Annotated in this window: 54 protein-coding genes and 1 tRNA gene (1 of these 55 cut by a window edge); 28 read left to right on the forward strand and 27 right to left on the reverse strand. The window is 63.2% G+C overall.

The window, feature by feature from the left end; all coding sequences use genetic code 11:
- From N826_RS25890 to rpoC, 10 genes are all read left to right on the forward strand, one after another.
- A partial coding sequence (locus tag N826_RS25890; RefSeq protein ID WP_044433519.1) for an EF-Tu C-terminal domain-related protein occupies nt 1-203 on the forward strand: 203 nt, incomplete at its 5' end.
- A 161-nt stretch (nt 204-364) separates the two neighbouring features.
- Nucleotides 365-440: transfer RNA gene (locus N826_RS25895), tRNA-Trp, on the forward strand.
- 117 nt (nt 441-557) lie between these two features.
- Nucleotides 558-755, forward strand: coding sequence for a preprotein translocase subunit SecE (gene secE, locus N826_RS25900; protein ID WP_044433520.1), 198 nt, complete (start codon nt 558-560; stop codon nt 753-755).
- 4 nt (nt 756-759) lie between these two features.
- The gene (nusG, locus tag N826_RS25905; RefSeq protein ID WP_044433521.1) at nt 760-1290 is read left to right on the forward strand and encodes a transcription termination/antitermination protein NusG; all 531 of its coding nucleotides are present in this window, start codon (nt 760-762) and stop codon (nt 1288-1290) included.
- Nucleotides 1291-1449: 159 nt separating this feature from the next.
- The gene (gene rplK, locus N826_RS25910) at nt 1450-1878 is read left to right on the forward strand and encodes a 50S ribosomal protein L11 (RefSeq protein WP_044433523.1); all 429 of its coding nucleotides are present in this window, start codon (nt 1450-1452) and stop codon (nt 1876-1878) included.
- Nucleotides 1879-1883: 5 nt separating this feature from the next.
- The gene (gene rplA / locus N826_RS25915) at nt 1884-2603 is read left to right on the forward strand and encodes a 50S ribosomal protein L1 (RefSeq protein ID WP_044433524.1); all 720 of its coding nucleotides are present in this window, start codon (nt 1884-1886) and stop codon (nt 2601-2603) included.
- A 294-nt stretch (nt 2604-2897) separates the two neighbouring features.
- The gene (rplJ, locus tag N826_RS25920) at nt 2898-3437 is read left to right on the forward strand and encodes a 50S ribosomal protein L10 (protein ID WP_044433525.1); all 540 of its coding nucleotides are present in this window, start codon (nt 2898-2900) and stop codon (nt 3435-3437) included.
- 48 nt (nt 3438-3485) lie between these two features.
- Nucleotides 3486-3860: a 50S ribosomal protein L7/L12 gene (gene rplL / locus N826_RS25925; protein ID WP_044433527.1), complete on the forward strand. Its 375-nt coding sequence runs from the start codon at nt 3486-3488 to the stop codon at nt 3858-3860.
- A 261-nt stretch (nt 3861-4121) separates the two neighbouring features.
- Nucleotides 4122-8312, forward strand: coding sequence for a DNA-directed RNA polymerase subunit beta (gene rpoB, locus N826_RS25930; RefSeq protein ID WP_044433529.1), 4191 nt, complete (start codon nt 4122-4124; stop codon nt 8310-8312).
- Nucleotides 8313-8479: 167 nt separating this feature from the next.
- A complete protein-coding gene (gene rpoC / locus N826_RS25935; RefSeq protein ID WP_044433530.1) occupies nt 8480-12673 on the forward strand; it encodes a DNA-directed RNA polymerase subunit beta' in 4194 nt (1397 codons plus the stop codon).
- Nucleotides 12674-12734: 61 nt separating this feature from the next.
- On the opposite strand, the gene N826_RS46010 is transcribed toward rpoC, so the two are convergent.
- Nucleotides 12735-13061, reverse strand: coding sequence for a HEPN domain-containing protein (locus N826_RS46010; protein ID WP_084721196.1), 327 nt, complete (start codon nt 13059-13061; stop codon nt 12735-12737).
- Nucleotides 13062-13116: 55 nt separating this feature from the next.
- Nucleotides 13117-13476 carry a nucleotidyltransferase domain-containing protein gene (locus N826_RS25940; protein WP_052832066.1) on the reverse strand — a complete coding sequence of 120 codons (360 nt, stop codon included), beginning with the start codon at nt 13474-13476 and terminating at the stop codon, nt 13117-13119.
- A gap of 212 nt (nt 13477-13688) precedes the next feature.
- Between N826_RS25940 and N826_RS25950 the strand changes: the two genes are divergently transcribed.
- From N826_RS25950 to N826_RS44905, 3 genes are read left to right on the forward strand one after another with little or no spacing between them, the layout of a single operon-like run.
- A complete protein-coding gene (locus N826_RS25950) occupies nt 13689-15644 on the forward strand; it encodes an O-linked N-acetylglucosamine transferase, SPINDLY family protein (protein ID WP_169789417.1) in 1956 nt (651 codons plus the stop codon).
- Nucleotides 15645-15697: 53 nt separating this feature from the next.
- Nucleotides 15698-16345 (forward strand): DUF1186 domain-containing protein, encoded by a 648-nt coding sequence (locus tag N826_RS25955; protein WP_044433533.1) that lies wholly within the window; start codon nt 15698-15700, stop codon nt 16343-16345.
- 12 nt (nt 16346-16357) lie between these two features.
- Nucleotides 16358-16630, forward strand: coding sequence for an SEC-C metal-binding domain-containing protein (locus N826_RS44905; protein ID WP_044433535.1), 273 nt, complete (start codon nt 16358-16360; stop codon nt 16628-16630).
- 21 nt (nt 16631-16651) lie between these two features.
- Here the strand turns inward: N826_RS44905 and N826_RS25965 are convergent, their stop codons facing one another.
- Both N826_RS25965 and N826_RS25970 read right to left on the reverse strand, forming a co-directional pair.
- Nucleotides 16652-17422 (reverse strand): Hpt domain-containing protein, encoded by a 771-nt coding sequence (locus tag N826_RS25965; protein WP_044433669.1) that lies wholly within the window; start codon nt 17420-17422, stop codon nt 16652-16654.
- Nucleotides 17423-17540: 118 nt separating this feature from the next.
- Entirely contained in the window at nt 17541-18086 is a 546-nt protein-coding gene (locus N826_RS25970; protein ID WP_044433537.1) for a transcriptional regulator, read from the reverse strand.
- Nucleotides 18087-18266: 180 nt separating this feature from the next.
- On the opposite strand from N826_RS25970, the gene N826_RS43365 reads away from it, so the two are divergent.
- Nucleotides 18267-18593 (forward strand): hypothetical protein, encoded by a 327-nt coding sequence (locus N826_RS43365; RefSeq protein WP_147040509.1) that lies wholly within the window; start codon nt 18267-18269, stop codon nt 18591-18593.
- A 50-nt stretch (nt 18594-18643) separates the two neighbouring features.
- Here N826_RS43365 and hemA read toward each other — a convergent pair whose 3' ends face one another.
- Both hemA and N826_RS25980 read right to left on the reverse strand, forming a co-directional pair.
- Nucleotides 18644-19861, reverse strand: coding sequence for a 5-aminolevulinate synthase (hemA, locus tag N826_RS25975; RefSeq protein ID WP_044433539.1), 1218 nt, complete (start codon nt 19859-19861; stop codon nt 18644-18646).
- Nucleotides 19862-20056: 195 nt separating this feature from the next.
- On the reverse strand, nt 20057-21460 hold the full coding sequence (locus N826_RS25980; RefSeq protein ID WP_373866630.1) for an aspartate aminotransferase family protein: 1404 nt from the start codon (nt 21458-21460) through the stop codon (nt 20057-20059).
- Between the two features lie 606 nt (nt 21461-22066).
- Here N826_RS25980 and N826_RS25985 point away from each other — a divergent pair.
- Entirely contained in the window at nt 22067-23245 is a 1179-nt protein-coding gene (locus tag N826_RS25985; RefSeq protein ID WP_211099387.1) for a glycosyltransferase, read from the forward strand.
- 410 nt (nt 23246-23655) lie between these two features.
- Here N826_RS25985 and N826_RS25990 read toward each other — a convergent pair whose 3' ends face one another.
- The 9 genes from N826_RS25990 to N826_RS26030 form a co-directional block, all read right to left on the reverse strand.
- Nucleotides 23656-24213 carry a hypothetical protein gene (locus tag N826_RS25990; protein WP_044433541.1) on the reverse strand — a complete coding sequence of 186 codons (558 nt, stop codon included), beginning with the start codon at nt 24211-24213 and terminating at the stop codon, nt 23656-23658.
- Between the two features lie 589 nt (nt 24214-24802).
- Nucleotides 24803-25630, reverse strand: a complete 828-nt coding sequence (gene cobA, locus N826_RS25995; protein WP_044433543.1) for a uroporphyrinogen-III C-methyltransferase — start codon at nt 25628-25630, stop codon at nt 24803-24805.
- Nucleotides 25605-28250 (reverse strand): nitrate reductase, encoded by a 2646-nt coding sequence (locus tag N826_RS26000; protein ID WP_044433545.1) that lies wholly within the window; start codon nt 28248-28250, stop codon nt 25605-25607. Before N826_RS26000 ends, cobA begins: the two co-directional genes overlap by 26 nt.
- Complete coding sequence (gene nirD / locus N826_RS26005; RefSeq protein WP_044433547.1) at nt 28247-28624, reverse strand: nitrite reductase small subunit NirD; 378 nt, start codon at nt 28622-28624, stop codon at nt 28247-28249. Before nirD ends, N826_RS26000 begins: the two co-directional genes overlap by 4 nt.
- A gap of 6 nt (nt 28625-28630) precedes the next feature.
- On the reverse strand, nt 28631-31111 hold the full coding sequence (gene nirB, locus N826_RS26010) for a nitrite reductase large subunit NirB (protein ID WP_044433549.1): 2481 nt from the start codon (nt 31109-31111) through the stop codon (nt 28631-28633).
- 16 nt (nt 31112-31127) lie between these two features.
- Entirely contained in the window at nt 31128-31928 is an 801-nt protein-coding gene (locus N826_RS26015; RefSeq protein WP_044433551.1) for an ABC transporter ATP-binding protein, read from the reverse strand.
- A gap of 30 nt (nt 31929-31958) precedes the next feature.
- Nucleotides 31959-32837 carry a nitrate ABC transporter permease gene (ntrB, locus tag N826_RS26020; protein WP_044433553.1) on the reverse strand — a complete coding sequence of 293 codons (879 nt, stop codon included), beginning with the start codon at nt 32835-32837 and terminating at the stop codon, nt 31959-31961.
- Between the two features lie 37 nt (nt 32838-32874).
- Nucleotides 32875-34305, reverse strand: coding sequence for a CmpA/NrtA family ABC transporter substrate-binding protein (locus N826_RS26025; RefSeq protein WP_084721198.1), 1431 nt, complete (start codon nt 34303-34305; stop codon nt 32875-32877).
- A 407-nt stretch (nt 34306-34712) separates the two neighbouring features.
- The gene (locus tag N826_RS26030; protein WP_244619540.1) at nt 34713-35288 is read right to left on the reverse strand and encodes an ANTAR domain-containing response regulator; all 576 of its coding nucleotides are present in this window, start codon (nt 35286-35288) and stop codon (nt 34713-34715) included.
- 200 nt (nt 35289-35488) lie between these two features.
- On the opposite strand from N826_RS26030, the gene N826_RS26035 reads away from it, so the two are divergent.
- Entirely contained in the window at nt 35489-35701 is a 213-nt protein-coding gene (locus N826_RS26035) for a hypothetical protein (protein ID WP_044433557.1), read from the forward strand.
- A 44-nt stretch (nt 35702-35745) separates the two neighbouring features.
- Here the strand turns inward: N826_RS26035 and N826_RS26040 are convergent, their stop codons facing one another.
- From N826_RS26040 to N826_RS42050, 4 genes are all read right to left on the reverse strand, one after another.
- Nucleotides 35746-36366 carry a glutathione S-transferase family protein gene (locus N826_RS26040; RefSeq protein WP_044433559.1) on the reverse strand — a complete coding sequence of 207 codons (621 nt, stop codon included), beginning with the start codon at nt 36364-36366 and terminating at the stop codon, nt 35746-35748.
- Nucleotides 36367-36481: 115 nt separating this feature from the next.
- Nucleotides 36482-37834 carry an oxygen-independent coproporphyrinogen III oxidase gene (gene hemN / locus N826_RS26045; protein ID WP_044433561.1) on the reverse strand — a complete coding sequence of 451 codons (1353 nt, stop codon included), beginning with the start codon at nt 37832-37834 and terminating at the stop codon, nt 36482-36484.
- A gap of 71 nt (nt 37835-37905) precedes the next feature.
- Nucleotides 37906-38304, reverse strand: coding sequence for a DUF4112 domain-containing protein (locus tag N826_RS26050; RefSeq protein WP_044433564.1), 399 nt, complete (start codon nt 38302-38304; stop codon nt 37906-37908).
- Between the two features lie 5 nt (nt 38305-38309).
- Nucleotides 38310-38471, reverse strand: coding sequence for a YqaE/Pmp3 family membrane protein (locus N826_RS42050; protein WP_044433566.1), 162 nt, complete (start codon nt 38469-38471; stop codon nt 38310-38312).
- A gap of 179 nt (nt 38472-38650) precedes the next feature.
- Here N826_RS42050 and N826_RS26060 point away from each other — a divergent pair, with 179 nt between their 5' ends.
- The 3 genes from N826_RS26060 (at nt 38651) to N826_RS26070 (ending at nt 40877) form a co-directional block, all read left to right on the forward strand.
- Nucleotides 38651-39385 carry a DUF1194 domain-containing protein gene (locus N826_RS26060; protein WP_244619539.1) on the forward strand — a complete coding sequence of 245 codons (735 nt, stop codon included), beginning with the start codon at nt 38651-38653 and terminating at the stop codon, nt 39383-39385.
- Nucleotides 39386-39474: 89 nt separating this feature from the next.
- Nucleotides 39475-39882, forward strand: coding sequence for a hypothetical protein (locus tag N826_RS26065; RefSeq protein WP_052832070.1), 408 nt, complete (start codon nt 39475-39477; stop codon nt 39880-39882).
- A gap of 137 nt (nt 39883-40019) precedes the next feature.
- Nucleotides 40020-40877 (forward strand): ImuA family protein, encoded by an 858-nt coding sequence (locus N826_RS26070; protein ID WP_044433568.1) that lies wholly within the window; start codon nt 40020-40022, stop codon nt 40875-40877.
- On the opposite strand, the gene N826_RS26075 is transcribed toward N826_RS26070, so the two are convergent.
- The 3 genes from N826_RS26075 to N826_RS26085 all read right to left on the reverse strand — a co-directional run bounded on the left by N826_RS26075 (nt 40850) and on the right by N826_RS26085 (nt 43336).
- Complete coding sequence (locus N826_RS26075) at nt 40850-41326, reverse strand: CBS domain-containing protein (protein ID WP_044433570.1); 477 nt, start codon at nt 41324-41326, stop codon at nt 40850-40852. The two genes, N826_RS26070 and N826_RS26075, sit on opposite strands and share 28 nt — an antisense overlap.
- Before the next feature lie 118 nt (nt 41327-41444).
- Nucleotides 41445-42419 (reverse strand): zinc metalloprotease HtpX, encoded by a 975-nt coding sequence (locus N826_RS26080; protein ID WP_044433572.1) that lies wholly within the window; start codon nt 42417-42419, stop codon nt 41445-41447.
- Nucleotides 42420-42523: 104 nt separating this feature from the next.
- Nucleotides 42524-43336 carry a PhyR family response regulator anti-anti-sigma factor gene (locus tag N826_RS26085; RefSeq protein WP_244619538.1) on the reverse strand — a complete coding sequence of 271 codons (813 nt, stop codon included), beginning with the start codon at nt 43334-43336 and terminating at the stop codon, nt 42524-42526.
- Nucleotides 43337-43711: 375 nt separating this feature from the next.
- Here N826_RS26085 and N826_RS26090 point away from each other — a divergent pair, with 375 nt between their 5' ends.
- Nucleotides 43712-44425 (forward strand): cytochrome b/b6 domain-containing protein, encoded by a 714-nt coding sequence (locus N826_RS26090; RefSeq protein ID WP_044433576.1) that lies wholly within the window; start codon nt 43712-43714, stop codon nt 44423-44425.
- A 26-nt stretch (nt 44426-44451) separates the two neighbouring features.
- Here N826_RS26090 and N826_RS26095 read toward each other — a convergent pair whose 3' ends face one another.
- Nucleotides 44452-44907: a c-type cytochrome gene (locus tag N826_RS26095; protein ID WP_052832072.1), complete on the reverse strand. Its 456-nt coding sequence runs from the start codon at nt 44905-44907 to the stop codon at nt 44452-44454.
- Nucleotides 44908-45090: 183 nt separating this feature from the next.
- Between N826_RS26095 and N826_RS26100 the strand changes: the two genes are divergently transcribed.
- The 6 genes from N826_RS26100 to N826_RS26125 all read left to right on the forward strand — a co-directional run bounded on the left by N826_RS26100 (nt 45091) and on the right by N826_RS26125 (nt 52202).
- Nucleotides 45091-46371, forward strand: coding sequence for a glycosyltransferase family 4 protein (locus tag N826_RS26100; RefSeq protein WP_169789418.1), 1281 nt, complete (start codon nt 45091-45093; stop codon nt 46369-46371).
- A 249-nt stretch (nt 46372-46620) separates the two neighbouring features.
- Nucleotides 46621-46857: a DUF4170 domain-containing protein gene (locus N826_RS26105; protein WP_044433682.1), complete on the forward strand. Its 237-nt coding sequence runs from the start codon at nt 46621-46623 to the stop codon at nt 46855-46857.
- A 403-nt stretch (nt 46858-47260) separates the two neighbouring features.
- Nucleotides 47261-47791: a hypothetical protein gene (locus N826_RS26110; protein WP_244619537.1), complete on the forward strand. Its 531-nt coding sequence runs from the start codon at nt 47261-47263 to the stop codon at nt 47789-47791.
- 112 nt (nt 47792-47903) lie between these two features.
- Nucleotides 47904-49610, forward strand: a complete 1707-nt coding sequence (locus N826_RS26115; RefSeq protein WP_084721201.1) for an AMP-binding protein — start codon at nt 47904-47906, stop codon at nt 49608-49610.
- A 148-nt stretch (nt 49611-49758) separates the two neighbouring features.
- Entirely contained in the window at nt 49759-50562 is an 804-nt protein-coding gene (locus tag N826_RS26120) for a response regulator (protein WP_052832074.1), read from the forward strand.
- Entirely contained in the window at nt 50559-52202 is a 1644-nt protein-coding gene (locus tag N826_RS26125; RefSeq protein WP_044433580.1) for a response regulator, read from the forward strand. The genes N826_RS26120 and N826_RS26125 overlap by 4 nt, the downstream gene beginning before the upstream one ends.
- A gap of 83 nt (nt 52203-52285) precedes the next feature.
- Here N826_RS26125 and N826_RS26130 read toward each other — a convergent pair whose 3' ends face one another.
- The gene (locus tag N826_RS26130; RefSeq protein ID WP_052832076.1) at nt 52286-53146 is read right to left on the reverse strand and encodes a ChbG/HpnK family deacetylase; all 861 of its coding nucleotides are present in this window, start codon (nt 53144-53146) and stop codon (nt 52286-52288) included.
- Nucleotides 53147-53391: 245 nt separating this feature from the next.
- On the opposite strand from N826_RS26130, the gene N826_RS43370 reads away from it, so the two are divergent.
- Nucleotides 53392-53532, forward strand: a complete 141-nt coding sequence (locus N826_RS43370; RefSeq protein WP_157599368.1) for a hypothetical protein — start codon at nt 53392-53394, stop codon at nt 53530-53532.
- Nucleotides 53533-53745: 213 nt separating this feature from the next.
- Here N826_RS43370 and N826_RS26135 read toward each other — a convergent pair whose 3' ends face one another.
- From N826_RS26135 to N826_RS43375, 3 genes are read right to left on the reverse strand one after another with little or no spacing between them, the layout of a single operon-like run.
- Nucleotides 53746-55245 carry a DHA2 family efflux MFS transporter permease subunit gene (locus tag N826_RS26135; protein ID WP_244619536.1) on the reverse strand — a complete coding sequence of 500 codons (1500 nt, stop codon included), beginning with the start codon at nt 55243-55245 and terminating at the stop codon, nt 53746-53748.
- Nucleotides 55246-55305: 60 nt separating this feature from the next.
- Complete coding sequence (locus N826_RS26140; protein ID WP_063772321.1) at nt 55306-56448, reverse strand: HlyD family secretion protein; 1143 nt, start codon at nt 56446-56448, stop codon at nt 55306-55308.
- Between the two features lie 5 nt (nt 56449-56453).
- Nucleotides 56454-56927, reverse strand: coding sequence for a MarR family winged helix-turn-helix transcriptional regulator (locus N826_RS43375; RefSeq protein WP_044433693.1), 474 nt, complete (start codon nt 56925-56927; stop codon nt 56454-56456).
- A 112-nt stretch (nt 56928-57039) separates the two neighbouring features.
- On the opposite strand from N826_RS43375, the gene N826_RS26150 reads away from it, so the two are divergent.
- On the forward strand, nt 57040-57304 hold the 5' portion of the coding sequence (locus N826_RS26150) for a hypothetical protein (protein WP_147040505.1). 101 nt of this gene lie beyond the right edge of the window; 265 of the gene's 366 nt are visible here — the first part of the coding sequence; its start codon is at nt 57040-57042; its stop codon lies beyond the right edge, outside the window.

Consider the following 57304-nt stretch of genomic DNA (forward strand, 5'->3'; position numbering starts at 1 on the left):
GTCCGCAGTTCTACTTCCGGACCACGGACGTGACCGGCATGGTGGCGCTCCCGGAAGGCACCGAGATGGTGATGCCCGGCGATAACGTCGCCATGACCGTGACCCTGATCGCCCCGATCGCCATGGACGAAGGCCTGCGCTTCGCCATCCGCGAGGGCGGCCGCACCGTCGGCGCCGGCGTCGTCGCCAGCATCATCAAGTAAGTCCGTCCGCGAATTCGGCCACTGCCGAAAAATCTTTTTCGGCAGTGGCCTTTTTGCTGGATTGTTGGCGGCAGATTAGTTAAAACCCCCCGCCGCTCCTTAGTGGTGAAGCGATACGGTCGCTACCATATAGGAGCAATCGTCCGGTGGACGGGCGTCGTAGGAGTGTAGCTCAATTGGTAGAGCACCGGTCTCCAAAACCGGGGGTTGGGGGTTCGATCCCCTCCACTCCTGCCATCTTCCGGCAGGAAAGATAAACGGCTAGACGACGAACGAACAGACGACGATCCGGATTTGATGCCGGCGCCTTGATGGCGAAGGCTACACTTAAGCGAGACTGGCGGCATACCCGCGATGGCTAAAAAGAACCCTGCAGAATTCGCTCGCGAAGTCCGGCGCGAGGTGGCCAAGGTTACCTGGCCGACGCGCAAGGAAACGACGATCACCTCAGGCATGGTGTTCGTGATGGTCATCGTCGCGTCCCTCTTCTTCCTGCTCGTGGACCAGGCGCTGGCACTCGGCGTCCGTACGATTCTCGGACTGGGGGTCTGACGCCATGGCGATGCGCTGGTACGTCGTTCACGTTTACTCGGGCTTCGAAAAGAAGGTCGCCCAGGGTATCCGTGAGAAAGCCGCTCAGAAGGGTCTTTCCGAGCTTTTCGAAGAAATCCTGGTGCCGACCGAAGAAGTGGTCGAAGTGCGCCGGGGAGCCAAGGTCAATGCCGAGCGGAAGTTCTTTCCCGGCTACGTCCTGGTCAAGATGGAACTGTCCGACGAGACCTGGAGTCTCGTAAAGAACACTCCGAAGGTGACCGGCTTTCTGGGCGGCGGCGGCAAGCCGCAGCCGATCAGTCAGTCCGAAGCCGAGCGGATCATCTATCAGGTCCAGGAAGGCATCGAGCGGCCCAAGCCGTCGATCACCTTCGAGGTCGGCGAGCAGGTCCGGGTCAACGACGGCCCCTTCACGTCCTTCACCGGCATGGTCGAGGAAGTGGACGAGGAAAAGGCCCGTCTCAAGGTCGCGGTGTCGATCTTCGGGCGCTCCACTCCGGTGGAACTGGAATACGGTCAGGTCGAAAAGATCTGATCAGGGGTTTGGACATTCGTTTGTTCCGACACCAGAGCGGCGAGCCGGTTGGCTCGCCGTCAGCATTGCGCGGGAGGCTCGCCATGGCCGCACCGCGCACCCTGCAAGCCTGACGGGCTTGCGACTTGGTCCTTCACGGACCATTTGAAGAGGTGAGAGATGGCAAAGAAGATTATCGGTTACATCAAGCTTCAGGTGCCGGCCGGCAAGGCCAACCCGTCGCCGCCGATCGGTCCGGCGCTCGGTCAGCGCGGCCTGAACATCATGGAATTCTGCAAGGCGTTCAACGCGCGGACCGCGGACCTGGAGGTCGGCATGCCGATCCCGGTCGTGATCACCGCGTTCGGTGACCGTACCTTCACCTTCGTCACGAAGACCCCACCGGCGACCTACTTCATCAAGAAGGCGGCCGGCATCGCCAAGGGTTCGCAGACGACTGGCAAGGGCTTCATCGGCCAGATCTCGATGGACCAGATCCGCGAGATTGCGAAGACCAAGATGGTCGACCTCAACGCCAACGACGTTGAAGGCGCATCGAGGATGTTGGCGGGCTCTGCCCGTTCCATGGGTCTGGAAGTGGTGGAGTAAAAACCATGGCACGCATCGGCAAGCGCCTCAAGAACGCCTACCAGGGCATCGACCGCGACGGCTTCCTTCCGCTGGAAGAGGGCCTGCGCCTGATCAAGTCCAAGGCGACCGCCAAGTTCGACGAGACGATCGAAGTCGCGATGAACCTGGGCATCGACCCCCGCCACGCCGACCAGATGGTGCGCGGCATGGTCACTCTGCCGAACGGCACCGGCAAGACCGTCCGTGTCGCCGTCTTCGCCCGTGCCAACAAGGCTGACGAAGCCCTGGCAGCCGGTGCCGACATCGTCGGCGCCGACGATCTGGCCGAGAAGATCCAGGCCGGCGAGATCAACTTTGACCGTTGCATCGCCACCCCGGACATGATGGCCGTGGTCGGCAAGCTCGGCAAGATCCTCGGGCCGCGCGGCCTGATGCCGAACCCGAAGCTCGGCACCGTGACCCCGAACGTCACCGAAGCGGTCAAGGCCGCCAAGGGCGGTTCGGTCGAGTTCCGTGCCGAGAAGACCGGTATCGTGCATGCGGGCGTCGGCAAGGCGAGCTTCAGCGATGAAGCCTTGTTGGAGAACATCCGGGCCTTCGTCGGCGCGATCAACCGCGCGAAGCCGACGGGCGCCAAGGGTCAGTACATCGAGAAGATTTCGCTCAGCTCGACCATGGGTCCGGGCGTGAAGCTGGACATCTCGACGGTGTCGACTGCCGCCTCCTCTCAGGCCGGCGCGTAAGGAATATGGCTTAGGTCCGGGCAACCGGACCCTTGCCGTAAGGGCGGTGTCCGCACCGCCCGCCCTGTCCGAGACTGCAGGCGTCGGTTCGCCGACCTAAGATTCGCCTGCATAGACGGGAGTTGCAACCGATTGCCGGCTGGGCACAATCCCGGCCATAAGTGACGGCTTGAACTTCTGGGACAGGTAAACCGGAGCCGATCCCCGGCTGATATGGGGATTGGTTCCAAATGTCTGCACCGGTGTGGGAAGTCCCGTTGGGACAGAACGCACCATTAGCAACGGAGACGATCCGTGGACCGCACTCAAAAAGAAGAGACGGTCGCGGCGTTGCATGCTGCTCTGCAAGAAACCGGTCTCGTCGTCGTCACCCAGCAAAGCGGGATGACGGTTGCCGAGGTCACGGATCTGCGGCGCAAGATGCGCGCGGCGGGCGCCAGCTTCAAAGTGACGAAAAACCGGCTCGCTCGCATCGCCCTCAAGGGCACGCAGTTCGAAGGTCTAGACGGGTTGTTCAAGGGGCCGACCGCGGTCGCCTACTCGAAGGACCCGGTCGCGGCCGCCAAGGTGGCCGCCGACTATGCCAAGGGCAACGACAAGTTCAAGATTGTCGGCGGCTCTCTCGGCACCCAGAACCTCGACGTCGAAGGTGTCAAGGCGCTCGCGTCCTTGCCCTCGCTCGACGAACTGCGTGGCAAGCTCCTGGGCATGATCCAGACCCCCGCGACCCGTATCGCTGGGATCCTTCAAGCTCCGGGCGCCCAGTTGGCCCGCGTTCTCGCGGCTCACGCCGCAAAGGACGATTCGGCTACCGAACAGGGCGAGGCGGCTTAAAGCCACCTCCCGATCTGATAGAAGTTCAAGCACACAACGGAGTTCAAAATGGCTGATCTGGCCAAACTGGTTGACGACCTGTCCGCTCTGACCGTTATCGAAGCCGCCGAGCTGTCGAAGCTGCTGGAAGAGAAGTGGGGCGTCTCCGCCGCCGCTCCCGCCGCCGCCGCTGCTCCGGCCGCCGCCGCTGCCGCTGCTCCGGTCGAAGAGCAGACCGAGTTCAACGTGATCCTGACCGCCGCCGGCGAGAAGAAGATCAACGTGATTAAGGAAGTCCGCGCCATCACCGGCCTGGGCCTGAAGGAAGCCAAGGACCTGGTCGAAGGCGCCCCGAAGCCCGTCAAGGAGGCCGTGTCGAAGGACGAGGCCGCCAAGATCAAAAAGCAGCTTGAAGAAGCGGGTGCGACGGTCGATATTAAGTAAGACCGTCTTGCTGAACGACAGAGTTCATATTCAAGCGCTGGACGGCGGCCTGTTCCTCGAAAGGGGAGCATGCCGTCGAACGGCGTTGTATGCATTTTCTGGCGGAAGCCGTATGGCGCACGGCGTACTCGGTGCGCTATGTGGCGGCGGACATGACAAACTATCCGGTGCGCAACCTTCCGAAGGAAGTTCGGAATGGATGCGGCACCGATTCGCGTCCCTTTGGGACGCACAAATCGGATGAGTCTACGAGGGGCATCCATGGCCAAATCCTTTACGGGACGTAAGCGTGTTCGCAAGAGCTTCGGGAGGATCCCCGAGGTAACCCGCATGCCAAACCTCATCGAGGTGCAGCGGAGCTCCTACGATCACTTCCTTCAGATGGACGTCCCGCCCGAGCGCCGCTCCAACGTTGGCTTGCAGGAGGTGTTCCGGTCCGTTTTCCCGATCAAGGACTTCTCCGACCGCGCCGTGCTCGACTTCGTCCGCTACGAGCTGGAGCAGCCGAAATACGACGTGGAAGAGTGCCAGCAGCGCGGCATGACGTTCGCCGCTCCGCTGAAGGTCACTCTGCGCCTGAGCGTCTTCGATGTCGAAGAGGAAACCGGCCTCCGGTCGATCCGCGACATCAAGGAGCAGGACGTCTACATGGGCGACATGCCTCTGATGACGGCCAACGGCACTTTCGTGATCAACGGCACCGAGCGCGTCATCGTCAGTCAGATGCACCGCAGCCCGGGCGTCTTCTTCGATCACGACAAGGGCAAGACCCACAGCTCCGGCAAGTATCTGTTCGCCGCCCGCGTCATTCCCTATCGCGGATCATGGCTGGACTTCGAATTCGATGCCAAGGACCTTGTGTTCGTCCGCATCGACCGCCGCCGCAAGCTGCCCGCCACCACGCTGCTGTTCGCTCTGGACGGCGCGGAGACGGCTGCCCTGCGCGAAGAGCGCGGACCCCAGGGGCTTCAGCCCTACGAAGCCCAGGGCATGTCGAAGGAAGAGATCCTCAACACCTTCTACGACAGCATCGTCTACGAGCGGGCGGCCAATGGCTGGAAGACGCCGTTCAATCCCGACCGCATGAAGGGCGTCAAGCTCGTCGGCGACCTGATCGATGCCAAGACCGGCAGCGTGATGGCCGAGGCCGGGACGAAGATCACCCCGCGTCTGGCGCGCAAGCTGATCGAGCAGGGCCTCGAGGAGCAGCTCGTCGCGACGGAAGAGCTGGCCGGCCGCTATCTGGCTGCCGACCTGATCAACGAGCAGACCGGCGAAGTGTACCACGAGGCCGGTGACGAACTGGCGCTGACCGATATAGAGAAGCTGGAGAAGAGCGGGGTCACCTCCATCCCCGTGCTGGCGATCGACCACATCAACGTCGGCTCGTATATCCGCAACACGATGGCCGCCGACCGCAACGCGTCCCGCGAAGATGCGCTGATCGACATCTACCGCGTGATGCGTCCGGGCGAGCCGCCGACCCTCGAGTCCGCCGAAGCGCTGTTCAACGGCCTGTTCTTCGACCAGGAGCGTTACGACCTTTCGGCCGTCGGCCGCGTCAAGATGAACGCCCGTCTGGGCTTCAAGACCGACGATCAGGTGCGTGTGCTCCGCAAGGAGGACATCCTCGCCATCCTCAAGGTCTTGGTGGAGCTGAAGGACGGCCGGGGCGAGATCGACGACATCGACCATCTCGGCAACCGCCGCGTCCGGTCGGTCGGCGAGCTGATGGAGAATCAGTATCGTGTCGGCCTGCTCCGCATGGAGCGTGCCATCCGCGAGCGCATGTCGTCGGTCGAGATCGACACGGTGATGCCGCATGATCTGATCAACGCCAAGCCGGCGGCTGCCGCCGTGCGCGAGTTCTTCGGGTCGTCGCAGCTCTCCCAGTTCATGGACCAGACCAACCCGCTTTCGGAAATCACCCACAAGCGGCGTCTCTCGGCTCTCGGGCCGGGCGGTCTGACTCGTGAGCGCGCGGGCTTCGAAGTTCGCGACGTGCACCCGACCCACTACGGCCGCATCTGCCCGATCGAGACGCCGGAAGGCCCGAACATCGGTCTGATCAACTCGCTGGCGACTTATGCCCGCGTCAACCAGTACGGCTTCATCGAAAGCCCGTACCGGAAGGTCGTGGACAGCAAGGTGACGGACGAGGTAGTCTACCTCTCGGCTATGGAGGAAGGCCGCTACACGGTGGCCCAGGCCAATGCCGAGCTGAACGAGGACGGCAGCTTCGTCGAGGATCTGGTGTCCTGCCGCCAGGGCGGCGAATACCTGATGTTCCGTCCGGAAGCGATCAGCCTGATCGACGTCTCGCCGAAGCAGCTTGTGTCGGTCGCCGCTGCTCTGATCCCGTTCCTCGAGAACGACGACGCGAACCGCGCGCTGATGGGCTCCAACATGCAGCGGCAGGCCGTGCCGCTGATCCAGTCGGACGCTCCGCTGGTCGGCACCGGCATGGAAGCGACCGTCGCTCGTGACTCGGGTGTCGCGATCGCGGCCCGCCGTTCCGGCGTGGTCGACCAGATCGACGCGACCCGTATAGTGATCCGCGCCACCGAGGAGACCAATACGGCCGCCCCCGGTGTCGATATCTACAACCTGCTGAAGTTCCAGCGGTCGAACCAGAACACCTGCATCACCCAGCGTCCGCTGGTGCGTGTCGGTGACCGGGTGCAGGCCGGCGACATCATCGCCGACGGTCCGTCCACCCAGTTCGGCGAGTTGGCGCTAGGCCGGAACGTGCTCGTCGCGTTCATGCCCTGGAACGGCTACAACTTCGAAGACTCGATCCTGATTTCCGAGCGGATCGTGAGCGACGACGTCTTCACCTCGATCCACATCGAGGAGTTCGAGGTCATGGCCCGCGATACCAAGCTGGGCCAGGAGGAAATCACCCGCGACATCCCCAACGTCGGCGAAGAGGCTCTGAAGAACCTCGACGAGGCGGGCATCGTCTATATCGGTGCCGAGGTGAAGCCGGGCGACATCCTGGTCGGCAAGGTCACGCCGAAGGGCGAAAGCCCGATGACCCCGGAAGAGAAGCTGCTGCGCGCCATCTTTGGCGAAAAGGCCTCCGACGTGCGCGATACGTCGCTGCGTCTGCCGCCGGGTGTCGCCGGCACCATCGTCGAAGTCCGTGTCTTCTCCCGCCGTGGCGTGGACAAGGACGAGCGCGCGATGGCGATCGAGCGGTCGGAAATCGAGCGTCTTGCCAAGGACCGCGACGACGAGCGCAAGATCCTGGAACGCAGCTTCTTCGGTCGCCTGCGCGAGTTGCTGATCGGCCAGAAGTCGGTCAGCGGTCCTCGCGGCTTCCGCACCGGCGTCGAGATCACCGAAGCCGACCTCTCGCCCCTGACCGGCGGCCAGACCCGCCAGATCAGCGTCGAGAACGAACAGGTGATGGAGACCATCGAGCAGGTCAGCAAGGTGTTCGACGACTCGATCGACGCCCTTCAGGCCCGGTTCGAGAACAAGGTCGAGAAGCTCCAGCGTGGCGACGAGCTGCCGCCGGGCGTGATGAAGATGGTCAAGGTCTTCGTCGCGGTTAAGCGCAAGCTCCAGCCCGGCGACAAGATGGCTGGCCGGCATGGCAACAAGGGCGTGATCTCCAAGATCATCCCCAAGGAAGACATGCCGTTCCTGGAAGACGGCCGTCAGGTCGACATCGTTCTGAACCCGCTGGGCGTGCCGTCGCGCATGAACGTCGGTCAGATCCTGGAGACGCATCTGGGTTGGGCGGCGGCCGGCCTCGGGCGCCAGATCGAACAGATGCTCGCGGCTTATCGTTCGGCGACCAAGAAGGGTGCCGAGGAAAAGGCCGCGACGGCGATCACCGAGTTGAAGGACAAGCTGAAAGCCGTCTACGGCAAGGCCTACGACACCGATGTCGCGGATCTGTCGGAGAAGGAGATGCTCGAGCTTGCCGGTAATCTGCGGATCGGCGTTCCGTTCGCCACTCCCGTCTTCGACGGCGCGCGGGAGGAAGACATCTGTCGCATGCTGGAGATGGCCGGTCTCGACCGGTCGGGCCAGAGCACGCTGATCGACGGACGGACGGGCGAGGCCTTCGACCGGAAGGTGACGGTCGGCTACATCTACATGCTGAAGCTGCACCATCTGGTGGACGACAAGATCCACGCCCGGTCGATCGGCCCGTACAGCTTGGTCACCCAGCAGCCGCTGGGCGGCAAGGCGCAGTTCGGCGGACAGCGGTTCGGTGAGATGGAGGTCTGGGCGCTCGAAGCTTACGGCGCCGCCTACACCTTGCAGGAAATGCTGACCGTGAAGTCGGACGACGTGTCCGGTCGTACCAAGGTCTACGAGGCGATCGTCCGCGGCGACGACAACTTCGAAGCCGGTATTCCGGAGTCGTTCAACGTGCTGGTCAAGGAACTGCGTTCACTCGGCTTGAATGTCGAGCTGAACCAACGGGCCTACTGATCTCTGTAGGTCAGGGCGGTCGCGGCTTCGGCTGCTTCCGCCCATGCCTGCGGGATCCATTCCCGCATGGTTGCTGTTCGCTAAAATAATCCGACGGCGGATGTTCTGATTTCATTCCGTCGCTCTCAGCCGGTCCTTTAGACCGGCCCCGCTCAGGGGAGTGGTTCATGAACGAGTTGATGAATATTTTCGGCCAGGTCCAGGGCCCGCAGAGCTTCGATCAGATTCGCATCTCGATCGCCAGCCCGGAGCGGATCAGGTCCTGGTCGTTCGGCGAAATCAAGAAGCCGGAGACCATCAACTACCGTACCTTTAAACCGGAGCGCGACGGACTGTTCTGCGCCCGGATCTTCGGTCCCATCAAGGATTACGAGTGCTTGTGCGGCAAGTACAAGCGCATGAAGTACCGCGGCATCATCTGCGAGAAATGCGGCGTCGAGGTCACCTTGTCCAAGGTGCGCCGCGAGCGCATGGGCCATATCGAACTGGCTTCGCCCGTTGCTCACATCTGGTTCCTGAAGTCTTTGCCGAGCCGCATCGGTCTGCTGCTCGACATGACGTTGAAGGATCTGGAACGGGTCCTCTATTTCGAAAACTACGTCGTCGTCGAGCCCGGCCTGACGCCGCTGAAGCTGCACCAGCTCCTGGGCGAAGAGGACTACCTCAACGCGCAGGAAGAGTACGGTGACGATGCGTTCGACGCCAAGATCGGCGCCGAGGCCCTCGGTCACATGCTCGCCCAGATCGATCTGGAGCAGGAGCGGATCACCTGCCGCGACGAGCTGCGTGAAACCAACTCGGAAGCCAAGCGCAAGAAGCTGGTCAAGCGGCTGAAGCTGATCGAGGCGTTCCAGGAATCCGGTTCGCGTCCCGAGTGGATGATTCTCAACGTCATTCCGGTCATCCCGCCGGAACTGCGTCCGCTGGTTCCGCTGGACGGCGGCCGCTTCGCGACGTCGGATCTGAACGACCTGTATCGCCGCGTCATCAACCGGAACAACCGTCTAAAGCGGCTGATCGAGCTGAAGGCCCCTGACATCATCGTGCGCAACGAGAAGCGCATGTTGCAGGAAGCCGTGGACGCGTTGTTCGACAACGGCCGTCGCGGCCGCGTCATCACCGGCGCCAACAAGCGTCCGCTGAAGTCGCTGTCCGACATGCTGAAGGGCAAGCAGGGCCGGTTCCGTCAGAACCTGCTCGGCAAGCGCGTCGACTACTCCGGCCGTTCGGTCATCGTGGTCGGTCCGGAACTCAAGCTGCACCAGTGCGGCTTGCCCAAGAAGATGGCGCTTGAGCTGTTCAAGCCCTTCATCTACGCCAAATTAGAGCTGTACGGCATGGCTTCGACCATCAAGGCGGCGAAGCGCATGGTGGAGAAGGAGCGGCCGGAAGTCTGGGACATCCTGGAAGAGGTCATTCGCGAGCATCCGGTGCTGCTGAACCGCGCGCCGACCCTGCACCGATTGGGCATCCAGGCGTTCGAGCCGACGCTGATCGAAGGCAAGGCGATCCAGCTTCACCCGCTGGTCTGCACGGCCTTCAACGCCGACTTCGACGGCGACCAGATGGCGGTCCACGTGCCGCTGTCGCTGGAAGCCCAGCTCGAAGCGCGCGTCCTGATGATGTCGACCAACAACATCCTGTCGCCCGCCAACGGCAAGCCGATCATCGTCCCCAGCCAGGACATCGTCCTGGGCCTGTACTACATCACGATGGACCGGCCCGGCGAAAAGGGCGAGGGCATGGCTTTCGCCAATATCGGCGAGATCCAGCAGGCGCTCGACAGCAAGGCGGTGAGCCTGCACGCACGCGTCAAGGCGCGGTACAAGACGATCGATGATGAGGGTAACCCTATCACCGTTCGCCTGGAAACCACGCCGGGCCGCATGCTGCTGTCCGAGATCCTGCCGCGCAACAAGATGGTGCCGTTCTCGGTCATCAACCGCGTGCTGACCAAGAAGGAGATCACCAACGTCATCGATCTGGTCTACCGTCACTGCGGCCAGAAAGAGACGGTGATTTTCGCCGACCGCCTGATGAAGCTGGGCTTCGGCCACGCCTGCCGCGCCGGCATCTCGTTCGGCAAGGACGACATGGTGATTCCGCCAGAGAAAGCAGCTTTGGTCGCCGACGCCCAGGAGCGGGTCAAGGAATACGAGCAGCAGTATCTGGACGGCCTGATCACACAGGGCGAGAAGTACAACAAGGTCGTCGACGTCTGGTCGGACACCACCGAAAAGGTGGCGAACGCGATGATGGACGTGATCAAGAAGGATCGTCCGGGGCAGGGCATCAACTCGGTCTACATGATGGCGCACTCCGGCGCCCGTGGTTCGGCGGCTCAGATCAAGCAGCTCGCCGGCATGCGCGGCCTGATGGCCAAGCCGTCGGGTGAGATCATCGAGACGCCGATCATCTCGAACTTCAAGGAAGGCCTGACCGTGCTGGAGTACTTCAACTCCACCCACGGCGCCCGTAAGGGTCTGGCCGACACCGCCTTGAAGACGGCGAACTCGGGTTACCTGACGCGTCGTCTGGTGGACGTGGCGCAGGACGCGATCATCGTCGAAGTCGATTGCGGCACCACCGACGGCATCACCGTCAAGGCCGTGATCGACGGCGGCGAAGTGATCTCGCCCCTGTCGGAGCGCATCCTCGGCCGTACCTCGGCGATCGATCTGAAGAACCCGCTGACCGGTGAAGTGGTCGTCGGCGCCGGCGAGTTGATCGACGAGGCGCTGGTGGACAAGGTCGAGCAGGCCGGCATCGACTCGGTGCTGATCCGTTCGATCCTGACCTGCCATACCCGCGACGGAGTCTGCGCCAAGTGCTACGGCCGCGATCTGGCCCGTGGCACGCTGGTCAACGTTGGCGAGGCCGTCGGCGTCATCGCCGCACAGTCGATCGGCGAGCCGGGCACGCAGCTCACGATGCGTACCTTCCACATCGGCGGCGCCGCCCAGCGTGGTGCCGAGCAGTCCTCTGTCGAGGCGGCGTTCGATGCGACCTTGCAGATCAAGAACCGCAACGTCGTCATGAACTCCGAGGGCGTGCCCGTCGTGATGGGCCGTAACTGCGAGTTGGTGCTGGTCGACGATCAGGGCCGCGAGAAGGCGCGTCACCGTATTCCCTACGGTGCCAAGCTGCTGGCGGGCGAGAACGAGAAGGTCGTGCGCGGTCACAAGCTGGCCGAGTGGGACCCGTACACCCTGCCGATCATCACCGAGCGCGAAGGTGTCGCCGCCTATGTCGATCTGATCGAGGGCGTCTCCGTCCGCGAAGTGATGGACGAGGCGACCGGCATCTCGAGCAAGGTCGTGGTCGATTGGCGGCAGCAGCCGCGCGGTGCCGACCTCAAGCCGCGCATTACCCTGCGCGACGAGAAGGGCGATATCGTCAAGCTGCCCAACGGTGTCGAAGCGCGTTACTACCTGTCGGTCGACGCCATCCTGTCGATCGAGAACGGCGCCCGCGTCCGGGCGGGCGACACGCTGGCTCGTATCCCGCGTGAAGGCTCCAAGACGCGTGACATCACCGGTGGTCTGCCGCGCGTCGCCGAGCTGTTCGAAGCCCGCCGTCCCAAGGACTTCGCGATCATCTCGGAAACCGACGGCCGGGTCGAGTTCGGCAAGGACTACAAGACGAAGCGTCGGATCGTCGTCGTCCCGAATGACGAGAGCGAGCAGCCCAAGGAATACCTGATCCCCAAGGGCAAGCACATCTCGGTTCAGGAAGGCGACTACGTCCAGCGTGGCGACCTGCTGATGGACGGTAACCCCGTGCCGCACGACATCCTGGCTGTTATGGGTGTGGAGGCGCTGGCCGCCTACCTCACTAATGAGATCCAGGAGGTCTATCGGTTGCAGGGCGTGAAGATCAACGACAAGCACATCGAGGTGATTGTTCGCCAGATGCTGCAAAAGGTCGAGATCGAGGACGCCGGCGACACCACCTTCCTGGTAGGCGAGCAGGTCGACCGTCAGGAGTTCGACATCGAGAATGAGAAGGTCATCGCGGAAGCGGGTGCCGATGGCGTCCAGCTCCGTGCGGCGAAGGCGCGGCCTGTCCTCCAGGGCATCACCAAGGCTTCGTTGCAGACCAAGTCGTTCATCTCCGCCGCGTCGTTCCAGGAAACGACCCGCGTGCTGACCGAGGCAGCAGTCTCGGGCCGCGTGGACAACCTGGATGGCCTGAAGGAGAACGTGATCGTCGGCCGCCTGATCCCCGCCGGTACGGGGTCGGTCGTCAACCGCCTGAAGCAGATCGCCGCCGAGCGCGACCGGGAAACCACCCATGTCGAACACGACGGCAGCGAAAGCGTCATGCCGGGCCTGCCGGAACACCGGCCCAACGTGGCGTAAGCTGCGGGTGTGATGTTGTGAAATGGAAAAGGCCGCTCCGGGAAACCGGGGCGGCCTTCTTCTACCGTTTTTTTCGCAGTATCAACTGAATGCCGGACACAAAGGCTTCGGGACCGATGACTACGACTTCTATCCTATCGTGATCTATGGTTCCGACATTGTAATCGGTTAGGTTGCGCAGCTGATGGGCACGGTTGAGTAATCTGCCGTTCTCAGTGTCCATGCGTCCCGTCTGCACGATATGCTTGCCGAACAAGCCGATCACCGTACTGTGCGATTTGACAGTTTCCGGCAACTCTCCAAAATGAGCGAGTGCCGCCCTTGCCGCATGGAAGCTAGCATAGTAGGCACGGTTCGTTGCGCCCTCGAGATCCCCTGTAGGAGCAATGTCCGCGCCGACTCGGCGGCCTTTTCCGCCTTGCTGAGGAGGATAGCGGCGTCGTTCACAGCCGGATCCCTTCTGCTGCCATGCGGCGGGTTATATGAGGTGCCGGATGTGCTTCGGGCTTCTCCAGACTACCGTCTTCAATGGGCAATGGCTGGATGTGCAGATCGTGTGCAAGCAGGATATCGAAAGCTGAGTCGGCCATGGCGAGGGCTTCGCCCACGAGGTCATCAATAGGACTGGTCAGTATAACTCCGATGTCGACATCGCTTTCAGGCTGGTGATCCCGGCGCGCCCGGCTCCCGAATAGAACGAGACCCTTGAAGCGACTACCATACCGCTTAGCCATTCGTCCTCGGAAAGCCGCGATCGCTTGCCTCTCCGGCGTGCTTAAAAGCAAGTCGAAGCTGGTCGTCATTGCCTTGCCTATCTGAATCCTCGGGTTGGGCACATAGAAAATTATACCTCTTCGCTTTTCTCCGACAGCAGCTTGTCACAAGTCCATTGCCCTTTTTATAAGTATTTGCTCCTTCAGCAAGGACTGTGGCGATAGGATCCTCTTTTTCCTTCCCTTAACGGGGCCGCCATGCTTCATCAATGTCAGCGATGACGGTACAACCCGGAGGTAACGTGAGAGCGGTAGATGCCAAGAGCATCACATATGCGCTTGATCTCCACCGCGCCGGAAGGCTTGACGAGACCGAAGCCGCCTATTTGGCACTCTTGAACGCTTCTCCCCACCACCCGGATTTGCTGCGTCTGCTTGGCTTGCTGCGGTTTCAGCAGGGGAGGGCAGATGAAGCCTTGGCATTGCTTGAGCAGTCCGTCGCTGCGCATCCGGATTTCCTTGACGCACGCCGGGCATTGGCTGTGGTGCTGGGAAAATCGGGACGATGGGAAGAGGCGCTGGCCCAGCATTCGGAGGCGGCTCGGCTCGCGCCAGACGATGCTTCCGTCCTGAACGACTTCGGCTGTGCGCTGCTTGAGGCGGGGCGGTTGGAGGACGCGGCCGAAATGCTTCGGCTGTCGGTGGACCTTGACCACGAGCATGGGGAGGCGTGGACCAATCTGGCCGCGGTGCTGAACCGGCTGGGGAGAGCGGTTGATGCCGCCGATGGCGCCAAGCAGGCCGCAGCCTTGAGGCCGGACCATGCAGGGGTGCTTGGGGTGCTCTCCACGGTCCTTGCGTCGAATGGCGACTATGCCGGCGCGGAGCAGGCGGCGCGCCGGGCGGTGGCGCTTAGCGCCGAGGACTCTGGTGCGTGGATTCAACTAGGCAATGTGCTGATCGATATCGGCGAGGTTGACGCTGCTGCTGAGGCGTATGGAAGGGCGGTGGAACTGGCACCGGGCAACAGGGTAGCCGCGCACAACCGGCTTTATGCCCTGCATCTTTCTGCGACGGTTGGTGACGAAGGGCTGTTCGAGGCGATTCGGCGATGGGGCGTCGGGCAGTCCAAGCCGATCATGCTATCCGGATGGGATCGTGATCCTGATCGGCGGTTGCGGATCGGCTACGTGTCAGCGGATTTCGGCCAGCATCCCGTCGGCTGGTTCATGGCGCCCGTCCTGCCAAACCATGACCCGACAGAGGTCGAGGTCGTTTGCTATTCCCACCGCGAGGTCGAGGACGACCTGACGCGGCTCCTGCGGAACCACTGCCAGAATTGGGTCTCCGTCCTGGGAATGGATGACCGGGCACTGGCGGAGCGCATTCGCGCCGATGGGATCGATCTGCTGATCGACCTGGGCGGACATACCGCTCGGAACCGGCTTGAAACCTTCGCCATGGCGCCGGCTCCGGTTCAGGCGACGTGGGGTGGATTGATCGGGACGACGGGGTTGCCGGCCATGGGTTGGCTGATCGGCGATCCACAGCAGGTTCCACCGGGAGCCGAGGGACTTTATACCGAATGTATCGTCCGGCTGCCCAACGGTTATGTCTGCTACGGGCCTCCCGACTATGCGCCGGAGGTGACACCGTTGCCGGCGCTGCGGAACGGTTGGCAGACGTTCGGATGTTTCAACAGGCTGGCTAAGCTGAGCGATGAGACGCTGGTGCTATGGGCGCGCGTGCTTGAGGCAGTTCCGGAAAGTCGGCTGGTTCTGAATACCAAGGAACTGGCGTGTCCGGTCTTGCGTGAGCGGGTGGCCGGGCGGTTTGCGGGATTGGGCATCGGCGCGGACCGGCTTGACCTGAGACCCGGCGGTTCCCATGTCGAAATGCTGGCGGCCTATGGCGACGTCGATGTCGCGCTCGATCCGATGCCCTATTCAGGTGGATTGACCACTCTGGAAGCGCTGTGGATGGGCGTTCCAGTCGTTACTCTGCCGGGACGGCGGTTCTGTGCCAGGCATAGCTTGAGCCATGTCACCGTGCTTGGATATCCGGAATGGGTGGCATCGGACCCCGACGGGTATGTCCGGATCGTTGCCGGATTGGCCCAACACACGGGGTACTTGGAGGAACTTCGGGCCGGCATGCGGGCACGGATGGCAGCATCGCCGCTCTGCGACGGCGCCGCATTCACCCGTGATCTCGAGGCAGCGTATCGCGAGATGTGGCGGCAGTATTGTGCGACTTGAGGATATCTTCAGGCGGCCCAAGAGGCTGGTAAACTACGGCCGCTGAGGAGGAGATGATGGACAGTGGACGAATCATCGCTGAATTTAAGCAGGCGACCGAAGTTCCTGTCGAGGCGGTGCGTGAAGCGGAACAACAGAGGGAAGTTCTGGCTCCATTGCTGATCGATGTCTTGGCACAGGCGGCGAAGGATCCAGTTGAAGAACTGGTCGACCAGGATGGGCTGATCTTTTTGGCTTTCCATTTGCTCGGGTCTTGGAAGGAGACGTCGGCGTATTCCGCGGTTACCGATCTGCTCGGTTCGGATGTCGAGAAGGTCGAGTGGTTGCTGGGCGATGCCGTCACGATCACAGCACACCGGGTCGTGTTCAACCTGTTCGACGGCGACTTGGCGCCGGTCAAGCGTCTGATCGAGAACCCCGACGTGGATGTCTATGTCCGGCGCCGGATGTTCGATTTGCTGGGCATGCTCATGCTGCAAGGCAAGCTTGAACGGGTCGATTTAGTGGACTATCTGCGCGAGCTACATGGCAGGTTGGAAGGCGATCCGGAAGGGCTTGTCTGGGCCGGTTGGGTGGAATTGGTGGCTCAGACCGCACTTCGGGAATTAAGTGATCTCGCCGAGAAAAGCTTTCAGGACAGGAAGATTGATTTGGAGTTCCTGGACCGCTCCGATTTCGACCGTATATTGAAAGACGCCTAAGCTGGCAAAACTATGCAGGGCGCTCCTCGTGAGTTCGAACCCTTCGGCGATACGGTCGAGGAACTCGGCGATTGGAAGATCCGCGACGATTACGAGGAAGGGCCCGAAGATGAGCTTACCTTCGAAGATGAACTCGCTCTCGGCGGGCGGGGCGCCGACGATCTGATCGCCGCCTTTCAGCAGATGATGCCCAAGCCGGCATCGAACCCGTATCGCCACGTCGGCCGCAACGATCCATGCCCATGCGGCAGCGGCAAGAAGTTCAAGCGCTGCTGCGGACAGTGAAAGCAAGTTGCCGTAAGATGTTTATCCCAGGTTGAACTTCGTTATGGCGGCGGCGAAATCGTCACCAAAGTTCGTGCCGACGCGGATGACCATGATGCCTTCCGGCACGTCCTTGACTGCGCTGTCCAGGCTGGTCAGCAGGGCCATTGGGACTTTGTGGATGGGAGTCATCGCCTTCAGGCCGCGCAAAAGGTCCATGCCGCCCAGACCGTCCATCACGGCGGACGCGATGATCATGTCGGGCGGCATGCGGACGGCAAGCGCAATCGATTCGATAGGATCGCGGACGACGACGGTGCGGAAGCCGCAGGCGCCCAGTTCGGTACTGACCAGCTTGCTGACCACCTTGGACGGCGTGACCAGCATGATCTCGACATCGTGGACTTCGATATCGGTGATATCGAACTCGTAACGGACCGGCAGTGTCCGGATGATCTGGTTGGTGGTCGCGACATCGGGCCGCTCTTCCCGGTCCACCGCGACCGACAGGCGGTCGGCGAACGCCGTGACATCCTCGATCTGGCGTTCGTTCAGGCGGGAAAGATTGCCGCTCAGATATGTTTCCAGCCGGTGCGCGATCAGATTGACCAGCGGGAATCCGCATGAACTGCCGATACCGCGCAACTTGCTCGCTTCGCGGCGAAGCAGGACCAGCGCTTCCTCGTCCGTCAGCTTGTTCTCGGCACGCTTGTCCAGTGTCTGGTAGATCAGGGCGAGGCGATCCTGCGCATCATCCCTGAATTCGACACGAAGTTGATCTGCTAGGTCATCGGCATCGATCGGGAGAGACATCAGGGACACAGCCAGCGTGTTGGGTAAGGGAGGTACCACTATACTCCCTTTGCTCCTTCCGGCGCATCATCAGAGTTGCCTATATCCCGAATGATAGCGTGAGCAGTCGCCTGAGTTTTCAGGTCCGCTGGTAAAGATCCTGGAACCAGCGCAGCCGGGCTTCAACCTGTGCAATGTCATGGTCGAGCCATTCGGTCAGGTGTCCGGACTCGCCCTCGTGATGGCGGCGCAGGTCCTGAAGGCGCGCCAGTTCCGTCTCGTACAGGTCAGCGAGCAGATCGATCTGGTCCTGACGGTCCTGATGGTCGAGGAGGTGCAGGAAGCGGAGCTTGAGTGTGATGATCAGCTTGTTGAGGTCGTCAGACGACGGCGCACGGATGTTCGAGCGCATCAGCGTCTCGAATTCCTTCTTGCCGGCCGGCGTAACCGTCAGGACGGCATTATCTTCCATGCCGGTACCGTCGAGCGCTTCGATCAGGCCGTCATAGCGCAGCAGTTCCAGCGAAGTTCCCATCAAATCGAGCGACGGGCCGACGATGCGGCTGGTGAAGTGCCGGATGGCGCCTGCTAGATCGGCATAACGCAGTGAGCCAGCCTGGCTCAACGTTCCGAGAACGGCGAGGCGGACCGCCTCTTTCGGCATCAGTGAATTGTCGCGATACATGGTGCCACTCCCTCGAAACGTTATGAGCAACGTCATCGTCTCGATTACCAACATAGTGCGTCACTTCGCCAATGTCCATAGATGACTTTGCGACGCATTCTCAAAAATTGGCCGGGAACGTCCGATGGCGGTGTCCTGTTGGGGAGGAAACTAGATCAATTGCCTGAACGGAGACAAGCCGTGACGATCAAATCAGTCCTGACAGCCGCCGCACTGGCGACGCTCATAGCATCGCCGGGCTTCGCTCAGGTCGCCCCCGATATGGGCGGACGAGAGCCGCTAGATCAGAAGGAAGGCGTCCAAACCCCTGAAACGCTTGGGGCTGGACGCTCCCAGGCCGGTCCGGAGGGCGGCCACCTTGCACGGCCCGCCGATCCGCACGTTCAGGCTGAGGGCCATCGTCAGCCCGGCACTATCAAGGAAGGCGATACGGCTGCGACGAGCGTCAAGCCGCCTCCTGGCTCCAGCTCACAAGGCTCCAGCGAGGAAGAAGCCAAGCAGAAATAATTTTCGCTTGGCCTCAAGGTTGGAGGAAAAGACCGGGGCGGCCTGAGAAATCAGGCCGCCTTCTTCAGTTCAAGGCGACTCCAGACGTCCAGCAGGGCGTCGATCAGGTGGTCCATGTCGGCGTCGGTGTGGAGCGGACCGGGGGTGATCCGGAGCCGTTCCGTGCCGCGCGGCACCGTGGGGTAGTTGATCGGCTGGACGTAGATGTTGTGCCGCTCCAGCAGATCGTCGCTGGCCTGCTTGCACAGGCGTGGGTCGCCGACCAGGACAGGGACGATGTGGCTGACCGACGGCATCACCGGCAGACCGGCATCGGACAGAGCCTGCTTCAGCTTGGCGGCGCGTTCCTGCTGAGCCGCGCGCTCGGTCCCGCTCTGCTTGAGATAACGGACGCTGGCGAGCGCACCGGCCGCCACCGACGGGGTCAGCGAGGTGGTGAAGATGAAGCCGGCGGCGAAGCTGCGGACGACGTCCACAAGCGCCGACGATCCGGTGATGTAGCCGCCCATCACGCCGAAGGCCTTGCCGAGCGTGCCTTCGATGATGGTCAGCCGGTGCATGACTCCGTCGCGCTCGGCGACGCCGGCGCCGCGCGGTCCGTACATGCCGACGGCATGGACCTCGTCCAGGTAGGTCATCGCGCCATGCTTTTCCGCAACCGAACAGAGTTCGTCGAGCGGTGCGATATCGCCGTCCATCGAATAGACGGATTCGAATGCCACTAGCTTCGGCCGGTCGGCGGGCAGGCGGCTGAGCAACTGGTCGAGATGTTCGGGGTCGTTGTGGCGGAAGACGTATTTCTCGGCGCCCGATTGCCGGATGCCCTCGATCATCGAATTGTGGTTCAGGGCGTCGGACAGGATCACGCAGTTAGGCAGCAGCTTGCCCAGCGTGCTGAGCGTCGCCTGGTTGGAGATGTAGCCCGAGGTGAACAGCAGGGCCGCTTCCTTGCCGTGCAGGTCGGCCAACTCGCGTTCCAGCAGCACGTGGTAGTGGTTGGTGCCGGAGATGTTGCGGGTGCCGCCGGCCCCGGCGCCGCAGGTGTCCAGCGCCGCGTGCATGGCGTCCAGCACGACCCGGTTCTGGCCCATGCCCAGGTAGTCGTTGCTGCACCAGACGGTGACTTCCTGAACTTCGCCGGTGACGGAGTCGTAATGCTTCGCCTTGGGGAAGTTGCCTGCCCGGCGTTCCAGATCGGCGAAGACGCGGTATCGGCCTTCACGCTTCAGATTGTCGATCTGGGTCCGAAAGAAGGCTTCATAATCCATGGCGCGTGATCCGTAGGTTCTCTTTTTTCAACAACGTGTCAGAATCGGACACTTTATGGAACAGGTAAATCGTCGAAGACGCGGCGCACCGTGGCAGCTTGTCGCGTCTCCGACTTTCACCTGACGCTGAAAGTGGACCGTTCCGTCCAAACAGCATTGATTTCGATCAAAACGAGTGATCGAAGGGCGCCGCCATCAGGCAACGGCGGCCAGCCCCTTGTCGGTGACGAAACTCACCGTATCGTCCAAGGCTTTCCCGAACTTTGCCACCAGTTCGTCCAGTTCGGCCGAGGTGATGATCAGGGGTGGCGAGAAGCCGATGGTGTCGCCCATGGCCCGGACGATCAGGCCGTGCTCCTGGGCGAACCGGGCGACATGAGCGCCGATCGCCACCTTCGGGTCGAACGGCGCCTTGGTCGCCTTGTCTGCGACGATCTCGACGCCCGCGATCAGGCCGATGCCGCGAACTTCGCCGACCAGCGGGTGGTTCCGGAAGCGCCGTAGGCCGTCCTGGAGGTGTGGGGCCACCGTCCGGACATGACTGACGATATCGCGCTCCTCGTAGATCTTCAGCGTCTCCAGCGCCACCGCCGCCGAAACCGGGTGGCCGGAATAGGTGTAGCCGTGGCCGAAGGTCCCGATCTTTTCCGACTGGCGGACCATCGCCTGGTAGATCGGCTCGGAGATCATGACGGCGGCGATCGGCAGATAGGCGGAGGAGAGCGCCTTGGCGACCGTGATGATGTCGGGCTGAAGGTTGTAGGTCTGCGTCCCGAACATCGACCCGGTGCGCCCGAACCCGCAGATCACCTCGTCCGCGATGAACAGGATGTCGTAGCGTTTTAGCACCGGCTGGATCTTGTCGAAGTAGGTTGCCGGCGGAACGATGACGCCGCCGGCACCCATGACGGGCTCCGCGATGAAGGCGGCGATGGTTTCCGGCCCTTCGGCCAGGATGAGCTGTTCGAGCTGGTCGGCCAGCCGGGTCGCGAAATCTTCCTCCGTCTCGCCTTCCTGACCGTAGCGGTAGAAGTGCGGGCAGTCGGTGTGAAGGATGCCGGCGATCGGCAGGTCGAAGTCGCGGTGCAGGTGCGGCAGGCCGGTCAGGCTGGCCGAGGCCACGGTCACGCCGTGATAGCCCTTCTGCCGGGCAATGATCTTCTTCTTATGCGGGCGGCCCAGCGCGTTGTTGTAGTACCAGACCAGCTTGACGACAGTATCGTTGGCTTCGGAACCCGAATTGGTGAAGAACACCTTAGACATCGGAACCGGCGCTATCTTGATCAGCGCTTCCGCCAGATCGATGCCGGGATCGTGAGCCTTGTGGGTGAAGGCATGGTAGAACGGCAGCTTCCGCAACTGCCGGGTGGCGGCTTCCACCAGCCGTTCCTCGCCGAAGCCCAGGGAAGTACACCACAGACCGGCCATGCCTTCTATATAGGCCTTGCCGCTGTCGTCGAAGACATGGACGCCTTCGCCGCGCTCTATCACCAGCGGACCGACATCCTCGTGGGTCTTCAGGTTGGTGTAAGGGTGCAGATAGTAGGCCTTGTCACGGCTTGCCGCCGAGTTGCCGATCCCGCTGGTCATTTCGGTCATTTTTTACTCTTCAAGTTCCGATCCGGCTTGATCCCTATGGTCAGATTGTACGTCGGGCGAACCTTGGCAACCAAGCAAGTTCGGAGCGGACCGGCTATGCGGGGGTCGGGAAGGGGGTGTTTACATCCCCCCTCAGGGACGTGGATGTCATCATTTGTCTACATCGCCGCCGGTGCGGGCCGAATGTCGGGCCGCTTATGGTAGCGCATATCGCTTAAGGTTCCGTTAGTGGGACGCGACATCCAAGGCGCTGTAATTCCTTATCGAGGGCGGGCATGAGGCGTCATTATGGCGAAGATCAACGTAATCGCCCGATCCGGATATATTGGTGATTTTCAAGGACTGGTTGATCCTGTTAACATCGCGGAGTGTGCTGGCGACTGAGCTCGGATAGTGAATTCAAGTTCAAGGTAGGGTTGAGGATGAATACGATTACTTGTTACTCAAGTCGGAGTTTAAAATTTGGGCACTCTGCTCATTGCAAGGCAGATCGTGATTTAGAGAACTTGCTCAGGTGAGACATCGGTAGTGGGGTTGGTAGCCGACCGGTGCGCCGGTTGCTGGCCTGCGGGGAACACGATCAGGACTTCACCGGGAGATTTCGACTTGTCCTTACAGCATAACGACGCCTTCGCCCTGCACCGTGCCCTGGACGCGTCGGCCGTGACGCCGGTGGCGGAGACCCAGGAGACTTTTCCCCGGATCGCCTTTTTCCTGCAGGACCTTTATGGCGGCGGCGCCGAGCGCGTAATGCTGGCCTTGGCGAGTGGGATCGCCCGGCGTGGATTTGCGGTGGATCTGGTGCTGGTGCGTCGTCAGGGCGCCTATGTCGACGACATCCCGGCAAACATCCGGGTGGTCGAGTTGGGTACCAAGCGGACCGTCAACAGCGTTGCGGCGCTGGCCCGCTATCTCCGGCGCGAACGGCCCGCCGTGCTTCTGACGGCTCTCGTCCATGTCAATATCGCGGCCCTGCTGGCGAGTTTGCTGGCGCGGGTCGGGACCCGGCTGATGGTGACGGAGCATAACCAGATCAGCCGCAACATCGCGCCTACCGCGTCGCGTACGGTGCGCATGGCCTACCGGCTGGTCCCGTTCCTTTATCCAAGGGCGGCGCGGATCATCGCGGTTTCCGACGGCGTCGCCGAGGATCTGACCAAGTTCGCCGGGATGGAGCGCGGGCGGATCGACGTCGCGCACAACCCGGTCGTGACACCCGACATGCTGGCGAAGGCGGCGCAGCCGGTCAACCACCCCTGGTTCGCCGAGGGAGAGGTGCCGGTCATCCTGGGCGTCGGCAGGCTGTCGGCGCAGAAGGACTTCGGCACGCTGCTGCGGGCCTTCGCCCTGGTCCGCGCGTCTCGCCCGATCCGGCTGGTGATCCTGGGAGAGGGGGCGTGCCGGAAAGAGCTGGAAGATTTGGTCGACGAGTTGGGGATCGCGGCGGATGTCCAGATGCCGGGCTTCGTGGACAATCCTCTCGCCTTCATGGGCAAGGCGTCGCTGTTCGCGCTGTCGTCCCGCTTCGAAGGGTTGCCGACGGTCCTGATCGAAGCGATGGCCTGCGGGACGCCGGTTGTCGCTACCGACTGCCCCAGCGGCCCGCGCGAAATCCTGGAGGGTGGTGAGTTGGGCGGGCTGGCGCCGATCGGCGACGCCGAGGCGCTGGCGTCGGTGATCGAGCGGTCGCTGGACGATCCGGTGCCGGCGGAACGCCTGCTCGCCAAGGCGGAGGAGTTTACGGTGGATCGCGCGGTGGACCGGTATCTGACGCTGCTGCGGTAGAGGGGGCGGGATGAGGTTTTACTGACGCGGCTGATGTCCATCTATGCCGTCGCTGGCCAGCAAAGATAACACACGCGAGGCAATCCATATCAATAGCGCCGATGTAATTTACAGGAGAAAGTACTGTCGCTGCCACTTGCCTTAGCGTTAGTACTCATAGCAGAACGCTAATCTCTCCCGCATTGAAGCGTGGAGTGCGACAGAACGATAAAAAATAAAAAGGACACCGTATGGTGCCCTTTTTATTTACCAAACTGGCAATTAGGCGGCTTTCTGAGCATCCTCAACTGGCGCAGGCGTCTCATGTCGCCAGTTTCGATGGAGGCATGACAACCCCTTCAAGTCCTTACCCAAGGACTCACCTGAGGTAATAAATGCTGTCCGGAATGCTTCGTAAAGCTCCTGATCGCTCATCTGATGTCTCCCGCGCGTTGCACGTTAATATTATTGATATGGAGCCACATCCCCCGAACATTGACGTCGAGTTCGGGGTGAAGTTCTTTTAACAGGCCAACTGCGCCCAAGGCGTACTGCCGATCTGTACCATTGTGCAGGTACACCTGCAAAGATGCAGAGCGCATATCTGTTCGGCACAATCGGATACCGCCAACGACATACGACGCCATGATGCTGCCGATCGCACTCGTGTCGATATAATCGTATTTTGGAGCTAACAGGTTCCAAACCATCCGCAAAGTGGCGGCGCTAGTGTTGGGCAACTTATGATTGACATGAATCAGCCCTTCGTATGAGGGACGCCCATCTTCTCCGACTCCTTCCAAATAGAAGATTCCATACTTACGGTCGGGAGGACTCTCTCCGGCGATCTGCTGGGCATGACTCATCATGACAGGCAGATAATCCTCTGGCTCTGACGTGCCATTATATTCAGCTATCTGTGCCAGCCATTGCTCACTGATCTGAGCAAACGAGCCGTTGATGCACGTCGCTCTCTTTAATTGATACATTCTTGCAGCATCATTTTATGGTTGTTGTGGTTGATTTCAAACCTGCACTCCGCCAAAAGTGGTACCACTCGAGCCATCCATTTTGCAACGAATTGCACACATCCAATGCCCTTCAGAATCAGGATTTTCTCACAATGCGAACTTCTGTCGCGGCTCTTGGTAGAACATCAAGTGAACGAATTCCCACGACGTGGGCTCGTGTTTGACTGCCGCCTTATGTTAGGCCCCTTAAAACTCCCCTTTTAGTTGAAATACATGGAAGGGGCATTCATGGTAACTTACCTCTGGGGTGCAGCGATCAGTGGGTTCCATGGGAGAAAGTCGTATCCGCATTGGTCGCCGATGCATGTCCTAGCAAGTAAGACACCTAGCTTGCCGCTGTTGTGCAGGAGATAATCGAAAAAATGAACCCTGATTTCGCTTAATCAAGAAGTCATGAGAGATGCATAGAACTTGGACGAGGTGTTTATTTCGTTATTAATAATTGAAGCGCATCAGGATGAATACAAATTTGTATTGCTGAAGGTGCGAAGACGACTTAGTGAGCAATGCTAATCATTTCTACGGGCGCTTTGTCGCAGGCCGCTCTTCAGGCGTGTTCGAATAACCGGCAGGTATTTGCCTGGGATGCTTCTTCGCCGGTGCGGACTTCCTTCGGGCGGTGGTCGATCACGTGGCCGATGATGACCAGGGTCGGGCCGTCGCCCAACTCGGCAGCGGCGCGGGCGGCCAGGGTTGACAGGGTGGCGAAGCAGCGGCGTTCGGTCGGCAGCGTGCCGTTCTCGATGGCGGCGGCTGGCGTGTCGGGGGACAGGCCGGCTTCGATCAGCTTCGCGCTGAAGTAAGGGAGCTGGGTGCGGCCCATGTAGATCGCCAGCGTGCCGTCGGGGTTGGCAAGTTTGCTCCAGTCCATCGCGTTGGTGGCGTCGTCGTCCATGCAGTGCGCGGTGACGAACTGGACGCTGCGGGAAACTCCCCGCAGGGTTAAGGGGATTTGGGACGAGGCGGCGCAGCCAAGCGCCGCCGTGACGCCGGGGACGACCGTCACTTCGATACCGTGGCGGCGCAGGTATGCCGCTTCCTCGCCGGCCCTGCCGAACATCATGGGATCGCCGCCTTTCAGGCGGACGACGCGGCGGCCCGTGAAGGCTTGTTCCAGCAACAGGGCGTTGATCTCGACCTGCTTCAGGGAGTGGCGGCCGGCGCGCTTGCCGACGGGAATGAGTTCGACGCCGGGGCGGGCGAATTCCAGCACGCCGGGGCCGACGAGATGATCGTACAGGATCACGTCGGCATGCTTGATGGCACGGACTGCCGCCAGGGTCAGAAGCTCGACGTCGCCGGGGCCGGCGCCGACAAGGTGGACCGGGCCGGGCGGGGAGGGCAGCGCCTCAGGCGGCTTGACCGCATCGGACATGTCCGATCAGCTCCTTCAGTTCGGGGATGCAGGACCCGCAATTGGTGCCGGCTTTTGATGCCGCGCCGATCTGCTCGGCGGAGGTCAGGCCGCCGTCGCAGATCGCGGCGGCGATGCGGTTGAGGCCGATGTTGAAGCAGGAACAGACGGTGCGGCCCTCGTCCGGGGCATCGGCGGGCGCCCTTCCGCTCAGCAGGCCGGTGCGCGACTTGGCGTCCATCTCAGGGGCGGCGAACAGGCTGACCAGCCATGCCCGGCTGGGGAGCGGCTGATCGGTGCTGACGAACAGGCAGGCTTCCAGCCGGTCGCCGTCGAGCCGTGCCCAGCGGTGGATGCCGCGCCGCTTGTCGTGATAGTCGATGCCGTGAACCGGGGGCAGCAGCGCTTCGGCCCAGGCGGCGAGGTCGCCGGGCAGTGCAGTGCCGGCAAGCATCAGGACGGTGCAGCCTGCGGCGGCGCTGCGCGTCCAGTATTCCGCTGACGGCGGCGGCGCCACTTCGCCGCGCGTGATCAGGAAGGCGGTCCAGGCCGGCTTGAACGGCGTCAGGCTGGCGGGCGTGTGCTTCAGCTCCGGCTGGCCGGAGATCGCATCAGTGACCGGCGCCGTCAGCGCATTGATGCCGCCGTTGCCGGAGAAGTGGCGGTTCCAGTGCATCGGCGCGAAAAGCTGGCCCTGGGGCTGGTCGCGGGTGACGCGGATGCGCAGCGTGGCGTCGCCCTGGGCGGAGCGCAAGACCGCCAGATCGTCGTCGGTCAGGTTCAGCGTGGCCGCGTCTGCTGGATTGAGTGCTACGAACGGTTCCGCGATGTGGCTGGACAGGCGCGGCACGAGGCCGGTGCGGGTCATCGTGTGCCACTGGTCGCGGATGCGGCCAGTGTTCAGGATGAAGGGGTATTCGGCACTGGCCGACATGGCGGGGGTCGCTGCCTGGACCGTGACGAAGCGGGCACGGGCGTCCGGCGTGGGGAACCCGCCTTCGGCGAACAGGCGAGCGGTGCCACCGGATGATTTCCGGGCCGGCCACTGCGTCGGCGGCAGCGTGTCGTAGTCCACGCCGGTCAGCGCGCCGATGTCGAAGGCGCGGCTGCCGTCGTTCTCGAAGGCGGACAAGGCGGCGTGCTCGGCGAAGATATCGGCCGGGGATTGGTAGGCGAAGGCATCGCTCCAGCCCATGCGGGCGGCGACTTGGGAGATGATCCACCAATCGGGCTTGGCCTCTCCTGGGTTGGGCAGGAAGCCGCGCTGGCGCGAAATCCGCCGTTCCGAGTTGGTGACGGTGCCGTCCTTCTCGCCCCAGCCTGCCGCTGGGAGAAGCACGTCGGCATAGGCGGTCGTGTCGGTGTCGCCGACACAGTCGGATACGACGACGAAGGGGCAGGATGCCAAGGCCCGGTTGACCCTGTCCGCGTCAGGCAGGCTGACGGCGGGATTGGTCGCCATCACCCACAGCGCCTTGATCTTGCCGGCCTCGATCGCCTGGAACAGATCGACGGCCTTCAGGCCTTCGCGCTGCGCCATGCGCGGGGCTTGCCAGAAACGGCCAACGCGGTCGATGTCGTCGGGAGTAAAGCCCATATGGGCCGCAAGCTGGTTGGCCAGCCCGCCGACTTCGCGTCCGCCCATGGCGTTGGGCTGGCCGGTGACCGAGAACGGCCCCATGCCGGATTTGCCGATCCTGCCGGTGGCAAGGTGGCAGTTGACGATAGCGTTGACCTTGTCGGTGCCGCGCGACGACTGGTTGACGCCCTGTGAATAGACGGTGACCGTCTTCGAATTGCCGGTGAAAAGGTTATAAAATTCCTGGATCTCGCCCAACGTCAGACCGCAGCCCAATGCCACCGCATCCATGTCGCAGGCATCGTCGCCGGCTGACAGGAAGGCTTCCGCGAAACCATTGGTGCAGGTCGCGATGAAGTCCTGGTCCATGGCGCCGGCGCGGCCCAGATGGGCCAGCAACCCGTTAAACAGCAGGACGTCGCTGCCGGGGCGGATCGCCAGATGCAGGTCGGCGGCGTCGCAGGTCGCCGTGCGGCGCGGATCGATCACGACGATGCGGGTGCCGCGCTCGGACTTGGCGCGGATGAGGCGCTGGTAGAGGACGGGATGGCACCATGCGAGGTTGCTGCCGACCAGCACGACCAGATCGGCAAGCTCCAGGTCCTCGTAGTTGCCGGGCACCACGTCGCCGCCGAAGGCGCGGCGGTGGCCGGCGACGCTGGACGCCATGCACAGGCGGGAATTGGTGTCGATGTTGGCGCTGCCGATGAAGCCTTTCATCAGCTTGTTGGCGACGTAGTAGTCTTCGGTCAGCAATTGGCCGGAGACGTAGAAGGCGACCGCTTGCGCGCCGTGCTCGGCGATCACGTCGCTGAAGCGGTCGGCTACCGTGGCGAGCGCTTCGTCCCAGGAGGCTTGGCGGCCGTCCACGACGGGGTGGAGCAGACGGCCGTCCAGCCCCAGGGTTTCGCCCAGGGCACTGCCCTTGGAGCAGAGCCGGCCGGCATTGGCCGGGTGCTCCTTATCGCCCGAAATGGCCCAGCCGCCCGCACCGTCGGATGAAGCGACCACGCCGCAGCCGACGCCGCAATAAGGGCATGTGGTGCGGACGGCGGCGGTCATACGGCGCTCACGGGCAGGCGGAGGCCGAGACGGATCGACCCGTCTTCGACCTGGACCGGGAAAGTGCCGGTGCAGCCGGTGTCCGGACCGGTCGCCCCGCCCGACGCCAGATCGATCACCCAGTTGTGCAGCGGGCAGGTGACGCGGGCGCCGTGGACGATGCCTTCGGACAAGGGGCCGCCCAAGTGGGGGCAGCGGTTGCGGATCGCGAAGACTTCGTCCTCGGCTGTCCGGAAGATGGCGATGTCGCCGTGCGGCGACTGGACCACGCGGGCGCCGGCGGGCGGGATATCGGAGACGCGGCCGACTTCGATCCAGGCAAGCTCAGCCGTGACGAGGGCGGTATCGGGAAGGTTCGAGGTGATGCCGTCCATCGTGTTTTATCCCACCTTTGCGAGCGGCGCGAATTCATGGGCGTCCACGCCCTTGGAGGCGCGTTCGTCCCACGGATCGACCTGCGAGAAGACTTGCGAGAACTTGAAGCGGGCATGGAGCGCCTTGCGGCCCTCGTGGTCTGCCACGACGCGCTGCTTGACGTAGTCCAGGCCGACGCGCTCGACCCAGGGTGCCGTGCGGTCGAGATAGCGGGCTTCTTCGCGGTAGAGCTGGATGAAGGCGCCGCAGTATTCCATCACCTCGTCCTCGGTTTCGACCTTGGTGAGGAAGTCGCATTCGCGGACCTTCATGCCGCCGTTGCCGCCGATATAAAGCTCCCAGCCGCTGTCCACCGCGACGACGCCGAAGTCCTTGATGGTCGCTTCGGCGCAATTGCGCGGGCAGCCGGAAACGGCCAGCTTGACCTTGTGCGGCGTCCAGGTTCCCCAGGTCATCTGTTCCAGCTTGACGCCCATGCCGGTCGAATCCTGCGTGCCGAACCGGCACCATTCCGACCCGACGCAGGTCTTGACCGTGCGCAGGCCCTTGGCATAGGCGTGGCCGGAGACCATGCCCGCCGCATTAAGGTCGCCCCAGACCGCCGGAAGGTCCTCTTTCTTCACACCGAACAGGTCGATGCGCTGGCCGCCGGTGACCTTGACGGTCGGGATGTTGAACTTGTCCACCACGTCGGCGATGGCGCGCAGTTCCTTGGACGACGTCAGGCCGCCCCACATGCGCGGCACGACCGAGTAAGTGCCGTCCTTCTGGATGTTGGCGTGGACGCGCTCGTTGACGAAGCGGGACTGGTAGTCGTCCTTGTACTCGTCCGGCCAAGCGGCCAGCAGGTAGTAGTTGAGGGCGGGGCGGCAGGAGTGGCAACCGTTCGGCGTCTTCCATTCCAGCGCCTGCATGACGGCGGGGATGCTCTTCAGTTCGCCCGCTACGATCAGGCGGCGGACGTCGTCATGCGGATGGTGCGTGCATTTGCACATCGGCTTGGCGGCTGCGGCGGCCTGGTAGTCGTCGCCGAGCGACAGTTCCAGAAGCTGTTCGACCAGTCCGGTGCAGGACCCGCACGATGCCGACGCCTTGGTGTGGGCACGGACGTCGTCCAGGCTGGTCAGGCCTTTTTCGGCGATTGCCTTGGTGATCGTGCCCTTGCACACGCCGTTGCAGCCGCAGATCTCGGCACTGTCCGAGAGGGCGGCAACGGCGGCCTTAGGGTTTGCCGAGGCTCCTCCCCCGAAGCCCTGGCCGAAGATCAGCGTGTCGCGGAGGGATGCTATGTTCTCGGCCTCGCGGAGCATCTGGAAGTACCAGGCGCCGTCCTTGGTGTCGCCGTAGAGAACGGCGCCCGCGATGCGGTCTTCCTTGACGATGATGCGCTTGTAGACGCCCCGCGCGGCATCGCGGAAGACGATGTCTTCGCAGTCCTTGCCGCCGCTGAAGTCGCCGGCGGAGAACACGTCGATGCCGGTGACCTTGAGTTTGGTGCTGGTGACCGAGCCGGTATAGGCCGCGTCGAACTTGCCGGTGAGCTGGTCGGCGCAGACGCGCGCCATGTCCCACAAGGGCGCCACGAGGCCGTATGTCGCTCCGCGATGCTGGACGCATTCGCCGACCGCCAGGATTGCGGGGTCCGACGTGACCATGTGGTCGTCCACGACGATGCCGCGCTCGACGGTGAGGCCGGCCGACTTGGCGAGGCCAGTGCCGGGGCGGATGCCGACGGCCATCACGACGAGGTCGGCGGGGATTTCACGCCCGTCTTCCAGCAGGACGCCGGTGACGTGGCTTTCGCCCAAAATCGCCTTGGTGTTGGCGCGGGTGATGACGCTGATGCCTCGGGTCTCAAGCTCGCTCTGGAGCAGGAAACCGGCGGCTTCGTCGAGCTGCCGTTCCATGACGGTGCCCATCAGGTGGATCACGGTCACGGTCATGCCGTTGACGGCCAGCCCGTTGGCCGCTTCCAATCCGAGCAGGCCGGCGCCGATCACGACGGCGTGCTTACCGCCGTCGGCGGCCTTCTTCAGCATCGCTTCCACGTCGAACATGTCGCGGAAGGTCACGACGCCGGGCAAGTCGCGGCCAGGGACGGGGATGATGAAGGGGTCGGAACCGGTCGCCAACAGCAACCGGTCGTATTCGACGGTGCGGCCTGACAGGGAGGTCACCGTGCGGGTCTCGCGGTCGATTGTCTCGACCTTCTCGCCGGTGAACAGGGTGATGTTGTTGTTCTCGTACCAGGAGCGGTCGTTGAGGACGATCTGGTCGAAGGTCTTCTCGCCGGCCAGGACGGGAGACAGCATGATCCGGTTATAGTTCACGTGCGGCTCGGCGCCGAACACGGTGATGTCGTAGCGGCTGGGATCGCGTTGAAGCAGTTCCTCGACCGTGCGGATGCCGGCCATGCCGTTGCCGACGACGACTAGGCGTTCTTTGATCCGCCCAGAAACTTCGTGGGTCTTTGCCATCATGTTCATTGCTGGATTCTCCGGCTCAGGCGGCGTCTGCATCGGCGGGGCGATGCCGGGCGTAGAGGAAGCGCAGCACTTCGCCGCGACAGTGGGCGTAGGTCGCGTCGTCGGCCAGATCGAGGCGCTTGCGCGGACGCTCCAGGGGAATGTCGAGGATTTCGCCGATCGTGGCGGCGGGACCGTTGGTCATCATGACGATGCGGTCGGACAGCAGCACCGCCTCGTCCACGTCATGGGTGATCATGATGACGGTGTTGTGCAGCGTGTTCTGGATCTGCATCAGCGCGTCCTGAAGACGGGCGCGGTTGAGGGCGTCCAAGGCTCCGAACGGCTCGTCCATCAGCAGCACCTTCGGCTCCATGGCGAGGGCGCGGGCGATGCCGACGCGCTGCTTCATGCCGCCGGAAATCTCGGACGGGTGCTTGGCGATGGCATGTGACATGCCGACGAGGTTCAGGTTGTGCAGCGTCCACTCGTCGCGTTCGGTGTCGGTGCGGGTCTTGCCGAACACCTTGTCCACCGCGAGGCGGACGTTCTGGTAGACGGTCAGCCAGGGCAGCAAGGAGTGGTTCTGGAAGACGACGGCGCGGTCGGGTCCGGGGGCATCGACCAGCTTGCTCTCCAGGAAGACGCCGCCAAGGGTCGGTTTCAGCAAACCGGCGACGATGTTGAGCAAGGTGGACTTGCCGCAGCCGGAATGGCCGATGATGCTGACGAACTCGCCCTTCTGGATCTTGAGATCGACGCCGACCAGGGCCGGGGTGGGGGATTTGCGGGGATTGAAGGTGATGCCGACACCCTCGATGCTGAGATAAGCGCCCATTTTGCAGGTTCCTTCCGTCAGCGTTGCGGGTCAGCGGTGGGTGTAGTCGAAGCGGCGCTGGATCAGGTTCATGCCGGTATCCAGCAGGATGCCGACGACCCCGATCACGACGATGGCGACGATGATGCTCGGCACGTTCAGGTTGTTCCATTCGTCCCAGACGAAGAAGCCGATGCCGATGCCGCCGGTCAGCATTTCCGCCGCCACGATGACCATCCAGGCGATGCCCAGCGACAGGCGCATGCCGGTCAGGACGTAGGGCAGGGTGGCGGGAAGCAGGATGTGGCGGACCATCTCGATCCGGTTGAGCCGGAGGACGGCCGCGACGTTGCGGTAGTCCTTGGGGATCGCCTCGACACCCGATGCGGTGTTGAGGATCATCGGCCAGATGCTGGTGATGAAGATGACGAAGATCGCGGAGGGATCGACGGCGCGGAACAGCAGCAGGCCGATCGGCAGCCAGGCCAGCGGGCTGACCGGGCGGAGGATCTGGATCAGCGGCGCCCAGCCCCGGCGGAACACGGCGCTGGAGCCCATCAGGAAGCCGACCGGAACGCCGACGATGGCCGCCAGGACGAAGCCCGCCGTGACGCGGCCAAGAGAATAGAGCACCTGCCAGAACAGGCCCATGTCATTGGGGCCGTTGCTGTAGAACGGATTGGACAGCAGCTCCACGCCGCGCGCCCAGGTCTCGCCGATGCCGGGGAAGCCGGTGGCGACATGGTTGGCGATAACGTGCCAGACCAGCAGGACGATCAGGAAGGTAATGGCCGGCAGGACGATGTCGGGCAGCACTTCGGCGGCGCGTTCGCGAAGGCGGGCGAGACGGGGGGACGGGGGCGTGGGGAGAGTGGACTGAAGGTTGGGCGCGGACGTGGCTGTGGGTTCGTCCACCGGGACGCTGGTCATTTCAGGCTATCCTTGATTTGAGTTGCGGGTGGACGATTCAGACGTTGGCTTCAGCCAGCGCCGCCATGTCGATCTTGAGTTTGGAAACCTCGAAGCCGCGCAGGTAGTCCATCGGCTTGGCCGGGTCGAAGGTGCGGCCGTCCAAGAAGCGGTCGGGTCCCATCGCGATAGGCTGCGTGGCGTCGGCGAGAGTCCAGGGCTCGGCGCGGGCGCCTTCGGACTTCCAGTCCACGGTCGGGTAGGGAACGCCCAGCTCCTTGGCGGCATCGCGGTAGATGTCGGTGCGGAAGACCGCTTCGGCCGTCTTGGCGAAGTTGACCGGATTTTCGATCTGGCCCCAGCGCGCCATCTGCGTCAGGTACCACACGGCCTGACTGCGCCACGGGAAGTTGGCGGCGTAGCGGTGGAAGACGTTGAAGTCGGGCATCGGCAGCGCCGGTTCCTTCGGCGCGTACTGGAAGGTGCCGGTCATCGACATCTTGACGACGTCGGCGGGCGCGTTGACGTAGGCCTTCTGCGAGATGATCTCGACCACTTCCATCCGGTTGCCCGGCTCGTCCATCCAGGCCGCCGTTTCGATCAGGGCGCGGATCAGGGCCTTGTGGGTGTTGGGGTTGCCATCGGCCCATTCCTGGCTGACGCCGAAGACCTTCTCGATCTTGTTGTTCCAGATGTCGTAGTTGGTGACCAGCGTGCGGCCGATGCCGGCCTGGACGGCGCGGGCATTCCATGGCTCACCGACGCAATAGCCCTGGATGTTGCCGGCCTGGAGGTTGGCGACCATCTGCGGCGGGGGAATGACGATCAGGCGGATGTCCTCGTCGGGGTCGATGCCGGCGGATGCCATCCAGTAGCGCAGTTCGTAATTGTGGGTGCTGACCGGGAACACCATGGCGAAGGTCAGCGGCTCATTGCCGGCCTTCTTGTCGGCGTCGATCACCTTCTTGAGGGCGGCGGCGCTGATTGGACGCTTCTTCATGGCTTCGGGATCGATCTCCATCATCCGCTCGTAGAGGGCGGTGGAGACGGTGATCGCGTTGCCGTTAAGGTCCATGGCGAAGCCGGTGACGGTCGCCTGCTTGATGGCCCCGATGCCGAGAGAGGCAGCCAGCGGCATGCCGGCCAGCATATGGGCGCCGTCGAGTGCCCCGATCATCACCTTGTCGCGGATATTGGCCCAGGACGCTTCCTTCGACAGCGTGACGTCCAGGCTATGCTTCTTGAAGAAGCCTTTCTCGGAGGCGACGACCAGTGGAGCACAGTCGGTCAGTGGGATGAAGCCCAGGTTCAGCTTCGGCTTCTCGATGCCGTCGGTGCCGGCCGCCCAGGCGCCCGCCGGAGTGACCGCCTTGATCGCGGAGAGCAATGCTGCGGTGCCGGCGATGGCGGCGCCGGTCTTGAGGATGCCGCGGCGGTCATGGCGGACTGCGGATTTGCTGGAATTGGGCAGTGAGGGAACCTTCGACATCGATCACTCCATGTGCCGAATTTCGGCAATAAAAAAGGCGTCTCGGAACATCGGGCGGGCTGTTTGAAGAGCCGCTCGATGTTCCGGACGCCATTATCCGGGGTAGGTCGTTCCGCCGTTGGACCGACACTGTATCTGGTTGCGGCTGGCGCTCCGCCATTGGATCGCCGCACCGCGCTGTTCATTTAGCAAACGTCGTGCCAATCGTTTGCAGATGCGGAAAGCGGCGGAAACGCTTGGGGTGGGTAGATCGGAAGCCGTGAAGGCGATGATGCGGTGCACAATTCATCACCAAGTAGCGGTCAAAAAGCGGGCATTGCTCAGGAATGTTTAAAAAATGTGCATTCTAAATTCGGTGCTGCTTACTTGAAATCGATGTATTTCAAGGACTTGTACAGATTGTCGCATCAGCCTTTGAAGAGCTGGGCGAGCGACAGGATGCTCTCCGCGATCTCGGCAAGACGCTTGTTCTGGTCCATCGCGAGCTTCCGGAGGAAATGGTATGCCTCTTCCTCGGTCAGTCCCTTGTGTGCCATCAGCAGACCCTTGGCGCGTTCCACGACCTTGCGGTCGGCCAGGGCGACCTTCGATTTATCCAGCTCTTCCTGAAGCTTGCGGAACTTGGTGAACTGGACGATGGCGATCTGAAGGATCGACTTGACCATCTTCGGGCTGAGGCCGTCGGCGACATAGATGCTGACGCCGGTTTCGATTGCCTCGGAAATGAGCGTGTTGTCTTCCTGCGCCACGAACATCGCGATCGGGCGCGGGTTCTCGCGGTTGATCGTTATCAGGTCTTCCAGATAATCGCGGTACGGGGACTCAAGGTCGATGATGATCAGGTCGGGCTGATGGGCCTTGATCGACTGCCGCAGATCGTCGTCCTTGCTGATGGTCGCAACGACGTCATAACCGGCCTCCTTGAGGCCGGCGAGCACGACATCGGAGCGTTCGGGGTTTTCATCGACGACCAGTAAGCGCAATTGCACCGTTCCTGTAGTCCACCCTGGGGGCTTGGGGGCGGGTACTGAGAAGCAAACGCTGGGCCAACGCATCGGCACGGTCTTCTGCCAAGGGCCGGAAGCGTTAGTCAGCGCGAGACGCCATAGATCAGCCTTGGCTCGTGGGCGAACGCCGGTCTACAAACAGGGATGGCCGCAACTGCGTATCTTGGGGGAATGTGATGGGAAAAGACGTAGGGGCGGCATCAGCACCGGAATTCGAGCCCAAAGTGAACCTGGGCCAGCATGCCGACTGGTTTAAAGGCGAGGTCGAACGCGCACTACGCGAAGCCGACGACCCGACGGCAATTCGCATTTCCAATGAGGAAGTGAAGGCGAAATGGAGCCGGCAGAGAGCCGAACTCGTCAAGCGCGCCGGTATTTTTCGAGACTGAGGGCGTTTCCCTGTTTTCTCATTTCATGGGGCCGATGAACGCCGCTACTCCGGCACCACCATCCCCCGCTGCACGGCGGGGCGGGTGCTGACGAGGTCGTGCCAGCGTTTCATGCTGGGGTATGTCTCGAATAGCGTCGGGGCGGTCTGGGAGGCTACGGCGATGAAGGGGAAGACGGAGATATCAGCAATGGTGTACTCGCCGTCCACCAGATATTCGGTCTGGGAAAGCTGCGCTTCCAGCGCGCGGTAGCAGCGGTGCAGTTCCGACTTGAACAGTTCGATCGCGTAGGGGAGTTTCTCCGGGGCGCGGACGCCGAAGCGGAACATGTCGACCGAGGTTGGGCCGACATCGCTGACGCCGAAGGCCAGCCAGTTCCAGACTTCAGTCCGGGCGCACATGTCGGTCGGCAGGAACCTGCCGGTCTTTTCCCCAAGATATTCCAGGATCGCGCCGGAGCCGAAGACGCGGCGCGGACCCTTGGCGGCATCGTGGTCGATCAGGGCGGGGATCTTGCCGAGCGGACTGATGGCGAGGAAGCCGGGCTCCAGGTTCTCGCCCATCGTCACGTCCACGCGGACGGTTTCATAAGGCAGTCCGGTTTCCTCGAGCATGATCGAGGCCTTGTGCCCATTGGGCGAAGGATAGCTGTAGAGCGTGATCATCGCGCGGTCTTCTCTCTCATGGCATCCGCCATCCCCTTGGCATTCCCTTAGTTTTGGCCCAAATGACCCGAGAAGACCAGAGGGGAAACCAGAGGATGGGGCGAGAGGGACCGGGTCAGATCGCTTTCGAGTGCCGCATCGCCGCCGCGTCGAGGTAGGGATCGAAGGCCGCCGCGACGGCTCGGACCAGCGGGCGCACGTCTTCCGGGACGGTGATGCGGTGGCCGTCGATCCTCGCCAGCCCGTCCGCCGCCAGGGGCGCCAGCTTGTCGAGGTCGGGGGCGAACAGTCCGGCGTTGACGCCATGGCGGGCCGCGACATCGTCCAGATCGACGGCGAGGTCGCACATCAGGCGCTCGATCAGGTCGCGCCGCATCCGGTCGTCGGCGCTCAACTGCTTGCCCTTGACGATGGGCAGCCGGCCGGCGCGGACGGCTTCGCCGTACCGGTCAATCGCCGGGTCGTTCTGGACATAGCCGTTGGGCATCGCCCCGATGGACGACGCGCCGAAGCCAATCAGCACATCCGCGCCGTCGGTCGTGTAACCCTGGAAGTTGCGGCGCAGGGTGCCGTCCCGCTGCGCCACCGTGATCGGGTCGCTTTCCAGCGCGAAGTGGTCGAGGCCGATCTGGTGGTAGCCATGGTCAGCCAGCACGGCGGCGATGACGTCGAACTGCTTCCATCTTCCGCGTGAGTCCGCCAGCACCGATTCATCGATCAGCCGCTGGTGCTTCTTCATCCAGGGAACGTGAGCGTAGCCGAACACGGAAAGGCGCTCCGGCGTCAGTTCCATCACCTGTTCGGCGCTTTCCTCGCAGCTTTCCGGCGTCTGGTGGGGCAGGCCGTACATCAGGTCGAGGTTGATGCTGTCGATGCCGACGCGGCGGAGCGCCCGGACGGCGCTCTCCGTCACGGCATAGGGCTGGACGCGGTTGATGGCGCCCTGGACCGTCGGGTCGAGGTCCTGAACGCCCAGGCTGGCGCGGTTGACGCCCGCCCGCGCGAGGGCGGCCGGGGCTTCGGCGGCGAGCGTACGGGGGTCGATCTCGACCGCGATCTCGCAGTCCGGCTCCACCGTGAAGCGGGAGCGGACATGGGCGAGCAGGGTTTCGAAATCGGCAGGTGCGATCATCGTCGGCGTGCCGCCACCGAAATGGATGTGGCGCACCGGGAGGCCGCTTGGCAGAGCGGCGGCGATCAGGTCGATCTCCCGCTTCAGCAGGTCGAGGTATTCGGCGACCGGCTCGTAGCGCGCCACGATCTTGGTGTGGCAGCCGCAGTACCAGCACATGGACCGGCAGAACGGCACATGGAAATAGAGCGACAGGCTCTGGCCGGCGGGCAATGCGCCCAGCCATTCCAGATAATCGGCCGCCTGCACCTGGCTGCCGAAATGGGGGGCCGTCGGGAAGCTGGTGTAGCGCGGTACCCGGAGGCCGTCATACTTGGCTATGAGATCTGCGTTCATGACGGCAAGACTGCGCGCGACCAGCCTTGCCCGCCTTGATTTGGGTCAAACTTCCGGCCGAACGGGCCTCTTCAAACCCGGCGCAGGGTCGGGCGAAGTGCCGGGTTGCGGTCGCGTTCCTCTTCCAGGTGGCGGCGCAGCAGGTTGACGTTGCGGCTGTTGGCCTTGAAGCCGATGTCGAAGAGGGTGCCGAGCACCGGGATGGAACCGACTACCCAGTCCACCCCGGTATTGGCGGCCATGCGCATCAGCACGTTCTTGGGAACGCCCATGCGCGACGCTTGATAGACCAGATAGGCCGAGACGACGCCGGTGGCGCTGTCGCCCACGACGGGGAAGATGCTGGCGATGCCGTCGATCCCGATCGGGATGCCGAGACCGGGGATGCGCCAGCGGCTGTCGAGAAGGTCCGCCAGCCGCTCCAACTGAGCGAGCTTGGCGTCGTAGTCCTGGGGAGTGGCCGGGGCCATGGTGCTTACTTGTACTTGAGAATGATATAGATGGCGTGAATGATGCCGGGAATGTAACCCAGGATCGTCAGCAATATGTTGACCCAGAATTGCAATCCGATGCCAACCTGAAGGAACACACCCAGCGGAGGCAACAGGATGGCAATGAGAATTCTGACGATATCCATTATTCGGCCTTTCAGGTCTCGATTTGATCGGTGCAAGCGTCTCAACACCATGTGGTGTGCTTCGTTCCATTCTTCAGGATCTTGAAAAACAGGGGCGTCGTTCCTTGGGAGCCGTGATGCTTGCGTGATTCGTCGGCGCTTGGTTCAATAGACCGGTCATTCTCCCCCAGGAGGTTGCAATGTGTGTCCGTGCCAACCCGACCGCCGGCTTGCCGGCCCTGTGGATGCTGTTGATGATGGTGGGAGCGTGGCCGGCAGCGGCGCAGCAGCCGGTGGACCTGGAACTGGTCCTCGCGATCGACATCTCCGGCAGCGTAGACGAGGAGGAGGCGGCGCTCCAGCGCGAAGGCTATGTCGCGGCCCTGACCAATCCGCGCGTGGTCGCCGCCATGGGCGGCGGCCCCTTCGGCGCCATCGCGGTCACCTATGTGGAATGGGCGGGGGAGGACTATCAGCGGATGGTGGTGCCCTGGACCCTGATCGGCACCGGCGAGCAGGCGGCGAGCTTCGCGCAGCAGATCGAGGCGGCGCCCTTCGCGTCGGCCCGGTGGACGTCGCTGAGCGGCGCCATCGACTATTCCGCGACGCTGTTCGACGGCAACGGGTTCGAGGGTGTCCGTCAGGTGATCGACATTTCGGGCGACGGGGTCAACAACCGCGGGCGTCCACCTGATCTGGCGCGCGACCAGGCGGTGGAGCAGGGCATCACGATCAACGGCCTGCCGATCCTGAACGACAGGCCCAACCCCTGGGGCGGTGCGGCGCCGGTCGATCTGGACCGCTATTACGAGGAGAACGTGATCGGCGGACCTGGGGCTTTCTACATCGCGGCGCGCGACTTCGACGCCTTCGCGTCGGCCATCCTTGCCAAGCTGATCCGCGAGATCGCCGGGCTGGGAAACGGGTCCGGCTGAAGTTGCATCGAAGGTTAAGCAATTCTTGAAGGCTGCCCGCCTATACCCTGGGATGCATGCGTCCATGGACGCGATATCCGGGGTATTTGATGAGAGAGCTTCGCTGCATCGTCTTCACCGAACGCGAACTGATCAGCGCCGTCATCGGCCGTCGGCGCAAGCGCAATGAGGAGCTGCCGCAGGGAACGGTCGAATCGGTGAAGTTCCGGACCGGTGACACGATCGAGACGATCATGGAGGTCAAGGACGACTACGGCAGGATCACCAGCCTCCACTTGCCGGAGCCCGAAGTCGCGGCGGCGCTGATCGCCTTCTGCATGGGGCGGAAGATTCCCTTGCCGGTGGAAGCGGAGAAGACGCTCCACGTGATCAAGGATGCCGCCACGCTGATCATCACGATGAACTTCAACAAGAACCCGCGTCTGGTCGGCGCCGGGCCGGAGAAGAAGGCGCGGCGCGTGGGAGCGGGGCGCGATCTTGCCGGCTCGCTGTTCTGACCGCTTATGCTCTGGGGGCTCATCTTCTGGCGGCTTTGATCGGCTTCTCTAGGAAAAAAGGTGCCTCCTTGACTCTTGGCATGCTTCAAACTAGAACAAATAGGGAACATTTCCGCTAACAGGGTGAGATCATACCCATGCCAACGCCATCCGACGCCACGCCTGCCGCTTCCAAGGCCGCCGCTTCCAAGGCCGCCGTCTTGGCCGAGTTGCGGGGGCGTATCCGGCGGATGGAAGGGATCGGCGGGGCCGACGGCACTCGTTTCCTGCCGCTGGGAGTTCCCGATGTGGACGGCGTCCTGCCGGATGGCGGGCTGCCGCTGGGATGCCTGCACGAGGTCGTCGGCGAGAACGATCCGTTCAACAGCGTGGCGACCGGCTTCAGCGCCGCCATCCTGGCCCGGATTTCCAGCCGCCGGACGGATTCCGGGCATGGGGGTTCAGGGAGCGGGCAGGTGGTCTGGATCACGCGGGACGACGACCTCTACGCACCGGGAATAGCCGCTTACGGCCTGAAGCCGGAGCGGCTGATCGTCGTGAGCGCCCGGCGCGACTCCGATATCCTGTGGGCCATGGAGGAATCCCTGCGCTGCCGGTCGCTGGCGGCGGTTCTGGGGGAGATCGGCGATATCGACATGGTGGCCAGCCGCCGGCTGCAACTGGCGGCGGAGGCGTCGGGCGTCACCGCATTGCTGCTGCGTTCCTCCAGCCGCCGGCTGGGCACCACCGCATCGGTGACGCGCTGGGGCCTGAGCGCCGCTCCCAGCCTGCCCATCGGAGGTTTTCCCGGCTATGGGCGGGCTGAGGGCGGCGAGCAGGGAGTGGGGCTGCCGCGCTGGCGGACCCGGCTGCTCCGCTGCCGTGGCGGACAGCCGGGGGAGTGGCTGCTGGAGTGGCGCGGCGACGGCTTCGCCCTGGCTGACGATCCGGCCGAGGGAGCTTCCGGGGAGACCGAGCCGGAGTGGCTTCAGCGCATGTCTTCCAGCGTCTGGTAGAGGTGCGCCCGGTCCTGGAGCACGCCCTTCTCCATGTCCATTTCGGCGACCGCGTGCTTGACCACGTCATCGACGCTGACGATCCCGCACAGCTCGCCCTGCTCGATCACGGGGATGTGGAGGATGTGCCACTTGGTCATGTCTTCCATGACATGGCGAAGGCTGTCGTCCGGACCGCAGGTCTTGACCGTGCGGGTCATGACCGAGCTGATCGGCGCGTCCAGGATTTCCGACGTGGTGAGGTGCCGGATGCGGCTTTCGCGCTCGGCCAGGGCGTAGACGATGTCGCGGACGGCGACGATCCCGCTGACATGCTTGCCGTCTTCGCTGACGACCACGCAGCCCGCATGATGAAGCTTCATCAGGTGAGCGGCTTTGGAGATGGTGTCGTCGGGTCGTACCTTGACGACGGTCTTGCCCTTCAGCTCCAGAAGCATGCGAATCTTCATGATTGCTCTCCCTTCCCGCCGCTGTCTGAATAATACGGTCGTATTGTCATGCGGCCGGCGCGGGAGGGGGTTGATCCAGGTCAACAGGCGCTTCCGTACCCCCAAAGAGTTCGGCTATTCAATACCACAATCCCGTCAGGCGGTGACGCGGCCGGCTCTGGACTTCGCGGAACCGGCCGGAGCCGGGCCCATGTCCGCCGGCCGCCGAAGCGATGCGGCCATCGTCGAGCTGGCCGCTGAGGGCGGCAAGGCGGCGGATGCGCTCTTCCGTCGGCGGATGCGTCCGCAGGAGCGACGGGTTGGGATCGCGCCGGCCGGGCATCAGCAGCGACTCCCAAAGACCTCGGCCGTTCCGCTCGAGCTTGCGCAGCGCCCCGGCCAGAGCCATCGGGTCACCGGTCAGCAGCGCGCCGCCCAGGTCGGCGTCGTATTCCCGCGTGCGGGACAGCGCCAGCTGGAGCAGCGCCCCGATCGTCGGGGCCAGCACCAGCAGCAGGATCAGGCCCCAGGGGATGGTGACGGCACCGGTCAGCAGCAGGGGCAGGTTGAACAGCAGCAGGATCTGGCCGAACAGCGACATCATGCGGGTCAGCCGGCTGACCGTATCGGCCAACCCCATCAGCCAGAGATCGCCGTTGCGGACATGGCTGATCTCATGCGCCAGCACGCCCGACAGTTCCCGCAGCGTCAGGGACCGGATCATGCCGTCGGTCACCGCGATGGCGGCATCGCCGGGGCGGCCCATGGCGAAGGCGTTCAGCGTCGGGCTGGGTATCCAGTAGAGTTGGGGCGGCGCCGGAAGCCCCGCGCGCTCCGCCAGCTCGTTCAGGACCCTGACGACATTCGGCAGGTCCCAGGGATGGACGGGCACCGCGCCGTAGAGGCCGAGCACCATCTGCGGCGACATGCGGGGCGCGAAGGCCAGGCTGATCCCGCCCAGCGCCAATGCCCACAGCCCGCCTTCCGGTCCGGCGACGATCCAGCCGCATGCCGCCAGCAGCCCGATCATGCCGCCGAGCAGCAGGACGGTGTGAAGGCGGTTGGTCAGGCGATGGGGGCTGTGGAAAGGATCGCGGGCTGCGGCGAGGGACATGCGGGCGGTTTCTCGATCCGGGGTTTGCTCCCCAGAACTTCGGCGCCCCGTCCTGCCGTATCAATAATCCGTATGGCAGCTATGAAACCCGTGCGGCGGCATGCTCAGCCGGCGGAGCGACCGGCAAGCGTCGGGGGCGTGTCGCCGGGGCGGGGGGTGAAGACGGCCTGGGTGATCGCCCGCTCGATCTGCTCGCGGGTGAACGGCTTCTTGATGACCGGGCCGAGATAATCCAGCCCGCGCTGCTTCAATTCCTCGGCGAAGGCGGTCACGAAGATGATCGGCAGCGCCCGCGTCTCGCGCAGCGCCTGCGCCGTCGTGATGCCGCTGCCGCCGTGGGCCAGCCGCAGATCCATCAGCGCCAGGCTGGGCTGGTTGGCGGCGGCTGCGGCAAGCGCCTCTTCCATGGTCGCGGCGGTGCCGCAGACCATGTGCCCCATGCCCAGGACGGTTTCCGTCAAGTCGTAGGCGATGATCGCATCGTCCTCGACGATCAGGATATTCGCCACCAGCTGCTCGCGCATGGCGTTCTGCGCGCGGCCGAGCGCCTCGCGCGCCTCGTCGGAGGGAACGCCCATGACGTCGGCCGCCTGCGGCGTCGACAGTTCCTCCAGGCTGACCAGAAGGAATACGCGCCTTTCAAGCTCTGGCAGGCTGCTCAGCGCCGCTTCGATCGGATGGCCGGGGGCGCCGGAAACGGCGGCGGAACCCGGATTGGCACCCTTGGCGGCGTCGAACAACCCGTTGAGCAATGTATAGAGGCGGCGTCTGGTGACAGGCTCGTCGTCCGCCTCCAGGTTGTACCGCTCAGGTTCGATCAGGGCAGCCTCAAGCGCACGGGTGACGAGATCGTCGCCGCTTGTCGTGGAACCGGTAAGCGCGCGCCCGTAGCGCCGCATATACGGTAACTGAGCCATCAGTCTCCGGGCCTGCGCTTCCATAAAACCTCCGCTGGTCCCTTTCCGTTCCTTGAAGGGATGATGTCTGTTTATCCCGCGCGAGGAACGAATTCAAGCCGACAGCACAAGTCTACTCCGAGGTCTTATCCTTGATAAACATAAAGAGTTATGTCGCAAACAATAGTCTACATCGAATGATGGCATTACTTTAACGGATTGCATGTAGCCGCTCTGCCCCGCTCAACGATTTTCCCCGGATGAAATTCCCTTATGGCGGTATCGCATGTGCGATATGATCCACGGGCAGCGCCTGTCGATTGCTTCTACCACTCCCAAGCTTCCCGCCGGGGGAGCGCCGGGGCATCGGGCGGGCAGCCACCGGAAGGCCTTATTATGAACGATGTTGATACCCAAGGGCCTTCGGCCGGCCAGCAAAGCGTCACCGTATGGGACCTTCCCGTCCGCCTTTTCCATTGGCTGCTGGTGATTTCCATAGCCACGTCCTGGGCGGCGGCCGAACTGGGCTGGATGCGTATCCATTTCCTCAGCGGCTACACGATCCTGACGCTGCTCCTGTTCCGCCTGGGATGGGGGATCGTCGGCAGTTATCCGGCCCGATTCGCGACTTTCATCGGGGGACCGCGCGCGGCACTGGAGCACCTGCGCGAACTGCGGCTGCCGCCGGACCGGGTGCCGCCCGTTCTGGGGCACAACCCGCTGGGCGGCTGGATGGTCGTGACTTTGCTGCTGGTCCTGCTGGCCCAGGCGGGAAGCGGCCTGTTCACGAGCGACGACATCATGGTCGACGGCCCCTTCGTGGACCTTGCGTCAAACACCGCCGTCAAGACGCTGAGCACGACGCACCGCCTGCTGTTCGACCTGATCTTCGTGCTTGTGGCGACCCATGTCGCCGTGATCGCGGCTTACCTGGTGATCCGCCGCGAGAACCTGATCCGTCCCATGATCACGGGACGCAAGACCGTCCCGGCCGGCATGGCGGCGGAAGGACTGGCGAAAATGCCTGCGCGACGTTCCGGTCTCCTGTCCGCCACCCTGGTCTTCTGCACCGCCGCCGCTCTGGTCGTCCTGTTGCTCGGGACGGCCTGAACCGGCGCCGGCAGGTCCGCCGACGCCTATTCGGACCGGTAGGTGTCGTGGCATGCCTTGCAGGTTCCGCCGACCGCGCCGAACTGCTTCTGCACGGCTGCCTTGTCGCCGCTCGCCACCGCCTGGACCAGCTTGGCGCTTTCGGCCTCGAAAGCCTGAGCCTTGACGCCGAAATCGGCTCCATTGCTCCAGACGGCGGCCTTCGCCTTGGTCTCGCCCTTGTCCGAACCGGCCGGGAAGAGCGCGGGGACCTGCTTGGAAAAAGCATTGATCGACTGCGCGGAAGCTGCGGCGCCGGACAGGTCACCGCCCTCTTCGAGGATCTTCTTGATGGCGCCGAAGCTCTTCTTGGTGGCCTCGAAGCCTTCCTTGCGAACCTTCAACGAGTCCTCGGCGGCATTGACGCCGAAAGAAAAAAGAGCGCCGCTGAAAATCAAGGCACCCGCAATGAGAGCAGAAGTAAACAGGTCAATCTTTCGCATTCCGATATTATCCGATTTTTAGGTTGGTATGCTGCGGTGCAAACCCTTGCGAGGCCGATGCATGGTTGTCAATCCACCGATCCGACTCTTCTGCTCGGATATAACCCGTGATCGTTTTCCAAAGATCATTCCTGGTCCGGAACCATGCCCGGAACAGCGGGTTATTCCGGAGCAATGCAAGACATGCTGCTCCTCACTCCCGGCATACCGCACCCGGCCCAGCCGGGAGCTTCGATGCGTTCCTGGAGGATGCTGCGGCACCTATCCGGAAGTTACAGGGTCCACCTCGGCTGTTTTGCCGACGACTCGGTCGATCGCCGGCACGAGGGCTTCGTCAGGCAGTTCTGCCATAGCGTCTTCTTCGCGCGGAGCGAGCGCCCGCCGTCACGCAAGGCAGCTTCCGCCGGACTGCTCAACCTCGGCCGGTCCCGCCATCCGGTGCGCGATGCGGCGCTGATGGCCTGGGTAGAGCGGGTTTGGAACGAACGCCGGCCGACGCGGGTCCTGGCCCTGTGCCCGACGATGGCCCCCTATGCCCTGATGCGTCCGGACCTGCCTGCCCGGCGGGTGCTCGACCGGTCGGATATCGGCGGAGACGCACTGAACGATGGCGCGCTGAACGACGGGCCGCCGACCGACGGATGGCGGCCGACCCAAGGCATCTGGCGCTGGCTTCAGGCACGCGAACTGCGTGCCCTGATGCTGCTGGACCAGCACCGGCTGGCACCCTGGGACGCCAGCCTCCTGAACAGCGGCCCCGCCGTTGACAGGCTCAGGCAGCTTCTTCCTGAAGTGGCCTGCCGCATCCATCATGTACCGGACGGCATCGACACGGTGCGGTTCTCTCCCGGCGGCCACTACGCCGCCCCGCCGTCCTTCGACGGCCGGGCGATCATGCTGGCCGGCTTGCCGGCAGCCCCGGGGGCCGGTTTGGCGGACAGCGGAGCGCATGCCGAGGCGGCATCCTGGTTCGCCACCCAAGTCCTGCCGAAGGTCCTCGCCGTGGCGTCCGACTGCCGGCTGGTCGTGGCCTCCTCCGGGCCGGCGCCGCCGCTGCCCCATCCCGTGGGCCATTCCGGCGTGATCCTGGCCACGGACGTCCAGGACATCCGCCCCTGGCTGGCCCAGGCTACGGTCGTCGTGGCGCCGTTCCGGACGCCCAACCCCCGACCTGTGCTGGAGGCGATGGCCATGGCCCGGCCGGTCGTCGCGGCGCCTGGCGCCCTCGGCGGCTACCTTGAACAGATCGAGCGCGACCTTTGGCTTGCCGGAGAACCCGCGGATTTCGCCCATGCCGTCCTGGCGGCCCTGCATCCGCCGCTCGGGACTGCCGTGGGCCGCGCCGCCCGGGCACGGATCGTCGCCGGCCATTCGTGGGAAGCGGGACTGGCACGCCTGGACGCCGTCCTGGAGGGACGCGCCATACCGCGTGCGGAACGCGCGAGGCCGATCACCCTCGGGTGAATTCCGGGACGGCGGGCCGACCGTGGGGTGGTCCTTATAGTGCCAAAGGCTCAGCGGCATGTCGCCGCATTCTGCCGGTAAACCTGCCCTCGTTTCGGATAGGCGAAGCATCCCGAAATGAGCCATGCTATAGGCGCGTCAACGGGCGGATGCCCGGATCGGCAATGGGGCGGCGGGCGATCCTGCGGGAATGCCCGCACGCCCGCGCGGCCGGCAACACCGACCGGATTAGTGTAGAGGAGGCTTTTGGTGCCAAACAAGCAGTTGCTTCACCTTGTTTTCGGCGGACAGTTGGTTCGCCCGGATTCGACCGAATTCGTCGATCCGAGCAAGCTTCACATCGTCGGTATCTTTCCGAGCTATGCGGAAGCCTACTCCGCCTGGCGCGGCGCTTCCGCGGCAACCATCGATGACGCGCATATGCGCTATTTCATCGTTCACATGCACCGCTTCCTCGATCCCCACGTCGAAACGCACGGGCACTGAAGGAACTGCCGGGCTCCCGCCACGATTGGAAAGAAACGTGCTTGTTTCGATCCATGGCTTACCATTAACCAATCCGCAAGACTTCTGCGAATAAGGTTAACGAGCCCTGGCTGAGGGTGAGGCAAGTGTTCCCGACTTATTGGGTGCGGACGCCGGTAACCTGGCGCCGCACCCTTTCTTTTCTCCGCCGGAACTCTCCCTCCCACTGCCTCACCGTCAGGGCGATTAACTTTCAAGCCGTCGATCGCTTCGAGAATAGGCATATGATCGATTGCTGATGGCTTAAAATAGCAGATATGCGATAATGAGAGACTGAAACCGCGAATAGAAGAGATCCCGTCGTGCAAAAGTTGTCTAATTCAAAGAATCCTGCCGTAATAAGTTGGTTAATCGGATAGCGGATATGCTTGAACAGGATAATGACGCTGACATTCTTCATGGCATTCAAGACGGAGAGTTGGAAGATTTTCTGACTTGGCGCGGACGCGTGCGTGGAGCAAACATTTCAGAAAAGACATTGCTCGCCACCGACTATCTCAACCACTTCAACGAAATCGTGATGCTGATCGAGATGATGCCGGACATGCCCGACATGATCGAGGATTGCCGTCTCTGGCGCCCCAAGTCCTACCAGCAGCATTTCCGCGACAGCGGTTTCTCCGAAAAGGAATTGGCGATCGAAGCCTACGATCATGTCCCCAACAAGTTCCGCACGCCTTTCGAAGCGACCATAGCGCAGATGGATGCCGTCATTCTCTTCACGCTCGGCCGCATGGAAGCGGCCCATGGTGCCGGAGACGACCAGCGGCTGAAGTTCGATTGCGCGACATCGGTCGAGATGCTGCACAAGATCATGCAGGTCGCAAACGGGATCATCCATGGAACAACCCATGTGATGCAGCAGGGCGAGATCGACGATTATATGGGTGTATAGTTATGAAGCCCGATAATGATTGCTGTGCTAATTGTTTGTGACAGCAATTACATAATTTTTTCGTCTCAAGCGAGCTATTGTTGTTACGAGTAGCGGCATGGTAATACCAACCATGTCCCCGCCGAACCAGCCGCATACCGCTTCGACCGGAGACCGCAACGACGGTCCCGGACATGCTTCGGACGCTCCCGACGCGCCGCTCGATACCTTCGCGCGCGACCGGTTGCCGGACGCCCGGCAATGGCCCGACCTTCTGTTCGGAAACTCCCGCTATCGCTTCCAGGGACCTTTGAACATCTCGGGGGAACTGCTGGATGTCAATCTGGCCCGGGGCAGGGGAGATCATCCCTGTCTCATCGACTCCACCACCGGCCAGACGACGACCTATCGGCAATTGTCGGAGCAGGTCGCCAGGATAGCCCATGTGCTGACCGGGGACATGGGACTTCGTACCGGCAACCGGGTCCTGATCAGGTCCCCCAATTCTCCCATGATGGTGGCGTGCTGGCTGGCGGTCGTGAGGGCGGGCGGCATCGTCGTGCCGACCATGCCGCTGCTCCGTGCCCGTGAACTGGGGCAGATCCGCGACCGGCTGGAGATCGGACTGGCGCTGTGCGACGACCGGCTGGTCTCCGAACTGGAAGCTGCCGGCTCGGGTGCCGACAGATCCCTGCGGATCCTGACATTTTCCGACCTTGCCCGGCGCATGCGCGGGAAACCGGCGGATTTCACCCCTGCCAGGACCGACGCCGCCGATATCTGCCTGATCGCCTTTACCTCCGGCACCACCGGCGTTCCCAAGGCTGCCGTCCATTTCCATCGGGACCTGATGGCCGTGACCGAGGGATTGCCGCGTTCGGTGCTCGATGCACGGCGGGAAGACGTGTTCTGTGCCGGATCGTCGCTCGCCTTCACCTACGGCCTGGGTGGAGCCATCCTGTTCCCTCTCCGGCTGGGCGCCACGAGCGTCCTGGTCGAGGCGCCGACGCCCGAAGCGCTGCTGGACGCGCTGTCGGATCATTCGGTGACGATCTGCCTGTCCATTCCGACCGCCTACCGGTCCATGACCCCTCTGGCGGCCAGCCGGGAAATGCCGAAGCTCCGGGCCTGTATTTCCGCGGCGGAAACCTTGCCGGCGCGGGTCATCGACAACTGGCGGTCGATCACCGGCCTGCCGATCGTCGACACCATCGGGTCGACCGAAATGCTGCATACCTTCATCGCCAACCCGCCGGACGCCCTGCGCCCCGGTGCTACCGGCAAGCCCTTGCCGGGGTACGACGCCATCGTGGTCGATGACGAGTTCCGCCCGGTGCCTGTGGGTGAAGTCGGACGGCTTTCGGTCCGCGGGCCGGTCGGCTGCCGCTACCTGGACGACCCACGGCAGACCCAGTACGTCCAGAACGGCTGGAACGTGACCGGCGACGCCTTCCTTGTCGATGAGGACGGCTATTTCTGGTACCGAGGGCGTACCGACGACATGATCGTGTCCGCCGGCTACAATATTTCCGGCATAGAAATCGAGACCGTCCTGCTGGAACACGCCGCCGTCCGGGAATGCGCCGTGGTCGCCTCGCCCGACGACAGGCGCGGCATGATCCCCAAGGCGTTCGTGGTCCCGCGCGAGCCGCTGCGGCTCGGTTCCAATTTGGTAGGCGAGTTGCAGGAGTTTGTGAAAAAGCAGATCGCGCCTTATAAATATCCCCGCCGGGTAGAATTTCTCGACGCCTTGCCGCGCACTGAAACCGGTAAAATTCAGCGTTTCAAGCTTAGGGAAATGGAAATCGAACGGGTTGCGGCGGCAAAAACCGAAATATAATTTTCGGTTGTCATTGCAGCGTGTCTCCGGATTGGTAACTTCCCGTCAAGAATGGATGGGTTAGTGTGCATTCTGAGCGATGCCGGATCGGTATGGATGCGGTGTCACCAACCCTGCACATGAATCGTCACGAGCCCATTGCGCACCTATGCCCATTGTCGTCGTCGTGGACGATCGCCGCATCAATCTGAAGATCCTGTCAAAGCTGGCCGGTTCGCTGGCCGCTGACATCATCGTCCACGCTTTTTCAGACCCGGTGGAAGCCTTGGACTGGACGGCGAGCAATTGCCCGGACCTTTGCATTACCGATTTCAAAATGCCCGTACTGGACGGCGCCGCTTTCATCCGGCGCTTCCGTGCCCAGCCCGACCGGACGCATGTTCCGGTCGTCGTCGTAACGGCTTTCGACGACGCCCGCCTGAGACGGCAGGCGCTGGAGGCGGGAGCGGACGATTTCCTGCTGGGACCCGTCGATCCGCTGGAGTTCCGCGCCCGCGTCAGGACGCTGCTGACGCTCCGGCGGCAGCACCTGCTGCTGCGGGGACAGAACCCGCGGGCCACCGTCGCCCGGGCGCGCGATCTCGTCGCCGTCCTGGACACCGTCCCGGCCATGGTATCCGCCACCGGCCCGGATGGCCGGTATCAATATGTCAACCGCACCTATGCCGCGGCACTGGGAGTCACCGCCGAAAGGGCGGTGGGCCGGTCGCCCGCGGATCTGCTGCCGCGAGACGGCGGGACGCGCGCCATGGCGCTCGACCGGCGCGTCGCGGACCGGGGTGAGCCGATGACCCCGTTTGAGGAGGAGGTCGAGATGCCCGACGGCGTCTGTCGCACCTTGGTTACGCTGAAGACACCCGTTCGCAACCGTGCCGGCGCCATCGTCCGCATCGTCACGGTCTCGATGGACGTGACCGCCCGCTCCCGTCTGGTCGATGGAGAACCGGCATGACCGGGCAGACCCCGGACCCGACGGTCGACTCGGATGCCGAACTCGACCTGCCGCCGCCCCCGCCGGTCAGGATCACGGGCTGGATGGTTTCGATGGCCGCAGCGGTCATCGGACTGGCAGCAGGCGTTCCGGTCTGGTCGGGCATTTGGTCACTTGTCTGGACCGACGGCCGAACCGGCGCGTGGTGGAGCGGCGGCTCGCCCTGGCTCGGGCTGCTGTCCGTACTGATGTTCGCCGTCGGCCCGGCTGCCACCGGTTTCCTGCTGTGGCGCCGCGGCATCCGCCGAAGATGGGGCGAAATAGCGTTCGGCTGCGGCGACGAACTCACCCAGGCGGTGGCGCGCATCGCCAGTATCGCCGCAATGGTGCTTTTCACCGGCGGGATCGCCGTGCTTGCCGGTGAAGCGGACCATGGCCGGGTAGAAGCCGCCATGATGGTCCTTCAGGGTGCCTCGCTGGCCGCCTGGGGGCTGATGTTCGACCTGCTGTGCCGGGGCAAGCCCTGTCGCGTCCGCAGGATGTGCGGCATCGCCGCCGACACCCTATGCATCACCCTGCTCCTGTGCGCCGGCGGTCCGTCCATGCAGGTCTGGATGTTCGCCTATATCTGGATAGCTCTGGGCAGCGCGCTCAGCGACGGCGCCCTGGGTGCCATCGTGGCGGCGGCGGCGGGCGCTCTCGGTCTGGCTGTGGTCGCCATGGCGACGGGCGTCCTGTCGGAAGCGCCGTTCCTGATCATCGGGGTAGCGGCCGGGTTGATGCTTCTGCCGGCCCAGGCCGGCGGCCTGATCGGCGCCGCGTCCGGCCGGAGCGGCGGAACGTCGAAGCGGAAGTTCAGGGTGCTGCTGGCGGAAGACAGCGGCTGTGGCGGCCGCAGCCTGCGCCGGCAACTGGAACGCGCCGGTCATACCGTCCACACCGCCGGGAACGGCGACAGTGCGCTGGACCTTCTGCACAGGGGCGGCCTGGACGTCATGCTGATCGACCTGCATCTGCGCAATCCCAGTGCGCTGGACATAGTGCGGATGTACCGGTTCATGCGGTCGGAGGATGCCAACCTGCCGATCGTCGGTCTGGCGCCGGGATTGAGCGACACCATGCGCAAACGCTGCGTTTCCGCCGGGATGAACGAGGTTCTGCCGATGCCGGTAGAGGGATTCCGTCTGCTGGAGGCGGTCGATCGGCTGGGTGCCGCGTCCTTCAGTGCACGGCAGGCGCTGGAAACCGGCGTGATCGCGTCGATCTCTTCCCATCCCCGCTTTTCCGCCATCGCCGAACCGTCGATCGACGAGGATGCGCTGGACGCGCTCCAGTCGCTCGATCCCGACAATGGTTTCCTGGAAGACGTCATTTCGGTTTTCCTGATCGATGGTGCCGAGTTGATCGACGCGATGTGCAAGGCGCTGAACGAAGGAGACGTCGTCAATTTCCGGGAACACGCGGACTCGCTGGGAAGCAGTTCGACCCATATCGGCGCCATCCGGCTGGTCAAGCTGCTGGCACGATGTCGCGACATGCCGACAAGGGGGTTCAAGGAGGAAGGCAACCAGCGAATGCTGCAAATACAGGAGGAGTTCCGCCGTGTCCGTACGGCTCTCCAAAGTCATGTCTGGGCGCTTCGGCACAGCGGGTTGAATTGATCCGGGAGGCTCTCAGTCGATCGAAGAGTCTCTTTGTCGAAAAAAACCGCTGTTCCAAGAAAACCGCTGTTCCAATAAAACCGCTATTCAAAGAAGCGGCTTAGCCGGAGGTTCTGCTTTGCCAGCAGAGACGGCAAACCGTGACCACCTAACCAGTCATACTCGACACGCCGCTGGTCTACCACGGGGTCCAGGGCGCGAAGTTCTTCGTCGGGGATGCCTGGATGGCACATCACCAGCCCTTTCGGTGGAATGTCCTCGACGAAGCGGTCCATCAAAGTGCCGAACGGCATACGGTTGGAGAAATCATAAACGCCGCGGAAGCTATTGTTACCTGCAACAGTATGCTTATGTGCAAGTTTTCGCAAGCCTTGACCGAGCGACGAGATCAAAAGACTTTTGGGGATTTCGATGCCGCGCTTCAGAGTAGCGGCATAATTATCGTGGCATAACCGAAGGTAGATTTTCTCTCCCTTGTACCTGTTTGTCACTGCCCGGATTACCGCTTTCCGTACAATTGGGAGTTGATGGATATGCTGGTGCCCGTCAATGTGGCTGGGCACGCGTCCAAAATCCCGTTCGAACGCATCGAGCTGGCGACTCAATTCCGAATCGACTTCTCCCTGATCAAGCTGGCGGGTAAGGGCTTTCCGCATCAGCATCCGGAGCGGCGGAAGCCGGTCTCCCGGCGCAGTACGCGGCATCGGACCCAGCGGCCGGTGGTCGGTCAGCGTCAGGTGAAGACCGACATCGACCTGATCGGCATAGGGCTTCAGCCATGAGGCATGATCCCGCCAGAACGGCGACATCGTCATGCAACTGGTGGCCGACAGTCGTCCGCGGTCGATCAGGTCGCGGATGGCCGAACTGACGCCCGGCGAAAAGCCGTAGTCGTCGGCGCAGAGAATGAACGGCGTCGGAGCGGGACGGGAAGGGGAACTCACGGCCGGAGGCTTACGATCAGGCTGCCCGCCCGCTCGTCCGGTGCTGGGTCATGGCCGGTAAACAGCATGCGCATCCGCTTTATCCGTCTTTCTGGTTTCAGGGGCGATAGAAGCAAAGTGCGGAAGGGAATGCAAATCCGACGGGCCGAATGGCTGCTTATACCAGGAGCCGAAGAGTTTGACCGGCACTCCGGAAATGCTGGGCCAAGGCCCAACCTACGAAGCAGGAGCCTGTAGGTTGGGCCGTGGCCCAACAAACACTGTCCACACAAGGCAATGTCTTCGGCACCTGGTATTACAAGGGAGCCGGGCAGGTTCTCGATCAGACACCGGCCGTGACGGTCAAGACCATCAAAGTGGATTTCGGCAATTTTTCGATCACCTGAAGATGATCGCTGGAGTTGGGAGACCCTTGCCCGCACGAGAGGTTATAGGCTCTCGTGACGGCCGCGAGTATTTCCTTGGGACTTAACTGTCCTATCGTTCCCGATACGAAGACGGCAGCTCGTCAACGGCAGCAATCCTCAAATTCGGCTGTGTCCCTTCCACGAACAATTACGATTTTAGCCATAACCTGGGATGAAGCCCGCGCGGTTGTCCTAGTCGAGCGCTGCGGCATGGGCGTCGGGTCCGGGATTGCGGCGGGGATTGCGGAGCAGCAGGAGCATGGGCACGGCCAGCAATGCCACGAACATCATCAGTTTGAAGTCGTCCAGGTAGGCGATCATCATGGCCTGCCGGGTGACTTCGGCATTGAGGCTGGCAACGGCTGAAAGGTCCGTGATGTCCGCCAGGCGGCCGTCGAGTATCGGGTTGAACGGCGTCACGTGTTCGGCAAGGACGGCGTGGTTGACCTGGGTATTCTGCGCCAGCAAGGTCATGACCATCGATATGCCGACGCTGCTGCCCAGGTTGCGGGTCAGGCTGAACAGGCTGGTGGCGTCGGTGCGGAACCGTGCTTCCAGCGTCGCGAAGGCGAGCGTGCTGAGCGGCACGAAGACGAGGCCGAGGCCCAATCCCTGGATCACGCCGGATATCAGGATCGACCGCTCGCCCATCTCGATCGTGAAGCCCGTCATCAGCCAGAGCGACCACGTGGTCAGCATCAGGCCGCCGAAGATCAGGATACGGGCGTCGATCCTGTGCATCAGGCGGCCGACCAGGATCATCGAGATCATGGTGCCGACGCCGCGTGGGGCAAGCACGAGACCAGTGGTCACGGTCGGGTATCCCAGCAGGTTCTGAAGCATCGGCGGCAGGAGCGCCATGGTCGCCAGCAGGATGATACCGACGATGAAGATGAAGAGCAGGCCGGTGACGAAGTTGCGGTCCGCGAAGATCTTGGGGTCGATGAAGGTATCGCGTCCGGTCGCCGACTTCGCGGTCATGGTGTGGACGACGAAGACCCAGAGGCATCCGGCGGCCAGGGCCGTTTCAAGCAGGATCTCGCGGGAGGAGAACCAGTCCAGCTGCTCGCCCCGGTCCAGCATCATCTGGAAAGCGCCGATGGCGAGGCCCAGCATGGCGAAGCCGAAGAAGTCGAACCGGCGGATGCGCTTTCCGGTTTCCGGCAGGAAGGCGAGGATGCCGAGGAAGGCCAGGATGCCGGCCGGCAGGTTGATGTAGAACACCCAGCGCCAGTCGAAGGAGTCCGTCAGCCAGCCGCCCAGGGTCGGCCCGGCGATGGGACCGACCATGATGCCGGCGCCCCACATCGCCATCGCCTGACCGTGACGTTCCCTGGGATTGATGTCGAGCAGGACGGCTTGGGACAGCGGCACCAGCGCCGCCCCGAACAAGCCCTGGAACAGGCGGTAAATCACCATCTCCGTCAGGCTGCCGGCCAGCCCGCACAGCAGGGACGCGACCGTGAACCCGGCAACGGAGGTCAGGAACAGCCGCTTGCGGCCGATCCGCTCCGCCATCCAGCCGGTGACTGGCGTCGCGATGGCCGCCGCGACGATATACGAGGTCAGGACCCAGGTGATCGTGTCCTGGGCGGCGCCGAGGCTGCCCTGCATGCTGGGCAGCGCCACGTTCGCGATGGTGGTGTCCAGCACCTGCATGATGGTCGCCAGCATGATCGATACCGTGATCATGCCCGCATGCTTCACGGGACCGGCGGGGGATTCGGGAGCGGTTGCCATAATGGGCGTGGTTTACTCGTGCTGCATATCGCCGGCGGTGGCCCGGGCGATCCCGGTCCAGGCGAGGGCCGACCGGATCGGGGAGGGCAGGCCCCGCACGTGGCCGGTATCGACTTCGACATTGGCGCTGAGCCCCGTGCGCAGGGGCACGCCGGACGGCGCCTGCTCGATCGCCAGACGGACCGGAACGCGCTGGACCACCTTGACCCAGTTGCCGGTCGCGTTCTGCGCCGGCAGCAGCGAGAACTCCGAACCGGTGCCGGCGCCGATGCTCTCGACGGTCGCGCGGATCTCGCGGCCGGGATAGGTGTCCAACTCGAAGGTCGCGGTCTGGCCGACTGTCATATGGGTCAGGTCGGTCTCCTTGAAGTTGGCCTCGATCCAGGTGCGGCCGGTTTCCACCAGCGCCAGCGCCGGCGTCCCGACCGGCATGTACTGGCCGATCATCAGCCGGTCGGTCTGGCTGACGATGCCGTCCGCCGGGGCAAGGACGTCGGTATGTTCCAGGTCGCGCCGCGCCTGATCGCGCTTCGCGATGGCTTCCATCACCTGCGGGTGGCTGTCGGTCTGGATGTCCTGGTCGCCGCCCAGCGCGGCCTTGGCGCTTTCGACGCCCTGGCGTGCCTGGGCAAGACGCTGCTCGGCCGCCTGGAAGTCGTGGCGCACCTGATCGTACTTGGACTGTGCGGCATAGCCGCCGGACAGCAGGGTCTTCTGCCGGTCGAGTTCGCGGCGCTGGAAGTCCAGGTTCTCTTCCGAAGCGCGTTGTTCGGCCATCGCGTCGAGATAGGCGGCACGCATCTGCTCGATGTTCAGGCGCGCCGAGGCGATCGCCGCTTCCGCCTGCTGGAGGGCGAGGCGGGACGGCTCGGGGTCGATGCGGAACAGCAGGTCGCCCTTGTGGACCGTGTCGTTCTCACGGACCGCGACCTCGACGATCCGGCCGGCGACATCGGGGGCGAGCATCGCCTTATCTTGCTGGAGATAGGCATTGTCGGTCGAAACGTAGCGCCCGCCGGTCACCCAGAAGTATCCGCCGGCGAGGACGAGGGCCAGCGGCACGATCAGCATGAGGACGAGGCGGCGGACCCTGGCCGTGGAGCGGCTGCGGGACGGGTTGGCGGGAATGTCGGTATCGGCGGTGGCGGCGGACATGGTTCTCAGTTCCCTGCGGAGACTTCTTTTTGAGGTGCTTCTTCGGTCCGGTCCGACAGGTTGTTCCGGATCTGGGCAAGACTGGTCATGAGTTGTTCGCGGACATCTGGAGCGATGCCTTGCAGCGCTTCGGCGTAGATATCGCGGGACAGCTCGCGCAGTTGATCGAGCACTCCCTGCGCCTGGGGGGTCATGTAGATACGGCGGACACGGCGGTCGGACGGGTCGGGACGGCGCGCTATCCAGCCTGCCTCCTCCATCCTGTCGAGCTGCCGGCCCACGGTGATCGGCTCCACCTCCATCAGGTCGGCGAGGCCGGCCTGATTGATGCCGTCGTTGCGATACAGATGGGACAGCACGTTCCATTGGGCGCGAGTCAGTCCCAAGGCTCGGGCACGCTGGTCGAACCGCCGCCGGAGCAGGCGGGCACCGTCGATCATCAGGGCGCCGAAGGTGTTCGAGGGATTGGTGTCGGGCATGATGAAAAGATAGTAAGCGCGCTTATGGTTGCCCAGGCTTTTTATAAGCTTGCTTATGAAAAGCTTGCGGATCGCCGAAGCCGGCCGGAATTCCTCCGCACCGGATGGCGAAATGGCAGGATTTGCGATGGCCGATGCCGACAGGACACAGAGCCGTGCCGCCAGCCGCGATACGGTTTCCAAGGATATCGAAAGATCGGACGGCGTAGTGGCTCCTGCGCCGATCGGCAGCGGAATCCGCACCGAGCAGTCGGTTCGCGGTATCGATCCGGTACCGATGAGCAAGAACTTGGGACAGCAGCCGGGCGGGCTTGCCGGTGCCAGGCTTTCTCCGCAGCAGACCGAAGACATGACATCGATGCTGCGCGAGGGCCGCG

The sequence above is a fragment of the Skermanella aerolata KACC 11604 genome, assembly GCF_000936425.1.
Classification (GTDB): domain Bacteria; phylum Pseudomonadota; class Alphaproteobacteria; order Azospirillales; family Azospirillaceae; genus Skermanella; species Skermanella aerolata.

Coding starts and splice junctions, on each gene's coding strand:
- N826_RS26075 (WP_044433570.1), bottom strand. CDS start 41,326: ATGAAGATTCGCATGCTTCTGGAGCTGAAGGGCAAGACCGTCGTCAAG.
- N826_RS26140 (WP_063772321.1), bottom strand. CDS start 56,448: ATGTCCGCCGCCACCGCCGATACCGACATTCCCGCCAACCCGTCCCGC.
- cobA (WP_044433543.1), bottom strand. CDS start 25,630: ATGTCCGATGCGGTCAAGCCGCCTGAGGCGCTGCCCTCCCCGCCCGGC.
- N826_RS26115 (WP_084721201.1), top strand. CDS start 47,904: ATGTCCCCGCCGAACCAGCCGCATACCGCTTCGACCGGAGACCGCAAC.
- N826_RS26100 (WP_169789418.1), top strand. CDS start 45,091: ATGCTGCTCCTCACTCCCGGCATACCGCACCCGGCCCAGCCGGGAGCT.
- N826_RS26000 (WP_044433545.1), bottom strand. CDS start 28,250: ATGACCGCCGCCGTCCGCACCACATGCCCTTATTGCGGCGTCGGCTGC.
- N826_RS26060 (WP_244619539.1), top strand. CDS start 38,651: ATGTGTGTCCGTGCCAACCCGACCGCCGGCTTGCCGGCCCTGTGGATG.
- secE (WP_044433520.1), top strand. CDS start 558: ATGGCTAAAAAGAACCCTGCAGAATTCGCTCGCGAAGTCCGGCGCGAG.
- N826_RS26135 (WP_244619536.1), bottom strand. CDS start 55,245: ATGATCACGGTATCGATCATGCTGGCGACCATCATGCAGGTGCTGGAC.
- N826_RS25990 (WP_044433541.1), bottom strand. CDS start 24,213: ATGTATCAATTAAAGAGAGCGACGTGCATCAACGGCTCGTTTGCTCAG.
- N826_RS26090 (WP_044433576.1), top strand. CDS start 43,712: ATGAACGATGTTGATACCCAAGGGCCTTCGGCCGGCCAGCAAAGCGTC.
- hemA (WP_044433539.1), bottom strand. CDS start 19,861: ATGGATTATGAAGCCTTCTTTCGGACCCAGATCGACAATCTGAAGCGT.
- N826_RS26035 (WP_044433557.1), top strand. CDS start 35,489: ATGGGAAAAGACGTAGGGGCGGCATCAGCACCGGAATTCGAGCCCAAA.
- rplK (WP_044433523.1), top strand. CDS start 1,450: ATGGCAAAGAAGATTATCGGTTACATCAAGCTTCAGGTGCCGGCCGGC.
- rplL (WP_044433527.1), top strand. CDS start 3,486: ATGGCTGATCTGGCCAAACTGGTTGACGACCTGTCCGCTCTGACCGTT.
- N826_RS43375 (WP_044433693.1), bottom strand. CDS start 56,927: ATGCCCGACACCAATCCCTCGAACACCTTCGGCGCCCTGATGATCGAC.
- N826_RS26065 (WP_052832070.1), top strand. CDS start 39,475: ATGAGAGAGCTTCGCTGCATCGTCTTCACCGAACGCGAACTGATCAGC.
- N826_RS26095 (WP_052832072.1), bottom strand. CDS start 44,907: ATGCGAAAGATTGACCTGTTTACTTCTGCTCTCATTGCGGGTGCCTTG.
- nirD (WP_044433547.1), bottom strand. CDS start 28,624: ATGGACGGCATCACCTCGAACCTTCCCGATACCGCCCTCGTCACGGCT.
- N826_RS25970 (WP_044433537.1), bottom strand. CDS start 18,086: ATGTATCGCGACAATTCACTGATGCCGAAAGAGGCGGTCCGCCTCGCC.
- N826_RS26120 (WP_052832074.1), top strand. CDS start 49,759: ATGCCCATTGTCGTCGTCGTGGACGATCGCCGCATCAATCTGAAGATC.
- N826_RS25955 (WP_044433533.1), top strand. CDS start 15,698: ATGATGGACAGTGGACGAATCATCGCTGAATTTAAGCAGGCGACCGAA.
- N826_RS25940 (WP_052832066.1), bottom strand. CDS start 13,476: ATGACGACCAGCTTCGACTTGCTTTTAAGCACGCCGGAGAGGCAAGCG.
- nirB (WP_044433549.1), bottom strand. CDS start 31,111: ATGAACATGATGGCAAAGACCCACGAAGTTTCTGGGCGGATCAAAGAA.
- N826_RS26085 (WP_244619538.1), bottom strand. CDS start 43,336: ATGGCTCAGTTACCGTATATGCGGCGCTACGGGCGCGCGCTTACCGGT.
- rplA (WP_044433524.1), top strand. CDS start 1,884: ATGGCACGCATCGGCAAGCGCCTCAAGAACGCCTACCAGGGCATCGAC.
- N826_RS42050 (WP_044433566.1), bottom strand. CDS start 38,471: ATGGATATCGTCAGAATTCTCATTGCCATCCTGTTGCCTCCGCTGGGT.
- rpoB (WP_044433529.1), top strand. CDS start 4,122: ATGGCCAAATCCTTTACGGGACGTAAGCGTGTTCGCAAGAGCTTCGGG.
- N826_RS44905 (WP_044433535.1), top strand. CDS start 16,358: ATGCAGGGCGCTCCTCGTGAGTTCGAACCCTTCGGCGATACGGTCGAG.
- N826_RS26040 (WP_044433559.1), bottom strand. CDS start 36,366: ATGATCACGCTCTACAGCTATCCTTCGCCCAATGGGCACAAGGCCTCG.
- N826_RS26125 (WP_044433580.1), top strand. CDS start 50,559: ATGACCGGGCAGACCCCGGACCCGACGGTCGACTCGGATGCCGAACTC.
- N826_RS25980 (WP_373866630.1), bottom strand. CDS start 21,460: ATGACCGAAATGACCAGCGGGATCGGCAACTCGGCGGCAAGCCGTGAC.
- N826_RS26050 (WP_044433564.1), bottom strand. CDS start 38,304: ATGGCCCCGGCCACTCCCCAGGACTACGACGCCAAGCTCGCTCAGTTG.
- N826_RS26015 (WP_044433551.1), bottom strand. CDS start 31,928: ATGGGCGCTTATCTCAGCATCGAGGGTGTCGGCATCACCTTCAATCCC.
- N826_RS26070 (WP_044433568.1), top strand. CDS start 40,020: ATGCCAACGCCATCCGACGCCACGCCTGCCGCTTCCAAGGCCGCCGCT.
- hemN (WP_044433561.1), bottom strand. CDS start 37,834: ATGAACGCAGATCTCATAGCCAAGTATGACGGCCTCCGGGTACCGCGC.
- N826_RS26025 (WP_084721198.1), bottom strand. CDS start 34,305: ATGTCGAAGGTTCCCTCACTGCCCAATTCCAGCAAATCCGCAGTCCGC.
- N826_RS25965 (WP_044433669.1), bottom strand. CDS start 17,422: ATGTCTCTCCCGATCGATGCCGATGACCTAGCAGATCAACTTCGTGTC.
- nusG (WP_044433521.1), top strand. CDS start 760: ATGGCGATGCGCTGGTACGTCGTTCACGTTTACTCGGGCTTCGAAAAG.
- N826_RS26110 (WP_244619537.1), top strand. CDS start 47,261: ATGCTTGAACAGGATAATGACGCTGACATTCTTCATGGCATTCAAGAC.
- N826_RS26080 (WP_044433572.1), bottom strand. CDS start 42,419: ATGTCCCTCGCCGCAGCCCGCGATCCTTTCCACAGCCCCCATCGCCTG.
- rpoC (WP_044433530.1), top strand. CDS start 8,480: ATGAACGAGTTGATGAATATTTTCGGCCAGGTCCAGGGCCCGCAGAGC.
- ntrB (WP_044433553.1), bottom strand. CDS start 32,837: ATGACCAGCGTCCCGGTGGACGAACCCACAGCCACGTCCGCGCCCAAC.